Annotated in this window: 54 protein-coding genes, 3 tRNA genes and 2 rRNA genes (2 of these 59 cut by a window edge); 28 read left to right on the forward strand and 31 right to left on the reverse strand. The window is 64.1% G+C overall.

Features of this window, described 5'->3' with window-relative positions; translation table 11 throughout:
• Positions 1-65 carry the beginning of a hypothetical protein gene (locus tag HWV23_RS08105; RefSeq protein ID WP_178289910.1) on the reverse strand. Its footprint begins 1300 nt before the window's first position, so only the first 65 of its 1365 coding nucleotides appear in the window; it begins with the start codon at positions 63-65; its stop codon lies off the left edge, out of view.
• Between the two features lie 178 nt (positions 66-243).
• Here HWV23_RS08105 and HWV23_RS08110 point away from each other — a divergent pair, with 178 nt between their 5' ends.
• Positions 244-867 carry a DUF7998 family protein gene (locus HWV23_RS08110; protein WP_178289911.1) on the forward strand — a complete coding sequence of 208 codons (624 nt, stop codon included), beginning with the start codon at positions 244-246 and terminating at the stop codon, positions 865-867.
• Positions 868-1112: 245 nt separating this feature from the next.
• Entirely contained in the window at positions 1113-1775 is a 663-nt protein-coding gene (locus tag HWV23_RS08115) for a helix-turn-helix domain-containing protein (RefSeq protein ID WP_178289912.1), read from the forward strand.
• Positions 1776-1834: 59 nt separating this feature from the next.
• Here HWV23_RS08115 and HWV23_RS08120 read toward each other — a convergent pair.
• The 3 genes from HWV23_RS08120 to HWV23_RS08130 all read right to left on the reverse strand — a co-directional run bounded on the left by HWV23_RS08120 (position 1835) and on the right by HWV23_RS08130 (position 5290).
• Positions 1835-1910 (reverse strand) — tRNA-Ile (locus HWV23_RS08120).
• 289 nt (positions 1911-2199) lie between these two features.
• Entirely contained in the window at positions 2200-3501 is a 1302-nt protein-coding gene (locus HWV23_RS08125) for a DUF7405 family protein (protein WP_178289913.1), read from the reverse strand.
• A gap of 4 nt (positions 3502-3505) precedes the next feature.
• Entirely contained in the window at positions 3506-5290 is a 1785-nt protein-coding gene (locus tag HWV23_RS08130; protein ID WP_211693341.1) for a hypothetical protein, read from the reverse strand.
• A gap of 584 nt (positions 5291-5874) precedes the next feature.
• Here HWV23_RS08130 and HWV23_RS08135 point away from each other — a divergent pair.
• Together HWV23_RS08135 and HWV23_RS08140 are read left to right on the forward strand one after the other, a co-directional pair.
• Positions 5875-7056 carry an iron-containing alcohol dehydrogenase family protein gene (locus HWV23_RS08135; RefSeq protein ID WP_178289915.1) on the forward strand — a complete coding sequence of 394 codons (1182 nt, stop codon included), beginning with the start codon at positions 5875-5877 and terminating at the stop codon, positions 7054-7056.
• Between the two features lie 64 nt (positions 7057-7120).
• Complete coding sequence (locus HWV23_RS08140) at positions 7121-8185, forward strand: matrixin family metalloprotease (RefSeq protein ID WP_178289916.1); 1065 nt, start codon at positions 7121-7123, stop codon at positions 8183-8185.
• 32 nt (positions 8186-8217) lie between these two features.
• On the opposite strand, the gene gdhB is transcribed toward HWV23_RS08140, so the two are convergent.
• The 4 genes from gdhB to HWV23_RS08160 form a co-directional block, all read right to left on the reverse strand.
• Complete coding sequence (gdhB, locus tag HWV23_RS08145; RefSeq protein ID WP_178289917.1) at positions 8218-9519, reverse strand: glutamate dehydrogenase GdhB; 1302 nt, start codon at positions 9517-9519, stop codon at positions 8218-8220.
• Between the two features lies 1 nt (position 9520).
• Positions 9521-9664, reverse strand: a complete 144-nt coding sequence (locus HWV23_RS08150; RefSeq protein ID WP_178289918.1) for a rubrerythrin-like domain-containing protein — start codon at positions 9662-9664, stop codon at positions 9521-9523.
• A gap of 121 nt (positions 9665-9785) precedes the next feature.
• The gene (locus tag HWV23_RS08155) at positions 9786-12650 is read right to left on the reverse strand and encodes a bacterio-opsin activator domain-containing protein (protein WP_178289919.1); all 2865 of its coding nucleotides are present in this window, start codon (positions 12648-12650) and stop codon (positions 9786-9788) included.
• 192 nt (positions 12651-12842) lie between these two features.
• Positions 12843-12915, reverse strand: a tRNA-Asn gene (locus HWV23_RS08160).
• 94 nt (positions 12916-13009) lie between these two features.
• Between HWV23_RS08160 and cca the strand changes: the two genes are divergently transcribed.
• Positions 13010-14356 (forward strand): CCA tRNA nucleotidyltransferase, encoded by a 1347-nt coding sequence (cca, locus tag HWV23_RS08165; protein WP_178289920.1) that lies wholly within the window; start codon positions 13010-13012, stop codon positions 14354-14356.
• Positions 14357-14849: 493 nt separating this feature from the next.
• On the opposite strand, the gene HWV23_RS08170 is transcribed toward cca, so the two are convergent.
• Both HWV23_RS08170 and HWV23_RS08175 read right to left on the reverse strand, forming a co-directional pair.
• The gene (locus HWV23_RS08170; protein ID WP_178289921.1) at positions 14850-15854 is read right to left on the reverse strand and encodes a histone deacetylase family protein; all 1005 of its coding nucleotides are present in this window, start codon (positions 15852-15854) and stop codon (positions 14850-14852) included.
• Positions 15851-16288 carry a histone family protein gene (locus HWV23_RS08175; protein ID WP_178289922.1) on the reverse strand — a complete coding sequence of 146 codons (438 nt, stop codon included), beginning with the start codon at positions 16286-16288 and terminating at the stop codon, positions 15851-15853. The genes HWV23_RS08170 and HWV23_RS08175 overlap by 4 nt, the downstream gene beginning before the upstream one ends.
• A gap of 195 nt (positions 16289-16483) precedes the next feature.
• Here HWV23_RS08175 and HWV23_RS08180 point away from each other — a divergent pair, with 195 nt between their 5' ends.
• A complete protein-coding gene (locus tag HWV23_RS08180) occupies positions 16484-17473 on the forward strand; it encodes a 5,10-methylenetetrahydromethanopterin reductase (RefSeq protein WP_178289923.1) in 990 nt (329 codons plus the stop codon).
• On the opposite strand, the gene HWV23_RS08185 is transcribed toward HWV23_RS08180, so the two are convergent.
• Entirely contained in the window at positions 17424-17651 is a 228-nt protein-coding gene (locus HWV23_RS08185) for a DUF8024 family protein (protein WP_178289924.1), read from the reverse strand. The genes HWV23_RS08180 and HWV23_RS08185 overlap by 50 nt on opposite strands.
• A 157-nt stretch (positions 17652-17808) precedes the next feature.
• Between HWV23_RS08185 and HWV23_RS08190 the strand changes: the two genes are divergently transcribed.
• The 3 genes from HWV23_RS08190 to HWV23_RS08200 all read left to right on the forward strand — a co-directional run bounded on the left by HWV23_RS08190 (position 17809) and on the right by HWV23_RS08200 (position 18768).
• Complete coding sequence (locus HWV23_RS08190) at positions 17809-18114, forward strand: DUF7573 domain-containing protein (RefSeq protein WP_178289925.1); 306 nt, start codon at positions 17809-17811, stop codon at positions 18112-18114.
• Between the two features lie 55 nt (positions 18115-18169).
• A complete protein-coding gene (locus HWV23_RS08195; RefSeq protein ID WP_178289926.1) occupies positions 18170-18364 on the forward strand; it encodes a cold-shock protein in 195 nt (64 codons plus the stop codon).
• Positions 18365-18573: 209 nt separating this feature from the next.
• Positions 18574-18768, forward strand: a complete 195-nt coding sequence (locus HWV23_RS08200; RefSeq protein ID WP_178289926.1) for a cold-shock protein — start codon at positions 18574-18576, stop codon at positions 18766-18768.
• A 117-nt stretch (positions 18769-18885) separates the two neighbouring features.
• Here the strand turns inward: HWV23_RS08200 and HWV23_RS08205 are convergent, their stop codons facing one another.
• The 4 genes from HWV23_RS08205 to HWV23_RS08220 all read right to left on the reverse strand — a co-directional run bounded on the left by HWV23_RS08205 (position 18886) and on the right by HWV23_RS08220 (position 22426).
• A complete protein-coding gene (locus HWV23_RS08205) occupies positions 18886-19215 on the reverse strand; it encodes a DUF5615 family PIN-like protein (RefSeq protein ID WP_178289927.1) in 330 nt (109 codons plus the stop codon).
• A complete protein-coding gene (locus tag HWV23_RS08210) occupies positions 19212-19457 on the reverse strand; it encodes a DUF433 domain-containing protein (RefSeq protein WP_178289928.1) in 246 nt (81 codons plus the stop codon). Before HWV23_RS08210 ends, HWV23_RS08205 begins: the two co-directional genes overlap by 4 nt.
• Before the next feature lie 64 nt (positions 19458-19521).
• A complete protein-coding gene (locus tag HWV23_RS08215; protein WP_178289929.1) occupies positions 19522-20865 on the reverse strand; it encodes a hypothetical protein in 1344 nt (447 codons plus the stop codon).
• Positions 20858-22426, reverse strand: coding sequence for an AAA family ATPase (locus HWV23_RS08220; protein WP_211693344.1), 1569 nt, complete (start codon positions 22424-22426; stop codon positions 20858-20860). The genes HWV23_RS08215 and HWV23_RS08220 overlap by 8 nt, the downstream gene beginning before the upstream one ends.
• A 428-nt stretch (positions 22427-22854) precedes the next feature.
• Here HWV23_RS08220 and HWV23_RS08225 point away from each other — a divergent pair, with 428 nt between their 5' ends.
• The 4 genes from HWV23_RS08225 to yciH all read left to right on the forward strand — a co-directional run bounded on the left by HWV23_RS08225 (position 22855) and on the right by yciH (position 27741).
• Positions 22855-23823, forward strand: a complete 969-nt coding sequence (locus HWV23_RS08225) for an AAA family ATPase (RefSeq protein ID WP_178289931.1) — start codon at positions 22855-22857, stop codon at positions 23821-23823.
• 4 nt (positions 23824-23827) lie between these two features.
• On the forward strand, positions 23828-24823 hold the full coding sequence (locus tag HWV23_RS08230) for a DUF58 domain-containing protein (protein WP_178289932.1): 996 nt from the start codon (positions 23828-23830) through the stop codon (positions 24821-24823).
• Entirely contained in the window at positions 24820-27006 is a 2187-nt protein-coding gene (locus HWV23_RS08235) for a transglutaminase TgpA family protein (protein WP_246282745.1), read from the forward strand. Before HWV23_RS08230 ends, HWV23_RS08235 begins: the two co-directional genes overlap by 4 nt.
• Before the next feature lie 441 nt (positions 27007-27447).
• A complete protein-coding gene (gene yciH / locus HWV23_RS08240) occupies positions 27448-27741 on the forward strand; it encodes a stress response translation initiation inhibitor YciH (RefSeq protein WP_178289933.1) in 294 nt (97 codons plus the stop codon).
• A 22-nt stretch (positions 27742-27763) separates the two neighbouring features.
• Here the strand turns inward: yciH and HWV23_RS08245 are convergent, their stop codons facing one another.
• On the reverse strand, positions 27764-28417 hold the full coding sequence (locus tag HWV23_RS08245; protein ID WP_178289934.1) for a helix-turn-helix domain-containing protein: 654 nt from the start codon (positions 28415-28417) through the stop codon (positions 27764-27766).
• Between the two features lie 83 nt (positions 28418-28500).
• Between HWV23_RS08245 and HWV23_RS08250 the strand changes: the two genes are divergently transcribed.
• Entirely contained in the window at positions 28501-29787 is a 1287-nt protein-coding gene (locus HWV23_RS08250) for a cytochrome P450 (protein WP_178289935.1), read from the forward strand.
• Here the strand turns inward: HWV23_RS08250 and HWV23_RS08255 are convergent.
• From HWV23_RS08255 to HWV23_RS08290, 8 genes are all read right to left on the reverse strand, one after another.
• Complete coding sequence (locus tag HWV23_RS08255) at positions 29784-30167, reverse strand: rhodanese-like domain-containing protein (RefSeq protein WP_178289936.1); 384 nt, start codon at positions 30165-30167, stop codon at positions 29784-29786. The genes HWV23_RS08250 and HWV23_RS08255 overlap by 4 nt on opposite strands.
• Positions 30168-30223: 56 nt before the next feature.
• Complete coding sequence (locus HWV23_RS08260; RefSeq protein WP_178289937.1) at positions 30224-30841, reverse strand: NUDIX hydrolase; 618 nt, start codon at positions 30839-30841, stop codon at positions 30224-30226.
• Positions 30838-31281, reverse strand: a complete 444-nt coding sequence (locus HWV23_RS08265) for a hypothetical protein (RefSeq protein ID WP_178289938.1) — start codon at positions 31279-31281, stop codon at positions 30838-30840. Before HWV23_RS08265 ends, HWV23_RS08260 begins: the two co-directional genes overlap by 4 nt.
• Positions 31269-31691 (reverse strand): DUF5809 family protein, encoded by a 423-nt coding sequence (locus HWV23_RS08270; RefSeq protein ID WP_178289939.1) that lies wholly within the window; start codon positions 31689-31691, stop codon positions 31269-31271. Before HWV23_RS08270 ends, HWV23_RS08265 begins: the two co-directional genes overlap by 13 nt.
• Positions 31692-31708: 17 nt before the next feature.
• The gene (locus tag HWV23_RS08275; protein ID WP_178289940.1) at positions 31709-32197 is read right to left on the reverse strand and encodes a DUF5810 domain-containing protein; all 489 of its coding nucleotides are present in this window, start codon (positions 32195-32197) and stop codon (positions 31709-31711) included.
• A gap of 67 nt (positions 32198-32264) precedes the next feature.
• The gene (gene rimI, locus HWV23_RS08280; protein WP_178289941.1) at positions 32265-32729 is read right to left on the reverse strand and encodes a ribosomal protein S18-alanine N-acetyltransferase; all 465 of its coding nucleotides are present in this window, start codon (positions 32727-32729) and stop codon (positions 32265-32267) included.
• A 395-nt stretch (positions 32730-33124) separates the two neighbouring features.
• The gene (locus HWV23_RS08285) at positions 33125-35113 is read right to left on the reverse strand and encodes an aconitate hydratase (RefSeq protein WP_178289942.1); all 1989 of its coding nucleotides are present in this window, start codon (positions 35111-35113) and stop codon (positions 33125-33127) included.
• 185 nt (positions 35114-35298) lie between these two features.
• The gene (locus HWV23_RS08290; RefSeq protein WP_178289943.1) at positions 35299-35910 is read right to left on the reverse strand and encodes a translation initiation factor IF-2 subunit beta; all 612 of its coding nucleotides are present in this window, start codon (positions 35908-35910) and stop codon (positions 35299-35301) included.
• A gap of 78 nt (positions 35911-35988) precedes the next feature.
• On the opposite strand from HWV23_RS08290, the gene HWV23_RS08295 reads away from it, so the two are divergent.
• From HWV23_RS08295 to HWV23_RS08305, 3 genes are all read left to right on the forward strand, one after another.
• On the forward strand, positions 35989-36339 hold the full coding sequence (locus tag HWV23_RS08295) for a dihydroneopterin aldolase family protein (RefSeq protein WP_178289944.1): 351 nt from the start codon (positions 35989-35991) through the stop codon (positions 36337-36339).
• 62 nt (positions 36340-36401) lie between these two features.
• Positions 36402-37415: a DUF7544 domain-containing protein gene (locus HWV23_RS08300; RefSeq protein ID WP_178289945.1), complete on the forward strand. Its 1014-nt coding sequence runs from the start codon at positions 36402-36404 to the stop codon at positions 37413-37415.
• An 82-nt stretch (positions 37416-37497) separates the two neighbouring features.
• Positions 37498-37920 carry a DUF5790 family protein gene (locus tag HWV23_RS08305; protein WP_178289946.1) on the forward strand — a complete coding sequence of 141 codons (423 nt, stop codon included), beginning with the start codon at positions 37498-37500 and terminating at the stop codon, positions 37918-37920.
• Here HWV23_RS08305 and HWV23_RS08310 read toward each other — a convergent pair whose 3' ends face one another.
• The 3 genes from HWV23_RS08310 to HWV23_RS08320 all read right to left on the reverse strand — a co-directional run bounded on the left by HWV23_RS08310 (position 37921) and on the right by HWV23_RS08320 (position 40207).
• Positions 37921-38652, reverse strand: coding sequence for a creatininase family protein (locus tag HWV23_RS08310; protein WP_178289947.1), 732 nt, complete (start codon positions 38650-38652; stop codon positions 37921-37923). It lies immediately after the preceding gene.
• A gap of 85 nt (positions 38653-38737) precedes the next feature.
• Positions 38738-39271: a 50S ribosomal protein L16 gene (locus HWV23_RS08315; protein WP_178289948.1), complete on the reverse strand. Its 534-nt coding sequence runs from the start codon at positions 39269-39271 to the stop codon at positions 38738-38740.
• Positions 39272-39406: 135 nt separating this feature from the next.
• Positions 39407-40207 (reverse strand): hypothetical protein, encoded by an 801-nt coding sequence (locus tag HWV23_RS08320; protein ID WP_178289949.1) that lies wholly within the window; start codon positions 40205-40207, stop codon positions 39407-39409.
• A 219-nt stretch (positions 40208-40426) separates the two neighbouring features.
• Between HWV23_RS08320 and HWV23_RS08325 the strand changes: the two genes are divergently transcribed.
• From HWV23_RS08325 to HWV23_RS08375, 11 genes are all read left to right on the forward strand, one after another.
• Positions 40427-41458, forward strand: a complete 1032-nt coding sequence (locus tag HWV23_RS08325) for a PGF-CTERM sorting domain-containing protein (RefSeq protein ID WP_178289950.1) — start codon at positions 40427-40429, stop codon at positions 41456-41458.
• A 154-nt stretch (positions 41459-41612) separates the two neighbouring features.
• The gene (locus HWV23_RS08330) at positions 41613-42704 is read left to right on the forward strand and encodes a PGF-CTERM sorting domain-containing protein (protein ID WP_178289951.1); all 1092 of its coding nucleotides are present in this window, start codon (positions 41613-41615) and stop codon (positions 42702-42704) included.
• 106 nt (positions 42705-42810) lie between these two features.
• Positions 42811-43902 (forward strand): PGF-CTERM sorting domain-containing protein, encoded by a 1092-nt coding sequence (locus HWV23_RS08335; RefSeq protein WP_178289952.1) that lies wholly within the window; start codon positions 42811-42813, stop codon positions 43900-43902.
• Between the two features lie 138 nt (positions 43903-44040).
• On the forward strand, positions 44041-45033 hold the full coding sequence (locus HWV23_RS08340) for a PGF-CTERM sorting domain-containing protein (protein ID WP_178289953.1): 993 nt from the start codon (positions 44041-44043) through the stop codon (positions 45031-45033).
• Positions 45034-45169: 136 nt separating this feature from the next.
• Positions 45170-46249 carry a PGF-CTERM sorting domain-containing protein gene (locus tag HWV23_RS08345; RefSeq protein WP_178289954.1) on the forward strand — a complete coding sequence of 360 codons (1080 nt, stop codon included), beginning with the start codon at positions 45170-45172 and terminating at the stop codon, positions 46247-46249.
• Positions 46250-46388: 139 nt separating this feature from the next.
• Positions 46389-47825 (forward strand): ABC transporter substrate-binding protein, encoded by a 1437-nt coding sequence (locus HWV23_RS08350; RefSeq protein ID WP_178289955.1) that lies wholly within the window; start codon positions 46389-46391, stop codon positions 47823-47825.
• Between the two features lie 3 nt (positions 47826-47828).
• Entirely contained in the window at positions 47829-48743 is a 915-nt protein-coding gene (locus HWV23_RS08355) for a branched-chain amino acid ABC transporter permease (protein ID WP_178289956.1), read from the forward strand.
• A 2-nt stretch (positions 48744-48745) separates the two neighbouring features.
• Positions 48746-49969, forward strand: a complete 1224-nt coding sequence (locus HWV23_RS08360) for a branched-chain amino acid ABC transporter permease (protein ID WP_178289957.1) — start codon at positions 48746-48748, stop codon at positions 49967-49969.
• Positions 49966-50757 carry an ABC transporter ATP-binding protein gene (locus HWV23_RS08365; RefSeq protein ID WP_178289958.1) on the forward strand — a complete coding sequence of 264 codons (792 nt, stop codon included), beginning with the start codon at positions 49966-49968 and terminating at the stop codon, positions 50755-50757. Before HWV23_RS08360 ends, HWV23_RS08365 begins: the two co-directional genes overlap by 4 nt.
• A complete protein-coding gene (locus HWV23_RS08370; RefSeq protein WP_178289959.1) occupies positions 50754-51533 on the forward strand; it encodes an ABC transporter ATP-binding protein in 780 nt (259 codons plus the stop codon). The genes HWV23_RS08365 and HWV23_RS08370 overlap by 4 nt, the downstream gene beginning before the upstream one ends.
• A 162-nt stretch (positions 51534-51695) precedes the next feature.
• Positions 51696-52637, forward strand: coding sequence for a hypothetical protein (locus tag HWV23_RS08375; RefSeq protein ID WP_178289960.1), 942 nt, complete (start codon positions 51696-51698; stop codon positions 52635-52637).
• Positions 52638-52815: 178 nt separating this feature from the next.
• Here HWV23_RS08375 and HWV23_RS08380 read toward each other — a convergent pair.
• The 4 genes from HWV23_RS08380 to HWV23_RS08395 all read right to left on the reverse strand — a co-directional run.
• A tRNA-Cys gene (locus HWV23_RS08380) sits at positions 52816-52891 on the reverse strand.
• A gap of 51 nt (positions 52892-52942) precedes the next feature.
• On the reverse strand, positions 52943-54127 hold the full coding sequence (locus HWV23_RS08385; RefSeq protein WP_178289961.1) for an acyl-CoA dehydrogenase family protein: 1185 nt from the start codon (positions 54125-54127) through the stop codon (positions 52943-52945).
• 173 nt (positions 54128-54300) lie between these two features.
• Positions 54301-54422, reverse strand: a 5S ribosomal RNA gene (rrf, locus tag HWV23_RS08390).
• Between the two features lie 109 nt (positions 54423-54531).
• A 23S ribosomal RNA gene (locus HWV23_RS08395) occupies positions 54532-55541 on the reverse strand (it continues 1909 nt past the right edge of the window).

Raw genomic sequence — 55541 nt, forward strand, 5'->3', positions numbered from 1 at the left:
TGCCGTAACGGAATCGTCATCGGCGGTTGCTGGTTCGTTTCGATATTGCCCGGTATCGCGGCCATGCGTTCCCGTAGAACCCGCGGACTCCTGCGTGTAACTCCGAATATGTTCCCCTCCTTCGGGAGTCCCGGACACATCGACTCTTATCGTCGGGGCTCGTCGAACCGTGGCCACCCCTATCCGTGGCACCCGAACATCTCCGGCAATAGGCGTACCCCCGTCGACGGCGAACTGACGCCTATGCCGGGCTTCCCCTCACCATTCGGCGGCGACGACGGCTCGCTGTTCGATAGCTACGACGAGTTCGTCGCGGACCACACCCCGACGCCGAACGAGTTCCTCTCGGGACACGACGTGCTGGCGGGAGACGACCACGTCGCGTTCCACCGGCTGACGCGGGACCTGTTCGAAGACCGGAAAGTGTACGATATGACGTTCAACTACAATCTCGCCCGGTTGAACCTGGACACCCGACACGAGAACGCCGGGTATCGCTACGCCGTCGAGCGCAACGGCACGGACGACGCCATCAAGGACGAGGACGCGGAGCGCGTCCTTCGTGCGGAGTTCACGCCGACGACGCCGTTCTGCCCACAGACCCACACGCTGACTATCGGTTCCTTCCGGGCGTGGAACGAACTCACCGACCGCCACGAGTACGACCTCGTCCGGGTTCGGGCGGCCCCGATGCACCACCAGAGCGGCGCGATTAACGACCAACTCGCCGAACTCGAGCGGACGTTCCTCGAAACCGGCGACGTGCAGGCCGACCCCGAGGACAGCGCCGAGGTCGGGTCGAACCCGATGGAACGCGCCGCACGAAACGAGGGCGCCAGCCGCGGGTCGACGGACGCCCCGTTCTGAACGCGCCCCTCGCCCATCGAGCCGGAATGCGAGCCCGGTAGTGGCAGCGGTGGCTTTCGAGACTCGTTCTACACCTGTGAGAAGAGGAACCGGTCGACAGTCCCGATAGGAGCCGTCGGACCCCTACTTCAAAGAGACGCGAACATGTTCACGCCAACCTACTTTTAGGACTGCCTAAAACATGAGCGTGAAGCGAGTCGGGACCGGTCGGCTATCCGACCGGCAACCGGACCCACGAGCCCATCATGCCCTACGCAAAACTCACCATCACGATTCCCGAGTCCATCTGGATCAGCAAGGTGTCCCGAACGTATCCCGACACGCGGTTTCGCGTCCTCGCCGCGACCGCGAACACCGCGACCGGCGTCGCCCGAATCGAGATTCGCGGCGACGACCCGGAAGCAGTCTGTCAAGCGATGCGGGAGTACGATTCGGTGACCGACCTGACGGTCTTCGAGGCCGACCCCGAGATGCACCGGGTACAGGTCGAAACGACGGTCCCGTTGCTGTTGACCTCCCTGCAGGACTCCGGCGTCCCCCTCGAACTGCCCTTCGAGGTCCGGGACGCCGAACTGACACTCGAAGTGACGGTCCCACAGGAGACGCTCTCGGAGTTCGGGGAGACCCTCGATAGGGTCGGCATCCAGTACACCGTCGAACGGATTCAACAGGACACCGAATCCGATTCGCTCCTGACCGAGCGCCAGCAGTGGCTCCTGGACGAGGCAATCGAGCAGGGCTACTACGATACGCCGCGTCAGACCACGCTCGTCGAACTCGCCAACGAGGTCGATATCGCGAAATCGACCTGTAGCGAAATCCTCCACCGCGTCGAGGAACGGATTATAAAGGAACACAGGCGCGAGGACCCCGATATGGCTCGGGACATCGCTATGCCCTCGGATTGAGAGGCGTTTTCGGCGCCGCTCTTCGAGTTCGATTTTGTCCGAAAACACGTGTTTCAGGATGGGCCCTGCCGGATTTGAACCAGCGCTCAATCCGTTATGAGCGGACCGCTTTGAGCCAGGCTAAGCTAAGGGCCCTCTATCACCGAGTATCCGCTGGCCCCTCTTTAGTTTGCCGGGTATCGGCTTCCAACCGCGTACTATCTATTGATTCCATCAATTCGTCTGGTGGCCCGACGATAACGAAATCCGTTCCACGAAATCGCCGACTCGGACGTGGACTTCGTACTCGATATCCCGCTCATCGGGACACCGCGAAACGGCCAGTTCCCGCGGGTTGTCGAGAGGGTGGCCGTCCGACCTGACACGTCGCTCACCATGGCCCGTCCCACGGACGGTTTTTAACGGGTTGTCTCAATCACGAAGCTCAGTGAGCCGGATCGGGCTGGGGGAGTGCCCTATGCTGTCGGGGGGGAACGAGATAGCTGCCCCAGTTCCGGAGACGGATGTACTGGAGGATGCCATTTGGCTGTCTGGGACCGAGACCGTACTGGTGGAACTGTTCACCGAGCATCGCTTCTCTGACCCTGCGGAACTCCGTTATCTCTCGCTGGAGTGAGAGGAACTGGAGACCAGCAACATCACCGTCAGTCGTGTTCACATCTCGCCGAAGTATCACGGGCTCGCCGTCGTCACGGGCCCGCGCGAGTTTCTGCGCGTGTCCAACTGTCCCATCATCACGTGCGTGCTCGTGGATTTCGTCTGTAACGTTTTTGGCACCCGTCGTGGTACCGAGTTGTTCGCCAACCGCTCCGACCGCACCGTCTTCTGCATGGTCCGGGCTGAACATTCGCGCGACGCGTTGCTCGTGGTCGTTGTCGTCGAACCAGATTTCGAGATCGAGTTCGATCGACTCGAAATGTTGTGTCGTCCCGCCTTCGAAGGGGCCGGCCTGAATCGTGACGCGGTCCTCGGTCGCCTGACTCTCCCGGAACCCGGATCTGAATCCCATAAAAAAGGGAGCTTCTTCGGGGACCGGTTGACCGTCAGGAATCCCATCGAGACCGGCCTGGCGGTCGGCGGGAAGCCCCGCGCCGACGAATCCGGTCCGGCGATTGGTCCGCTCGAGCACCGGCCCGATTGTTTGCTCGACAGCCTCGCCGTTCAGGGTGTCTTTGTCGCCAAAGAGCGTTTCTTCGACTGCGAGGACGGCCGCGGGATTATCGCTTGCCAGATGCAGCATCGCATCCGTGTCGTCGATTTCGACCTGACTCTCGGCCGTAATCGCGGTGATCGGATCAGGATCAGGGAGATCGACTGACTCGTGGAGACCCAGTTCGTGACGGTCGAAATAGGCGGGTGTGTATCCGAGCGTAAACAACACGCCATCCGGTCCCCATTCGAGTGCACGCTCGATCTCTTGGAGCGCGGTTTCGACGCGTTGGCGCGATTCTGGCGTTGGATCGTTCGACAGCGAGAGGCTCAAGAAAACGTGGTGGGTGGCCCGACTGACGTTGCCGTCGGAATCCACTGGCAGGACGTCGTTCCAGGCGTGTTGTCGGTCCGGAAGTGTCCCCGGGTCACTCACGCCCGTCGGCGCATCGAGCGTCTGCCGATCCTGCTTATCGAGGCAGGCTGCGAGTCCACTGGCACCGCCAGTCGCCACAGCACGGCGCATGAACTGGCGCCGTGACAGTTCCGGACTGCCGTCGAACGGAAGGGGCACCATCTGTCTACTCGTAGCCCGAGAGTTCGATCTGCGCGGTCGTCGTAAAGTTGGTCGTCCCGGAGGAGTACGGGACCTGGTTGGTCGCCCCGATCATCAGCAGCCAGACGATCAGGCGCTCGCCCTGTATCGACTCGCCGTCGACGTACTGCGCAGGATGGTAGAAACCCGACGGCGTCTCTTCGTCGGTGAGTCGCTCTGCTGTCGCGTCGCCGGGCCCGATTTCGTCTTCGTGGCGACGTACGACGACGACCTCTTTGTCTTCGTCGAGTGGGATATCGACAGTCTCGGGACCGTCGGGGTTACTGAACCGTATTTTCATTCCTGCTTCGCCGTCAACGTAGAGTTCCTCCTCGGGTTCGGTCCACTCGTCGCCGTCGAACAGTTCGACCGCGACACCGCTGTCGGTCCCTGGGGTTATATCGAACGCCTGCGTGGAGGTGTAGTGCTGGACGACACGCTCCTCGTAGCTCCCGTTTTCGGCGTAACTCTCCGAGTTTGCCTGTACCTTGTTCACGAACTGCCTGACAAATCCCGGGCCAGCGCGCCGGAAGACGGGTCGCATGACTCCGTCCTCGTAGAAGTCGTATGCGATATCGTAGTTGTACGGTCCAAAGCGGAACCCGGAGTGGAAATCAACGCTTTCAGCCCCGACAGCGCCGGTGTGGTAGTGGGTCTTGAGCTGGAACCCTCCCGGCCGTCCGTTGTCCGCCGGGAAATCGATCTTTCCGAGCAGTCCCGGGCCACCGAAGCCAGTTCCGTGTACGTCCCAGAAGCCGAGGTCACCGTTCAACACCGTATCGTCGTCGGGGAAATAGTACTCCCGCGTGTTCCGCCCTTCACGGGGGGGAAGGTAGTAGGCGGTGATCGTCGTCGGCGTATTCAACGATTCGAACACCGGCTTGCCATTGTACGACCCGGTCATCGTGATCCCCTGATAGTTGGGTTCTTCCCAGTCGATCGACCAACCGCTTTGCTCGAACGAGTTTTCGGGGGGCTCGATGCGGTGCCATCCTTCGTTGGCCGTGTAGTATGGCCGTTTCTCGAAGGGGACGCCGGGAACGTCTCCCAGTACGGACTCGTCCATCGTCGCGACCTCGTCAGCGAGGCTCGGTGGCTGATACTCGACGTGGTCCTCGACGAGCGTGATGTTGATCATCTCTGGCTCCTCGCCAGAGCCGTCGAAAAAGGCACTGATGACGTTCCGCTCTCCATCGTCTTCGACGTTGAGTACAGCCGTACCGCCCATCCCGTGCCGGAGGTCGCCAGCACCGAGAGCGGTGAATCCGCCGCCCGATCCTTTGAAAGAGGGATACCAGGTAGACTCGCGTAGATCACCGAACTCTTCTTGGACGAGATCGCTCTCGAGGATCATCTGTCCGTGTTTCATCTCTTCGGCGTCCTGCGTTTTCTCCCAGGTGATATCCTCGGGGTCGGTGATTTCCAGAGCCACGATTTCGTCGGTGTGGCGGTCGATCAGTCCGTAGACGGTCTGTCTGTCCTCTGCGGTGACCTCGAAGGTCGCCTCGGCGTCCTCGGGGATTTCCTCGCCGGGGTAGACAAAGCCACTCTCTTCGACTGTAAAGGAGGAGGGTCCCTGAAGGCTGATGACTTCGAGATGGTTCGTCAACACCTCGTAGACCTCGAAGGCTCCAATCCAGCTACTCACAAGGTCGTTTACTTCGGGGTCTTCGAGCAGCGTCTCGATGGCCTGACGCTTCCTGTAGAGGTGCATCCGCTCGTAGGCCTCGTTGTCGAACGAGCGTTCGGAAGCAAAAGTCGCTGTATCCATCCGGATATCCGGAATCCCGTTCGACAACTGTTCGACCTGATCTCCGTCTGGCTGTTCAGTCGATGGCTCGGTCTCGCTGGGTTCACCGCCGGAACAACCAGCGAGTGCCGCTGCACCCCCCGCCGCTGCAGCTAGTTGGAGATACATTCGGCGGGGCAGTTCGCTCTCAGATAGCTTATCCGACATTGCAAATGGCGATTCAGACAACCGATATAAAAAATGAATGTACATAGTAGAATAGGACTACACACAGCACTAATGCCCTAGAATAGATATTTCTATTCCACATTTCAGAACTTTTTAGCCATAGAATTGTCTGCCTTTTATTAAAATACACAGCAATACCTGATCGGGGAGTCTACTGGTCGAATAGGCCGTCTACATCGACTACGAGGTGAAGCGGTGTTTGCGATGGACGCTCATCTTTCGCGTTCGAGTGTGTCGGAGTCTATGCATCCATTTCCCTATATCTAAGACCCCGATTACAATACATAATATTACTAATAATCTTAGCTAAAGACGGATGATTCCAACGTCCTGCCCGGAGGCCAACACCCAAACCGGAGGCGAACCACCACGCCCACATGGACTTCCGTTTCGAGTACGCGCCCGGCACGATTCGGTACGGCGAGGCGTGCGTGGCAGGACTGGCCGACGAACTCGACGCGCTCGATGCCGAGCGAGCGCTGGTCGTGACCGGCCGAACCGTCGGGCAGTCGGCGGACGTGATGGACCCCGTTGAGACAGGACTGGGCGAGACACACGTCGGGACGTTCGCGGAGACGACGCCCGAAAAACGGCTGGGGACGGCCTTCGATGGCGCCGACCGAGTCGAAGACGTCGACGCCGACGCGCTGGTTGCCGTCGGCGGCGGCAGCAGCCTCGACATCGCGAAAATCACCGCCGTCGTGGCGGCCTCCGACCAGTCATACGACGAGATTCGAAGCACCTTCGAGGAGAGCGGGTCGATTGCGGCGCCCGAAGGTGAGTTGCTTCCCATCGCCGTCGTCCCGACGACGCTCGCGGGCGCGGACCTGTCGATGATCGGCGGGATTACGGCCCGCAACGACGGTCTGATTCGCGGCGGCGTCTACGACGAGCGGTTGATGCCCGACGCGCTGTTCTACGACCCCGAGTTGTTCCGGACGACGCCGCACGGCGTGCTGTGTGCCTCGGCGATGAACGGCTTCGACAAGGCCATCGAGACGCTGTATGCGAACACCGCGTCGCCGATTACCGACGGAACGGCGGTACGAGCGCTCGCCCACCTCGGCGACGGCCTGCCGGCCCTCGGCGAGGGCGACCGCGACGACGAGACGATGCACGACGTCGTCGTCGGGACGGTTCTCGCCCAATACGGCTGTTCGCGCCCCGATGGGCTGACGCTGTCGCTCATCCACGCCTTCGGCCACGGTATCGCCCGCGGCTATAACGTCCAGCAGGGCGACGCCCACAGCATCATCGCGCCGCATGCCCTCCGGTATCTCTTCGAGGAGGTCGACGGTAGCCGCGAGTTGCTGGCGGAGGGCCTCGGCGTCGAGGCGGCGACCCCCGAGGGGATGGCCGAGGGCATCGTCGAGTCGGTCATCGAGGTGCGGGACGCCCTCGGGTTGTCGACGCAACTGCGGGAAATCAGCGACATGGACGAGTCGGACCTGCCCGATATCGCCCAGAACGTTCACGACGACGGCCTGATGCCCTACTGTCCGGAGGGGCTGAACCCGACCGTCGACGAACTGGAAGGCGTGCTTCGCGAGGCGTGGTGACCGCCGTGCGTCGACCGTCCACGGCGGCCAGCGAGTATACGTGCGCCGAGGGACTAGGCCGGATATGACGCTGCGACGGCGAGAACTGCTCCGGGGCGCCGCGACTGGCATGGCGGGCGCAGGACTGTCGGCCGGCCTCGCCGGCTGTACCGACGTTCAGGAGTTCGCCGAGGACGCGGACCCGCGGGGCCATCCCCTCGCCGGCACCACGACCGTCGTCATCGACGACCAAAGCGAGAGCACACACGACCTGGAAGCGATTACCGACACGTCGCTTTCCTTCTGGACCGAAAACGCCGGGCAGTACGCGGGTTTCGAGGTCGAGTTCCGGCGCGTCGGGGACGGAAGCGGCGACGCCGACCCGGACGTCGAAATCGAGTTCCTGGACAGTCGCGAGGAACTCGACGGCTGTCAGGAACACAGCACGGACAACATCCTCGGGTGTGCGCCGCTCATCAAGGAGAACAACCGCATCGACCGGCCCGTCGTCGCCGAAGTCGTTGCCACCGGCCGGCCCTCTGGGGAGGTCGAAATCACGACCAAACACGAAATCGGCCACCTGCTCGGGTTAGGCCACGACGCCGAACCGGCCTACATCATGTCGAACCGCATCGAGGACCGCCTGCCCGAATACGAGGCCCGCGTCGACGTCCTCGATGCCTTTCGGGCGGGCTGGAGCGCCCGCAACGACGGCACTCGCGCGTACAACGAGGGTATCGGCTACTGGAACGACGACGCCTACCAGCAGGCCATCGACCCCTTCGAGCGGTCCCGCGACCTTTATCAGTCGATTGAGGGCCACATCGCGACCGCCGAGGAGGCCGCAACGGCCTTCGAGGAGATGCAACGCCCCGAGACGGTCGACCGCGAGCGCCTCCAGCGGTACTTCGATACGGCCCGCACCGTCGCCGACTTGCTGATTGAGGCCGCCGAAAACATGCGGGCGGCCGCCGAGGCCATGGCCGACGGCGACCGGATAACCGCACGGGACCGCCAGCAGGCCGCCAACGACGCCCTGCAGGAACTCGACGGCATCGACGGCCCATCGCCGGCCGACATCGGGCGGGCGCTCGGACTGGTTCGGGAGGAAGAACTCGACGAGGGAAGCGATGGCCCGAGCGGGAGTTGACGGGCGTCGAAACGTAGGCCGGATATCGCGCGTCAGGGCCAGAGGCCGCGGGACTGGTGGGCCTCGGCGAGTCGTGAGAGGGCGACGATATAGGCGGCGTTTCGCCACGTCACGTCCCGGGCTTCGTACTCCTCGCGGACGTGGTTCCAGGCGTCGACCATCTCGGTTTCGAGTTCGTCGTTGACGCGTTCGAGCGACCACGGCCGGCGGTTGATGTCCTGCAGCCACTCGAAGTAAGAGACGGTGACGCCCCCGGCGTTGGCGAGGATATCGGGGATAACCGGAATCTCCCGCGCGGCGAAGATTTCGTCGGCGACGCTCGTCGTCGGGCCGTTGGCACCCTCGATTATCATATCGGCCTCGATGGCGTCGGCGTTCGATTCGGTGAGGACGTTGCCGACGGCGGCCGGAATCAACACGTCGGCGTCGAGTTCGAGCAAGCCCTCGTTGGTGACGGTTTCGGGGGCCGCATGCCCCATGACGGCCTCCGGTTCCTCGTGGTGTGACGGGATGGAGTAGGTATCGAGGCCGTTGGGGTCGTAAATACCGCCGTTGACGTCGCTGACGGCGACGACGTTCGCGCCCCAGTCGTCGAGCAGGCGGGCGGCGTTGGACCCGACGCTGCCGTAGCCCTGAATCGCAACGTCCGTCTCCCGGAGGTCCCACCCGTAGTAGTCGACGGCCTCGCGGGTGATGATGGCGACGCTGCGACCCGGGGCGGCGTCCCGGCCTTCGCTGCCGCCGATGACTGGCGGTTTCCCGGTGACGACGCCGGGGATGGTTTCGCCTTCCTGCATCGAGTAGGCGTCCATCAGCCACGCCATCGTCTGGGGGTCCGTCCCCATGTCCGGCGCCGGGATGTCCCGGTTCGGACCGATGATGTCGCGGATTTCCTCGGCGAAGCGGCGGGTGAGCCGTTCGGTCTCTTCGTCGCTGAGTTCCTTCGGGTTGACGGCGATGCCGCCCTTCGCGCCGCCGAAGGGAAGGTCCATGACCGCACACTTCCAGGTCATCCACATCCCGAGGCCGACACATTCGTCGCGGGTGACCTCGGGGTGATAGCGCAGGCCGCCCTTATACGGGCCGCGGACGCTATCGTGCTGGGCGCGATAGCCGGTGAACACCTCGACGTTCCCGTCGTCGCGCTCGATGGGCACCGTCACTTCCTGGACCTTCGTGGGGTGTTTGAGCCGCTCGACGACGTTCGGGTCGATATCGAGATACGCCGCGGCCTGCTGGAGCTGTCGGCGAGCCGTCTCGACGGCCGATTCGGCCTCCGGTTCCGGCCCCGGCCCTGCCGCTGGCTCGTCGTCGCCCGGGGAAGGTGGCGACATATTATTCGATGGGTGTCTGGCGGTTCCGCATCGCGCCGCCGCATTCGGGGCAGGTCTCGGGATTGCTCTCGGCGAGAACGATACCGCCGCATTCGAAGCACTCGTAGGTGGTCTCTTCGTCGGGAGTTTGTTCGATGTCTCTCATTGGATGTCACGAGTGGTTACCGCCGTCCGGAAGCACTCGGTTAAGGTCTATCATGTGTATAAGGTAATGCGTAGCTGTTCGATGACGAAGGGCTGCCGAAAGGGCGGGTTCGTTATTGAACCTACTCGGGCGAGGTAAGGGGCACGTCGTTTTCCTCGAACAGCGTGGCGAAGACCTTGCGCTGGACCGCCCGGATGTGCTGGTAGAACGCCGTCGGTGAGACCCCGAGCGTCTCGGCGACGTCCTCGCCGGTGCTCTCCCGCGGGGCCTCGAAGAACCCGCTGTAGTACGCCGTCTGGAGGACTTCGAGTTGGCGGTCGGTGAGGTCCTCCAGAAACCGCGAGTAGAGGTCGCGGTCGGCGGTCCGGTCCATCGTCTGCTTGCTGCGGAGTTCGACGCCCGCGAACGTCTCCCCGATAAGTCGCGTGATGTTCCGGACGTCGATGCGCTCCGGGATGTCGATGACGAGCCTCGTCTCGGTGGGCGAGGCCGTCGCCTCGCGGACGATGGCCCCGTGGTCGGCCAACTCCGAGGCGAGGAAGGGCCGGGTGAGTCGCAATCGGAGGACGCCGCCGTCGACGTCGGCACTGATTCGGCGAACCTCGTCGATGCCGACCAGTTCCGACGCGGCGTCCTCGACGGCTGCCACGTCCGTCCCCTCGACGGTGACGAAGAGGTAACTCCCCTCCGTCGTCCGCTGTAAGACCCCCTGATAGGAGAGGGTACACTCGGCGGCGTGAGCGAGACGCGAGAGGACGAAAGTCGGGTCGTCGATGCCGAACTCGACGCGGGTCATCGACGTCGTGAGCAACGCGTTGGTACGCTCGATGGCGCTGAGGGCCGCCGCGATGGTCTCGCCGAGTTCGGCCAGCACCGCCCGCGCCGTCTCGTCGAAGGCGTCCCGGGAGTCCGCATAGACCGTCAACACGCCGTAGGTGAGGTCGTTGTACACCAGCGGGATGCTCAGCACCGACAGGAAATCCCGCGTGAGCGCCTCGGAGCGCCACGACTCGTCCCGGAGGCCATCGGCGACGTTCCGCACGAGCGTCACCTCGCCGGTCGCCGCGGTGCGGCCGGCCGGTTCCGCCTCCGCGGCATCGACCGCGAACGAGCGACTGTCGAGGTATCCCTGTTCGTCGCCGGCCCACGCTCGCGGCTCCAGCGTCTCGGTCGTCGAATCGACCGTGCCGACCCACGCGAAACGGAATCGGTCGTCGTCGGTCAGCAACTCGCAGACGGCGTGGTCGATTTCCTCGCGGGTTTCGGCCTGTACGACCGCCTGGTCGATTTCACGTATCGTCTCGTTGATGCGGTTCAGCGCCGTGAGTTCCTCGTTTTTCCGCTGGAGGGTGAGGTCCTGTTCGCGGAGTCGCGATTCCCGGGCGACACGGTCGAGGGCCGCCTCGGCGGTCGCCGCCAGCAGGTCGGCGAGTTCCCGCGTCACCTCGTCGAAGGCGCCGACCGAATCCGACCCGGCGACGAAGACGCCGTGGTCCCCGAGCGGGATGAAGGTCGTCCGCCTGAGTCGGGTCGCCCGGTTGTCGAGGCGGTCGGCCGCGTGGACGTCCTCGAAGAACAGCGACTCGTTGTCGACGAAACTCCGGCCGACGAGCGTCTCGCCGTCGGCGTGAACCGTCGGCAACGGCCCGTGCAGGTCCGCCATCGCCGGGGAGTGGGCCGCGGCCGCCAGTTCGTTTTCGTCCGCATCGAACAGATAAACGGCACTCGCCTCCAAGTCGAGGACGCTGGCGGCGTCCGAGACGACCTGCTGGGCGATTTCGCTGTGGGTTTCGGCGTAGAGGAACGCCCGTGCGGTCTCCTGGAGGGTCGCCAGCGCCTCCTCGCGCTGTTTGCGTTTCGTGATATCACGACAGCTATACAGCAGCGTCCCGCCCTGAATCGAGACTTCGCGAACGTTGACCAACAGGGTGTGTTCGCGGCCCGCCTTGTCCGTCGCAGTACACTCGATGTTCTTGAGGACGCCCGTCTCGGCGAGTTCCTCGCGGTCGAAGAGGTCCTCGCCGAGGAGTTCGTCGATGGTTCCCTGCCGTCGGATTTCCTCGGCGGTGTAGCCGAAGATGAAGTGGACGTTCGGGCAGATGTAGGTGTACTCCCCGTCCTCGTCGGTGATGAGGACGGTGTCGGTCATGTTGTTGAGCGTGACCCGATGGAGTTCCTCGGAGCGTCTGAGGTCCCGCTCGAGTTCGACCCGGTCGGTGATGTCGACGCCCTCGACGACGATGGAAGCGAGGGTGCCGCGGTCGTTCTCGACCGGCCGAACCGAGAGGTCGATGACCCGCTGGTCGTCGACGTGCGGCGGTTGGGAGACGATAGCGTTCGCGAACGAACCGTCGAGGGCCGTCTCGACCAGTCGCCGCACGTCGCGGCGAACCGGGTCGGCGTGGGCCCACCACGGGAGCGTCCAGAACGGTTGGCCGACGAGCGCGTCGACGGTCACGTCGGTCATCTCGCGGGCCGTCCGGTTCGCCCGGACGAGCGCCCCCTCGGTGTCCAGTACCCACGTCGCCGTCCGCGTGTCGTCGAACACCGCGTCGAACTGTCGGGCCCGCTCCTGTCGAACCGAGGCCTGCCGTGCAGTCGCCATCGCGCGTTCGGTTCGCGCCAGCAACTCATCGACCGCCGAATCGACCGGCCCATCCATCACGGCGTAATCGGTTGCGCCCGCGCCGATAGCCTCGCTGGCGACTGATTCATTGCCTGTATCGGTAGCGAGCACCACCGGTAGCGTCGTCGTCTCCTCACGAATCGTCGCCACGAGGTCGACGCCGCTGGTCTCTCCGAGAGCGTAGTCAGTGACCACACAATCGACGGCGCCGCGGTCGACCGCGTCGAGGGCTTCCGTCGGTGTCTCGACCGTCCGCACGGACGCCCCAGTGGCCTCGACCACCTCGGCGAACGGCGCGAGCCAGTCGGCCGTCCCGACGGCAACGAGGTGGGCAGAATCGAGCGGCGACCCCCCGGACATCAGTCGACCGCCCCGTTGGGGTGTGGCGGAGCCGAAACGTCGATGTGCGGCCGGCACGGTCGGCGCTGTCGCAAATCGGGGGTGGAATCAGGAGCCGGAGTCATGGATGGTTCAGTATCAAACCCTCCGGCGATAAAGGCGTTCGGCCGGCGGCCGGATGCGTCGCTCGAAGCGTGAGCGACGAAAGAAGTACGCCGCCGCCAGGTCTCGAACCTGGGACAACCTGGGTAACAACCAGGTGCTCTACCAACTGAGCTACGGCGGCACGACGCAACTGAACATACTGCGATTCGACAAATAGGGCTTTCGCTTCAGCGCGGCATCGACACGCTTTACCACCCAACAGCGCAACGGTCGATATGTCCTTCGAGTCGGTCGTCGAGGCAGTACGCGACCGGGTCGTCCCCGACGACGAGGAACGCGAGCAACTGGAGGCCGTCGTCGCAGAACTGACGGACCGCGCCGAGGCCGCCATCGCCGAGTTGCCCGTCGAGGCCGACACCCGACTGGTCGGCTCGACCGCACGCGGGACGTGGCTCGCCGGTGACCGCGACGTCGACCTCTTCGTCCGTTTTTCACCGGACCTGCCCCGCGAGCAACTGGAAGAGTACGGGCTGGAAATCGGCCACGCGGTGCTGCCGGACGGCCACGAGGAATACGCCGAACACCCCTACGTCAAGGGCCAGTACCGCGGCTTCGACGTCGACTGTGTCCCCTGCTACGCCGTCGAGAGCGCGACCGACATCCGGTCGGCGGTCGACCGGACGCCGTTTCACACCGCGTATCTGGAGGGCCAAATCGAGCCGCTGGCCGACGACGTCCGACTGGCGAAGGCGTTTCTGACCGGCATCGGCGCCTACGGCAGCGACCTGCGGACCAAGGGCTTCTCGGGCTTTCTGACCGAACTTCTCGTCCTCGAATACGGCGGCTTCCGCGAGTTCGTCGAGGCCGCCGCCGACTGGCATCCGCCAATCGAGTTCGACCCCGAGGACCACGCCGAGAAATCGTTCGAGGACCCGCTTGTCGTCATCGACCCCACCGACCCCGAGCGCAACGTAGCGGCCGTCTGCTCGGCCCGAAACGTCGCCCGCGTGGTTCACTACGCCCGCGAGTTGCTCGACGACCCGCAAGTCGAGTCCTTCGAGGCGAGCGAGCCGGCCCCGCTGTCGGCCGAGGACGTTCGCGAACGCCTCGAAGAGCGCGGGACGACACCAGTCGCGCTCCGATTTTCGGCGCCGGATATCGTCGAGGACCAACTGTACCCCCAACTCGACAAGTCGCTGGCTGGCATCGAGGGCGCCCTAGAGCGGGCGGGCTTTGCGCCCCTTCGAAGCGCCCGCTTTGCCGACGACTCGGCCGTCCTGCTGGTGGAGTGTTCCGTTTCCGAACTGCCCAGCGTCGCCCGACACGACGGCCCGCCGGTCGGCGTTCGGAGCCACGCCGAAGGGTTCTACGAGGCCTACGCCGACGACGCCGACGTTTCGGGGCCGTTCATCGACGAGGACGGTCGCTACGTGGTCGAGCGCCCGCGCGAGGCCCGCACGCCCGGGGAACTGCTCGAAGCCCGACTCTTCGAGGTGTCGCTCGGCCCGCACGTCGAGTCGGCGCTGGAGGCCGACTACGACGTGCTGGTCGGTGAGGAGGTGGGTGCGCTAGCCGAGGAGTTCGGCATCGAGTTGGCGCGGTACTTCGAGCCGCGGCCCTGACCGTTCGACTTCGTGTCGGCCGCGTTCGTTTATAATACGAGCGGGGCGATTCTCCGACTACAAACAGCTGGAAAGCCCCAGATCAGAAGGGGCGCCGAGGCGACCACTCGCCCTCGATTATGTAAATTTATAAATGGCGCGCGCTGGCCGACCGCCGCGAACGTCCCCGTGAGCGGCGGTCGGACGACACCGTGCGAGGGGTAGCGAGGGTCGGAGCGACCATAGGGAGCGGGACCCTCGGATTTCGAACGGGGAGCGAAGCGACCCGTGAGGGACGACCGAGCGAAGCGAGGGAGTCGGCTGGGGAGGGGTGTGGCTGCGGTTGCGGTCCCGTGGCGGAATCGAAGGGCGAGGGCGGCTGGCGCTTGCGTGGTCGTCTGAGCGGGCTCTATTCGACGCAACTACGTCCGTCGAATATCCCGCTCAGCGACCGCCAGCCGACCGAGGGCTTCGCAAGCGACGAAAAGTCGAAGCACCACATACCCACAAGCACCTACAGGTCGTGGGCGTCGCGCGCGTCGTCGATTACGCGTTTGGATTTCGACATCACGTCGCCGTCCGGCGCTATCGGTTCGCGACCGTCGAAGACCTCGTGGACCATACCGACCGAATCGGCCAGCGCGTCGAGGCCGTAGCCGCCTTCGAGGACGAACGCCAGCGCCGCGTCGAGGTCGTCGCTTATCTCGCGGACCCGTTTGGTCAGGTGGCCGTACCCCTCCGTCGAGACGCGCATCCGCGAGATGGGGTCGTGTTCGTGGGCGTCGAACCCCGCGCTGATGATGAAGAGGTCGGGGTCGAACCGCTCCAGAGCGGGTTCGAGCAGGCGGTCGACGGCGGCAGTGTACTCGTCGTCGCCGCTGCCACCCGGCAGCGGGAGGTTGATATTCGTCCTGCGGGCGTCGGGACCGCCCGTCTCCAGAACCTCACCGGTCCCGGGGAAGAGGCCCCGCTCGTGGATGGACATGTAGAAGACGTCCGAACGGTCGTAGAAGATGTCCTGTGTGCCGTTGCCGTGGTGGACGTCCCAGTCGAAGACCGCGACCCGGTCGATGCCGTCGCGTTCGAGGGCCTGCTGGCTCGCGACGCCGACGTTGTTGAAGAAGCAAAAGCCCATGGCCTCGTCGTATTCGGCGTGATGGCCCGGCGGCCGGCCGATGGAGAAGGGCGTCTGCCGGCCGTCGGCGCCGTCCAGCGCCTCCTCGACGGCCCAGCACGCGAGGCCCGCGGAGGCGCGGGCGGCCTCCCACGTCGCCTCGACGGCGACGGTGTCGGCGTCCCACGTGCCGCCGCCGTCGGCGCAGAACTCCTCGACCTCGGCGACGTAGTCGGCGTCGTGGACGGCCTCGATAGCCGAGCGGTCCGCGAGGCTGCCCTCCCGGTAGGCGACCCCGTGGCGTTTCGACAGCGCGCGGCGAATCGCCCGCAGTCGGTCCGCTGTCTCGGGGTGGCGGGCGCCGGTATCGTGGTCGAGACAAGCCTCGCGGTAGCCGAACCTCATTCGAAGTACGGTTCGAGTTCGTAGTATGCCTCGATATCTTCGGCTTTGATGGTTCGCCGGTCGGCGTGGCGCGCGAGAATCGCCGCGGCCGCGGCCACGGTGTCCGCGTAGGATTCGAGTTCGCCCGCAAGCGCGATGCGGGCGTCCATCGAAACCCGATAGCGGTCGTCGATATCGAGGCGAGCGATACGGTCGATAGGCGCGACCGGCAGTTCGAGGAGGTCCTTGTCGACGACCGGAGCGTCGAAATCCTCGGCCATCAGGGTCTTACGGCCGTCTTCCGTTGCGCGTTCGGCCCCGTCGGTGGCCAGCTCGGCCCCTCGCTCTTGAATCCGACGAGCGAGTTCTTCGGCAGCCTCGGCACTAACGCGCAACTGCCCCGCATTCCGACGGATGATCGTGTCCACCGGGGCGAACGGTAACTCGACGCTCATACCCAACACCCGGGCCGAATTCGCCTTAATCTTTGCGAGGCTTCGGCATGCTTGCCGCCTGTTGAACACCGGTCGCACGCCCGACCCGGCAAAACGGGCGTCGATTCGCGCGTGTGTCGCCGGTCAGGGTGCCTTTTGCCTGTAGTGGGCGCCTAAAAGACCGGGCGGCCCCAAGCCACGACAACGAGGCTTCTCATGCTCGGAATCGAACTCACGCCGGAACACCCGGTCGACCGCATCGGCAATCTGGGCGCGGCCGCCGAAGCCGCCGGCTTCGACACCGTCTTCGCGTCCTGCCATTACAACAATCGCGACCCCTTCCTCGCCTTGGACCGGGTTGCCCGCCGCACTGACGACGTCCGGGTCGGTCCCGGCGTCGCCAACCCCTACGAGACCCACCCCGTCACGCTCGCCTCCCGCGTCGCGACGCTGGACGAGGCCTCCGGGGGCCGGGCCATCTTCGGTATCGGCGCCGGCGACAAGTCCACGCTGAACAACCTCGGATTCGACCACGAGCGGCCGCTCCGGCGCGTTCTGGAGACGTTCAAGGTCACAAACGACCTCTTCGCGGGCGAGCGCGTCGACCACGACGGCACGTTCGTCGCCCGCGATGCCGGACTCAACTACGACGAGGCGGTCGGCGAAATCCCGACCTATGTCGGCGCGCAGGGCCCACACATGATTCGGATGGCCGCCAAACACGCCGACGGCGTCCTCTTGAACGGTTCCCACCCCCGCGATTTCGAGTGGGCCGCCGAACAGGTCGAGAAGGGTCTCGCCGAGCGACTGGACAGTCGTGGCGACTTCGACTTCGCCGCCTACGCCTCGGTGTCGGTCGCCGAGGACGCAGAGGCCGCGCGCGCGGCCGCCAGACCGCCCGTCGCCTTCATCGCGGGCGGTGCCGCCCCACCCGTCCTCGACAGGCACGGCATCGACGGCGAGCGCGCGTCGGCAATCGGCGACCACATCTCCGCCGGCGAGTTCGACGAGGCCTTCGGCGCCGTCACTGAGGAGATGATAGACGCCTTCTGTATCGCCGGAACGCCGGAAACGGTCGAGGAGAAAATTCGGGGCGTGCTGGAGTACGCGGACAGTTTCGTCGTCGGGTCGCCGCTGGGGCCCGACCTCGATGCGGCTATCGAGCTTGCTGGGGCGGCTGTTGGCTCGGCAGCAGACGGCCGATAGCCGACAGTACGGCGCCGAGCGTCAACACGCCGAAACCGCCGGCGGAGATGGCGATGAGCACTGCACCGATGGCGATCAGAATCGCCGACAGGGGGTCGGCGGACGCGATCTCGATGAACTGCTCGACGATGCCAACCGTGTTCTCCCGGAGGCCGTCCTGAATCTCGACTTCTACCATACACGATTCTTCGAGGCCTCCTACTTGTGTGTGTCCGTCTGTCGCGGGCCTTATACGGGCGGTTGTCGTCCTTTATCTATAATCGCCGTTCGAATGCGGATTACCGATAAATCGTTATAACCGCCCGTATTAAGCCGACGCGCCCCCACTATTGCCCATGCGCGACCGCTCGCTCGACGAGTTCGCCAGCGGGGCCGAAACGGCGGCCGACGAGCGCGAGGACGACCCGGAAGCCGATGAATCGGCAGTCGACGACGAAACCGATTCCGACGGCGACGCCGAGACCGAGCCGGATACTGCCGAAGGCTCGCCGACGGCGGGCGTCGAACCCGCGCTGTCGACCTACGACTGGACGCCCGGCGGCGCCGACTGCGGCCGCTGTGGCGAGACCGTCGAGAAACGCTGGCGGGACGGCGACGGGACCGGCGAGGCGCTGGTCTGTGCCGAATGCAAGGAGTGGTGACGCGTCAGTCGCGGTCGGAAGCCTTTTATGTATAACTCGTCTCTCCAGATTCGCAATGGCAACCGGTACTGTTGATTTCTTCAACGACACAGGCGGCTACGGATTTATCGAGACTGAGGACGCGGACGAGGACGTTTTCTTCCACATGGAGGACGTTGGCGGTCCGGATCTCGAAGAAGGACAGGAAGTCGAGTTCGACATCGAAGAGGCCGAGAAGGGCCCGCGCGCGACGAACGTCACGCGCCTTTAATCCAGGTCACACTCGCCTCACGGCGACCGAACTATCCTAATTTCACGTATTTTTACACGACGTAGCGGCAGCGCTCGTCGTGTCCGTCGAATCCCGACCCTTGCGTTCTGCAGCCCGAAATCGTGGGATGCTGTCTCTCGATGCGGACATATCATGACAACGATACCCTCGGAACCCTTATCCGTACACACCACGTCAACCTAATTGCAATGGCAACCGGTACTGTTGATTTCTTCAACGACACAGGCGGCTACGGATTTATCGAGACTGAGGACGCGGACGAGGACGTTTTCTTCCACATGGAGGACGTTGGCGGCCCCGACCTCGAGGAAGGCCAAGAGGTCGAATTCGATATCGAAGAGGCTGAGAAAGGCCCGCGCGCGACGAACGTCACGCGCCTTTAAATCCAGGTCACACTCGCCCCACGGCGACTGAAACTTACACTTCTTTCGACGAACTACGCCCGATAGCGGTGGCGCCGTGTAACGGGACCCGATAGCAAGCGACGGAGACAGTGTATCTCAGGCGTAGAGGATTTTACCGTCGAGGTCTCGGTCGGCATTATCGTCTAATGTCGCGTCGATTCGACGGACGAGCTCCCCGATATCTTTCCCGTGCTGCGAGACGAAAATCACCCCACAGTGTTCGATTCCGGCGCTGTCGAGCAGCGACAGGAAGTCGTCGTCGAAGGTCAGAATCGTCCATCCGCGCTCGGCCGCATATTCGAGATGTTCCCTGTCGGTGTCGCCAAGGGTCTCCTCCTCTCGGGCAGAGGTCATGTCCCATCCACGCCGTCGCAAACCCTCGACGACCGGCATCCAGACGTTCTCGTCAGCATAAACCGTCCTCATGCAGGCGGTTCAGCGGTGCCGACATCGTCGTCACCCTCGCGGAACTCCTCGATATGGGCATAGTAGTACGCCAGCGCCGTATGAACGTCCTCCAGCGTCAGCGCCGGGTATAACTCGATGATTTCGTCCGGCGAGTAGCCGCTGTGCTCGTAGGCACTCGCAACGTTCTCGACCCGGATGCCCGTTCCCTTGATGGTAGGGGCGCCATCGCTGTGCTCGGGGTCGCGGACGATCTCGGTCATACTACTCGCTTGGTCGGCTTCCCGTTTAAATCACAGGTGGGGCAGTAGACCAGCGTCTAAAATATCACAACACACCCTCAAGCACGTCCTGAAGCCGTGCTTCGACCTCGGAGGCTTGCAGGATTCGAATCGAGCGTTGTTCGTCCAGCGAAGCAGTCTCCTTCCCGTCGATGTCCTGCACGACGAGAAGCCCGTTCCAGCCGGAGCCGAAATATTCGGAACTCTCCTCGAAGACGAACTCCTCATCTTGTCGGAGAAAGGCGAGGTATTCGAGCGTTTCCTTGATCCCCGTCCGAATCGTCTCCGGGCGGGTCGAATTTTTCACTTCGGTGATGAGGTACTCCCGTCGGTCCGTGCTGTTGATTTCGAGGACGATGACATCGGGACGACCAGTTACATGGCGGAATTCCTGATCCCTGAAATACGACGAGAGTACTTCATGCGTTTCGCGCTGGACCATCTCCGTTCGCGAGAGTTCATCGCGCGGCTTGCCGAGTTCCTCGGAACGGAACGACAAGCCATGGTCTTTGCCGGAGTTATCGTGGTACAGGACGATTTCGGTATCGTCGTCAACCATCCGGGCGACTTCCTGCGAGTCGGTGGCGATGGTCGACAGGGTGAACGACTCCTGTGTGAGCGATTCGATGGCCGAGACGTACTGAAAGAGGACGTACAACTCCAACAGCGTCTCGTCATCGTCCGGCGTAATCGCTGTCTTCTCGAGTAGGTCCGCTATCGCGTCCGGGTCCGCATCGAGTGCCTCGTGATACGACCGGAGGAGGCCAGCAGCCTCGGTGTAAACGAGGCTTCGGGATTCTTCCGCGCGTTCGAGCATCCGTTCTGTCGGTTCGTAGCTCTCGGGGTCGCGAATGCGCTTGACGTGGACGTTCCGCTCGAAGACCCGCTGCATCGTCTCAACGAGTTCGAGGTTCTCCTTCCAGCGGTCGGTGACCCACTCGTAGTCGGCCCGGAGATACCGTTCACAATCCTCCAGCGTTCGGTAGATGACAGCGAGCAATCGCTTGAGGACGATATTCTCGGCGATATCGTAGTTTTCCGAACGGTTGTCGCAGACGAACAGCGAGCGGTCCTTCGGGTTCGTCGAGTATCGCTTTCGGACCGTCGCCGACCAGCTAATCCGGCCGCTGACGTGGCCACGCGAGGTCTCGCGGACGCTTTCGGTCTGGGTTTTGACGCTCCGGAGTCGCTGTGGGAGCGATTCGACGAAATCGACGACTTCCGGCTTGAGGATGAAATGGAGGCGAACCAGTGCCTCGTAATCGTCGAACCGTTCGTCCAGCCCCGCCGGCTTCAGTTCGCTCGCGATGTGCTGTTCGGGGAACGTCCCATGCATCACGTAGGTCAGGATATCCTCCGAAAGCCCGGCGACGAGTTCGTCCCTATTCATGGATTCGAACGCCGAGGACATCGTCCGCGAGCCGACCGAGACGCTCTCTATCGACCGCGTCCGAGTTCGCGATACGTGAGACGATATCTCTACGGTTCGGAACACCCTCCAACTGCGGGAAGACGTAGTTCGAGACGGCCTGTGTCAGCGCAATCCGTCGGTCAACGTCGTGTGCAGTCACGTGCGCGAGAATGTCTTTGATGATAGCGGGACCGATTTTGCGTCCGTCGTCGAAGGCGTTGACGGCAAACCAAAGGTCACCGACCTCCCGGAGCGTCTCTTCCGAGGGGTCGAGATTCCACGCCTCGGCGTACGACCGAACCAACGCGACCTGTTCATCGGTAGCTTCTGGGATATCCGGTGCCGCGACGTGGACGAACGCGAAACGCCGCATGAACGCGTAGGACAACTCGTAGAGGGAGGTTTTGTCGTAGCTGTTCATCGTCGCCAGAATCCGCCACGACGAAGGGACGACGTACTGGTGTTTCTGCAGAGGGCCATCGAACTTCGAGGCCGGCAGGATTTCTATTTCCTCACCACCGCGTTTGTAGGGAAGTTGAACTGGCTGGCCGGAAAGCAGCGTGAACAACTGGCCGAACGACTTGTCGATATCGGCCCGGTTGATTTCGTCGATAACGAGCAGTTCGTTCCGCTGGGTGTCCCTGTGTTTGAACCGCCGGAGGACCTGCCCCGGTTCGAACGAGAGGTTCTCGCCGTCCGATTCCTCGGGCATGTAGCCGCCGACGGTCTCGAACGTCGACCAGTCGGCCGTCGCCGTCGTAATCTGGTAGCCGGTGTAGGTATCCGGGTTCGTGCCGGTCAAGTACTCACAAAGTAATCGAGCGATTTCCGTTTTACCGGTGCCCGGCGGTCCGGTAAAGACGATGTGTTTGCCCGCGTTCAGCGCCGAGTTGACCTGTTCGAGGATTTCACGGCCCTGTTCGCCGGGGAAGTAGAGCCCTTCGAGGACGGATTCCGGCACGTCGACGTCTGGAGTTCGGGTCAAGTCTGCGGGTTCGTCCTCGGACTCGTCGAAGTCGTCGAGCGTGGGCATTTCATCCGGCTCGGTACCGTAAACGAAGTTCTCGACGGAACCATAGCGGCCTCGAATCCCGCCCAGACCCAACTCGTTCAGTGTGGAGAATCCCATCACGTAGGAGATATCGTGACCCGCGAGGTCGTGAACCTCTTCGGAGTCGATGTCCGTCTCGACCGGTGCTTCGAGATAGATGATACAGACCCACGGAGAACCTTCCTCGTGGTTGGGCCAGAGTTCCTCTCCGAGCGATTCGTTCCGCTCGGTTCCGAGCACCCGTGCACCGTACTCGTAGCTCCCGTCCCGATAGAAGAGCAGGAAGTCTCCCTCTTCGATTTTGTTCCAGCTACCCGAAACGCTGTCCTTGGTACCCCAGACCCGAACGGGGTCGCCCTCCGGATAGCTGTCGGAGTGGTCGGCTACGAAATCCTCGTCGACGCCTTCGAGAACAGTCCGCTGGAAGTTCTCCTGCGCCGCATCGTTGCCGTAGGGAGCGAGAAAGACCTTCGGCCCGTCGTATGCCATCGTTCGTCTGTGTCGGGTCGTCGAAATAAATCTAGGTGCCCGACGGCGACCGTTTATCAGACAGGCCGCGGCCAACTCGCAGCAATGTTGGCTCGAAAACATCCCGAAGCTCGCTGTCCACGGTGTGCGTCGATACTCTGGTATAGCCTGAAGCGTGAGGGATGTGGCTGGAAAGTCCAGTACTGCTGTTCACCGCCGGAGGGCTGTGGACGGGAGTTCTCGGTTGGGCGAATCAATCAGGAATCGGTTTCCGACGAAGATGAAGCATACCAGCGCGCTGAAAGACTCGGAAGAAGGCTCTACAGTCCGGACTAGCCTGCCGTTCCCCATAGCCCTTAGGTCCCTCCGCCCCTTGCGATAGGTAATGTCAGCCCTGTACCGACCACAAAACGTATGCGATGCTCTGCCGCGTTTCCGATAAGCCCTCCATGAACGACACGACAGACACGCAAGCGGCCGCCGCCATCGACCCGGCGGACATCGAGACGGCCGGTCGGACCGCCCGGCGCGTCATCGAGAACGTGCAGGACGTCATCGTCGGCAACGACGAGCCCATCGAACATCTCGTTACCGCCCTGCTCGGCGGTGGGCACGTCCTGCTGGAAGACGTTCCCGGCGTCGGGAAGACGATGCTCGCCCGTGCCGTCGCGGCCTCCTTCGACTGTTCGTTCAAGCGCGTGCAGTTCACCCCCGACCTCCTGCCGACCGATATCACCGGTGCGAACGTCTACAACCAGAAGGAAAACGAATTCGAGTTCCGGCCCGGCCCCGTCTTCGCCAACGTCGTCCTCGCGGACGAAATCAATCGCGCGCCGCCGAAAACGCAGGCCGCCCTGCTCGAGGCGATGGAAGAAGAGCAGGCGACCATCGACGGGACGACCCATCCGATGCCGGACCCCTTCGTCGTCATCGCCACCCAGAACGCCGTCGAGCGGGAGCGCACCTACGAGTTGCCCGCTGCCGAACTCGACCGCTTCATGCTGAAACTCCACCTCGGCTACCCCGACCACCACGAGGAGGCGGAGGTCATCGACCGCGCGGTCGGCAGCCACGCCATCGAGGACATCGACGCCGTCGCCGATATCGAGGCGCTGCTGACCGCCCGCGAAATCACGGGCGATATCGAGGTCCGCGAGCCGCTTCGGGAGTACGTCACCCGGCTTGCGGCCTACACTCGCGAACACGCCCGCCTGGGCGCGAGTCCCCGGGGCTCTATCGCCCTCGTCCGGGCCGCACAGGGCCGGGCCGTCCTCGACTCCCGCGGCTACGTCATCCCCGACGACGTACAGGCCGCGGCGCCGGTCGTCTTCCCACATCGGATGCGCACCGAACCCGGCGCGGCCGATCCCGAGGCGGTCGTCGCGGAGGCGCTGGAGACGGTCCCCGTCGAGGAATAGCGTGATGCGTCCTTCGGTCCCCGCCATTCGACCGACCCGCCGCGGTCTCGGCGTCTTCGTCATCGCCGCCAGCGCCTTCGCCCTCGGTGCGACCGGCGGCGCCCGCTCGCTGAACGCCATCGTCGTGCCCGCCCTCGTCGCCCTAGCCGCCAGCGCCGTCCAACTGCATCGCGCCGAGCCGCCGACCGTCGAGCGGTCGGTCCCCGAACCCGGTTTCGCTGGCGAACGCCGCCGCGTGACCGCCCGCGTCGACAGCGACGTGCCGTGTACAGTCCGCGAACGCGTCGACCCCGACCTCGACGGTGAGACGGTCGTCGAAGCCGTCGGTCACGGCGGCCGCTTTACCTACGACATCGGCTATCGGCGCCGCGGCGAGTACACACTCGGACCGGCCGACTGCACCCAGACCGACTCGCTCGGCCTCTTCTATCGCACCGTCGAGACTGCCGGCGACGAACCCATGACCGCGCTGGTGTATCCCGATATCTACGACCTGGAAACCGACCTCGCGAAACTGGTCGGGACCTTTGTCGACGACGACCGCTCGTCGTTCGACCGCCTCCGCGAGTACGGTCCCGACGACTCGATGCGGGACATCCACTGGCGCGCGAGCGCGAAGCGCCCCGACGACGAGTTCCTCGTCGCCGAATACGGTAGTCGGGGAGCCACCGACGAGATGACCATCGTCGGCGAGGCCGCCACCGACCGCGACAGCGCCGACGCGATGGCCGCGACCATCGCCAGTATTGCGGCCCACCTCCACGATTTCGGCGTCACCGTCGCGGTGCGCGTGCCCGGCGGCGACCGGGTCGCCCCGCCCGGAAGCGTCGAAGGCCTCCTCGAACTGCTGGCCCGAACCGACGGCGGCCGCGTCGACACCGACGGCCAACCCGAGGTCCACGTCCTCGCCGAAGGCGGTACCGCGACCGTCTCGCTTGCCGACCGCGACGTCTCCTTCGACGCCAGCGGCGAGGGGCGCGGCCGGGAGGTGGTCGCGTGAGCACCACATCGGCGACCCGGACGGCCATCGGCTCTGTACTCCGACCGCTGACCGACTGGGTGTCGGTTCCACGACTGGTCGCCCTCGGCGGCGTCGCCGCCACGCTGTGGGCGTTCCTCTCGGTGCTCCACGAACTCCTCGTCATCACCGGCCAACCGGGCCAACTCTACTACGTCGTCGCGGGCGCGGGCCTCGTCGGGACCGTCCTCGCACGCGTCATTCGCCCCCGGACCGCGCTCGGCCTCGGTGCCGCGGCGGTCATCGGCGGGACCTACCTCTACGTCCAGTCGCTGCCCGGCGGCGTCCGCTTTCTCGCGCTGGCAGCGCCGATGCTCACCGACGCCTGGGAACTGCTGGCCGGCCTCTCGGTGCTCCGCATCGTCAACGCGGACGTCTGGGCGCTGACGGCCGCACCCGGCCCCGTCTTCCTCGCGTGGTATCTCGGCTTGCGCCGCCACTACGCCGCCGCCTCGGCGGTTGCCGGCCTTTCGCTCGGCGTCATGGTGCTGACCGGCGACGCGACGACGATGGCGACGCTCGTCGGCGTCCTCGGCGTCACCATCGCGGTCGCCTTCGGTGACTGCGACCGGCGAAACGAGCCCCTGCGGAACGCCGACGGCGTCGTCGTCCTGCTGGCAACGATGGTCGTGCTGACCCTCTTCGTCGGCGTCGTCCCCGGCGCCGCCGACTCGCTGATTTCGACCGAGGGATTCGGCAACGAGGAGACGACGATGGAATCGAGCCTCGTCTACGCGGGCGAGGAAGTCTCGGTGACCGGCCCCGTCGAACTCTCGCCGGAGGTGCGATACACCGTCGAAGCCGACCGCGAAGCCTACTGGCGGGCCGGCACCTACGACCGCTATACGGGCGGCGGCTGGGTCCGAAGCGGCGGCCTCCGCGCCTATCAGGGCACGCTACCGGGCCCGCCGGGCAACAGCCGAGTCCTCGAACAGCGATACACCGCCGAGACGGAAATCGCCACGTTACCGGCAGCCAACAAGCCGGTCAACCTCGGCGGGTCGCCCGTCCCCGTGCAGGTGACCGACGCGGGCGCCTTCCAGCCAGCCAGCCCGCTGCAGGCCGGCGAATCCTACCGCGTCACCAGCGAGGTGCCGACCGCCGACGCCCGACAACTCCGGGCCGCGAGCACGGACTACCCCGACGGTATCGACGGGCGATACACCGAACTACCCGACAGCACGCCCGCCCGCGTCGGCGAACGCACCGACCGCCTGACTGCCAACGCCGACAACCCCTACGACACCGCCCGCGTCATCGAGCAGTGGCTGGAGAACAACCGCGAGTATTCGCTAGACGTCGAGCGGCCGCGCGGCGATATCGCCGACTCGTTCCTCTTCGAGATGGACGCCGGCTACTGCACGTACTTCGCGACGACGATGGTGACGATGCTGCGGACGCAGGACATCCCGGCCCGGTTCGTCGTCGGCTACACGCCCGGCCAGCAGGTCACCGACGACGAATGGGTCGTCCGCGGCTACAACTCCCACGCCTGGGTCGAGGTCTACTTCCCCGAACACGGCTGGATTACGTTCGACCCCACGCCCGCCAGCCCCCGACAGGCCGCCGAACTGGAGACCCTCGAAGACGCCCGAACCGACGGCACCGACAATATCGACACCAACGACAGCCAAGACGAAACCGTCGCCCCCACGACGCCGACCACGCCGACCGGCCCGACCGACGGCCCGAACGGGACCGAGACGCCACCCGGTAGCGCACCCGGCGGCGATGACGGCGGCTTTTCGCTACCCACGATTCCGCTGCCGACTCCCGAACAGGTCGGCGTCACCCTGCTGGTTCTCGCCGGCCTCGCCGCCGCCGGCCGTCGGACCGGCCTGAACCGGCGGCTCTACCGCGCGGTGTGGCTCCGCCGTGAACCCAGCGGCGACCCCGAGGACGTGGTGGCCGGCGCCTACCACCGGGTCGTCTACCTCCTTGAGCAGGCCGGCCACGAGAAGGCCCCCGGCGAGACGCCACGGGAGTTCCTCGCCGATGCCGACGACCGGGCCAGACGGGTCGGTGACCTCTACGAGCGGGCGAAATACGGCCCCGGTGTCGACGAGACGGGAGCCGCCGAGGCCACGCAACTGCTCGGCGAACTGCTCGACGAGCGGTCGCGACTCCCGACTCGGACCGAAAAGCGTGATACGAAGTCCGTGTAAACGTTGTAGGCGACGTTCCCGTTCTCGGGGACGACGCAGGCCATACCGTTACCGAGAGCGGAATTCCCGTTCACACATCGGAACGCGTCGTGTTCCGAGGGCGCAGTAAAACGGGATACAGCTGTAATCCCGTGTCACGTTTCGTCAGAAAGCCGAAATCCCCCACTCAGCAACGCCGGCCACGAGACGGTTCGTCGTGAGTGAGGCGGGACGTGAGTGGGGTTTGTCGCGGGCGGAGCGAGCGTCGTTCCAGCCGTTGGCTGGCTCGGATTTGCCGGTGAGATGGATTACTCGGGCGATTTTGCAGGCTGAGGTGTAGTCTGACCCGTTCATTTTTTACTTGTGCTCCTGTTAGGTGTAGTTGGTAATGCGAAGCAACCGGATTTCGGTTGAGAGGAGTGCGGCGTTCATGACCACCGCTGTAAGACTTGCGGGGGTATCATGAGCGAGGTCTGCTCGACGTGCGGTCTCCCCCAGGAGCTCTGCGTCTGTGAGGACGTCGCCAAGGAGTCCCAGGAGATCAATATCCGCATCGACGAGCGCCGATACGGGAAAGAGGTAACGGTCATCGAAGGATTCGACCCACGCGACGTCGATCTCGACTCGCTTTCGTCGGACCTGAAATCGAAGTTTGCCTGCGGTGGCACCGTCGAAGACGGCGTCATCGAGCTTCAGGGCAATCACCTCGGTCGCGTCGAGGATTTCCTCCGCGAGAAGGGGTTCAATGTCGCCTAACGCTCTCTGACCGCACGTCGAGTTACCACGTTCTTTCGGGCGTAAGCGCGCGTCTCGCCAGCGCGGCTTCCGCTTTCCTGAGATGCGCTGACACCGTCGATTCCGCGAGGTCCAGCGACGCCGCCACCGCCGACAGCGAGTTGGCACGCGGCACCTCGAAATACCCCAGTTCGAGCGCCGCCGCCAGCACCTCCCGCTGGCGGTCCGTCAGAACAACGCCGGGGTCGCCACGGTAGGTTCCGTACCGCTCGATATCCGTCGAAACCGACGACGGCAACGCATCCAGCATCGACCGCAACCGTTCGGGGTCGCCGAGCACCGTCGCGCCCATCGTCCGGTCGGGGCGGAACTCCACCGGTGGCACGACGACGAGGCCCTCCAGCGAGAGGGCTGCATAGAGCGCCTCGTCTGGGCTACGCGGTTCCTCCGTGAGATACGCATAAAAGCCGTTATCGAGGTCAACGAGTTCGTACTCGACGATTGCGTCGGTGCGGTCGAGGACAGCGGCGTAGACCGCCGGGTCGCCACGGACGTGAAACAGGAGCGTGTTTCGGTCGCCCTCCGTGTTCCCCTGCAACAGCCGTTCGTACGCCAGCGCCTCGCGGTCACAGACCGCCCGATGGACCGGATGAATCGTCTCCGCCGAATGATGGACCGTCAGGCGAAGCGAGTGCATATCCACAGGGGCCGCCCCAAGCTTATAAAGACACGAAATTTATCGTGTTAATCCGCTTCCCGCTGCCGACCCAATCGACGCGTATGTCGGTACCCGAACCAGACGGCCTCCCGGTACTCGGCCACACGGTATCGTATTTCCGCGACCCGTTCGGCTTCTACGAGCAGGCCGAGGCGCTCGGCGACCTCGTTCGCGCCGAAGTCATGGGTGAGACCTTCTACTACGTCCACCACCCGGAGGACGTCAAGCGCGTCCTCGTCGACCGTTCCGACGACGTGGAAAAGCCCGACTTCTTCGACCGGACGAGTCGCGAGGTGGCACCGACTGGCGTCTTCTTCACCGACGGCGAGCAGTGGCGTCGTCAGCGGACCGCCCTCCAGCCGGCGTTCTACCGCGAACACATCGACCGATACGCGCCGACGATGGCCGACTGCACGCGGAATGCCGTCGAGGACTGGCAGGACGGTGGGCGTATCGACGGCGACGACTTTCGGTCGCTGACCCTCCGAGTGCTCACTCGGACGATGTTCGGCATCGACGACCCGGACGGCCGTCGAATCGTCGCCGAAGCGACCGACGCCGTCAACGAGAAGTTCGAAACCGGTCTCGACGGCTTCATCCCCACGTGGGTGCCGACGCCGACGAACCGCCGCTACCGGCGTCGCATGGACGCCCTCGACGACGTGGTCGATTCGCTTCTGGCGCGGGGCGGCGGCATCGAGGGCGACGACGCGATGCCCGACCTCCTGTCGGTGCTTCAGGCGACGGACGCGCTTTCGGAGACCGAGATTCGTGACCAACTCGTGACGTTCCTCTTTGCGGGCCACGAAACCACCTCGCTGGCGTTGCTGTACGCGTGGGTCATGCTGGACCGCCATCCCGAGGTCCGCGAGCGACTGCACCGGGAAGTCGACGCGCTCGACGGGGACCCGACCGCCGAGGACCTCGATTCGCTCCCCGTTACCGACCGTGTCATCCGAGAGACGCTGCGGCTCTACCCGCCGGTCTACGTCACCTTCCGACAGGCGACCGAGCCGCTCCAACTGCGTGATGGGACGGTTCCGGCCGGCGCGACGCTACTGTTGCCACAGTACTTCGTCCACCGCGACGAGCGGTTCTGGGACGACCCCGAGACGTTCGACCCCGACCGCTGGCCCGAAGGGCCGGACCACGAACACGCGTACTTCCCGTTCGGGGCTGGCCCCCGCCATTGCATCGGGATGCGGTTTGCACGGGCCGAACTGAAACTCGCGATTCCGACGATTGCGCGCCGCTGGCGGCTTCGGTCACGCACCGACGAACTCGACTTCCGGATGGCGACGACGCTTCGGCCCGCCGAACCGGTCGCCTTCGACCTCGAACGTCGTTAGAAGGGAGCTTCAGGGCCTTCGTCGGCCGCTTCGCCCTCGCCGGAACCGCCATCCGAAGCCGTCTCCGCGTCCGTTTCCAGTTCGTAAGACCACCCCTCGATGCCGGGTTCGAGCGAATCGACGCGGCCGGAAAAGCCCTCGTAACTGCCGATGAGGCGTGCGGCCTGCTGGCTCGCCTTGCCGTGCGGACAGACCGTCACGACCCGCTCGGCATCGGTGAAGTCCTCGATGCGGTCAGTCAGTTCGCCGAACGGGACGTTCTCGCTTTTCGGGATGTGTCCCCGGCGGAACGCCGCCCGTGACCGGATATCGACGATGCGAACGTCGCCGTTCGTCTCCAGCAACTCCTGTAGTTCCTCGGCCGAAATCTCGCCGTCCATACACGCCGCTAGGTGAGCAGGCGCTTAAACAGCAGGGCTGCGGTGCGACGCCCGCGCTACAGCAGGCCGTCGGCATCGGCCAGCAACAGCCCCTCGATGGTGGCGTCGTTGGCCGAGTCGCTCCGGGCGACGCCCAGTGCGTCCTCGACGGGGACCGTCCGGACGTCGAGGAACTCGCTGCCGTCGAGTTTCCGCTCGCCGGGCTCGAAGCCCTCGGCCCAGACGATGCCACGTCGGTGGCGCAACACGCCCGTCGAACACCAGAAATCCTCCAGTAGTTCGACCGAATCGGCGACGATGCCGACCTCCTCTTCGAGTTCGCGGGCGCCCGCCGCGGCGTACGTCTCGCCGTCCTCGACGATACCCGCCGGCAGTTCGTAGCAGAGTTCTCGAATCGTCGGTCGGAACTGCTCGACCATCACGACCGACCGGGTGTCCTCGGGAGGTGAGTCGCCCCCGCCCGGCGATCCGGGGGCCGGCAAGCCGAGGGACGGCGGGTCGTCGACGACGGCGACGATGACGACAGCCGCCGGGAGTGCCGCCCAGTAGTACTGCTTTTCGCGGCCGTCCGGCAACTCGACGAGGTCATAGCCGCCGGTGTACCAGCCGGTTTCGTACTCCGTGTTCGATTCGATGACGGTCCAGTCGTGGTCGGTTGGACTCCGGTCGGTCATGTATCGTCCTCCGGTACGCGTACGATTTCGAGCCGATAGCGCTGGCCCTCGTAGTCGACGAAGGCGACGTCACCGACCGGCGAGTCGGCCCCGCGCTGGACTGCCTCGCCGTTGCGGGCTTCGAACTCGTCGAATTCCTCGAAGGGCGTGTGGGTAAAGGCTTCCTTGAAGCCGCCGACACCGCCCGGTCCCGTGTAGTAGGCCTCCGAGCGGGCCGGGTCCGCGCCCGTCGCGGCGGCGGCCAGCGCGTCGAATGCGTAGGGGAACCGCTGTTCGGAGAAGTTGTCGGCCGTTATCGCCGGCCCCGACTCGTCGACGGGCGTCGCCTCCACGTAGTAGGGGTCGCCCGTCTCGATGAGGCCCGGAACCGCACCGAGGGCGAGCAGGACGACGACGACCCCGAGGATGGCCAAAATCAGGTTCCGCGCTACGGGTCGCATAATTCCTCGCGGTAGATGCGATTGAACGCCATCCGGCGGAGCGTCGCGACGGCCGCCTCGGGTTCGTTCTGGAAGGTCGCCGCGACCGCCCTGTCGGCGAAGGGCACGGCGTGCCACGCGACCCGGTCGACGTTGTCACTGCCGGCAACGCGTACGTCCCCGTCGAAGCTCTCGCGCCACGCTTCGAACTCCTCGTTCGTGCCGACCGAGACGGCCAGTTGCTCGGCGAACAGTGTCTGGCGTGCGGTTTCGACCACCTCGCCCGTCACGCGCTCGCCGTATTCCTCGCGGCCGAACTCCATGGCCTTCGCGACCTCGCGGACGACGGTCTGTGCGACCGATCCCAGCGAGTCGTAGCGCTGTTCGGCTTCGTCCCACGATTCGGGCGAAAGGGTCCCCTCCGTGCGCATATCCGTCGACTCGTCGGTCACTCGCTTTCGTCTTCCGCTTTCTCCTCGTCTTCGTCCTCGTCGGCCAGCATCTCCTGGGTCATCTCCCTGGCCTCTTCGAGGACGGCTTCGGTTTCGGCGTCCATCGCGCCCGAGGTATCGACGATACCACCGGTGTCGTGGCTCTCGTCGCTTCCGTGGTCGTGGCTGTGGTCGTGTCCATGCCCGTGACCGGCGTGTTCCTGACCCTCGTCGAACAGTGCACCCGAGCGTTCTTCGAGGGGGTCGCCGGCCGAATCCGGCTTCCCGGTCGTGTCCTCGAAGACCTGCGGGAACTCCGTTTCCTCGACGTCGTCAGCGACGATGTCGGCGAGGTCCGACTCGCCCATCCCCTCCCACTCCGGTGCGTGGTCGTCGAGCCACGCCTCGTGGTCGGCGTCACCGAGCATCGCCGAGAAGGCGAGATGGTTGGCGAGATGGCCCGCGTCGGCTTGCGGGTCCTCACAGACGGGGCAGGCGTATCCCATACCCGTACGTGGGCACGCCAGCGGCAAAACGCCTGCGTCTGCCGACCCGCCGACGGACGCCGCCAGCCTACGCCTCCCGGACCATCACCAGCGCGTCCTCGCCGTCGTCGTAATAGCTCGGCGAGACGTGGTGGAGTTCGAAGCCGAATTCCTCGTAGAGCGACCGAGCGGGTCGGTTCCCCCGCCGGACTTCGAGTTTGACGCGACCGGCGCCCTCGATGAACAGGCGGGTGAGCGTCTGTGAGAGCAACAGTCGACCGATTCCCTCACCGCGGTGTTCGGGGTCGACCGCGAGGTCCTTGAGGTGGCCGAGAGGCGTCCCGTGGTTGGCCACGCTGTCGGCGACCGCATAGCCGATGACCTCGCCGTCGCGTTCGGCGACGGTAAACCCGTGTTCGCCGAGGAACCGCTCAAAGGCGGCGTAGGGCCACGGCTGGTCGAAGGACCGCTTCTCGATGCGGAAGATCGATAGCAGATCCGCTCGCGTCGCTTGGCGAACGGTTACCTCCCCCCGTGGCGAGGTCGTAGTCACAGTATTGCTTGCGGAGTCCGATTCATAGAACTATCGGCCGGGCGAGAGCACCCGCTCAGCAGCCGAAAACCGCAGTGTTGCGGCTTGACACACCAACGTGGCCAGAAGGTTCATGTACCTACAGCATAAAGAACCGGATGCACCCGTTTGGGTGCATCCCCACCCCCCACCCCGCTTTCACACGCCAGATAGCGACCGCCATACTCCCCCACCATCTCCCGACGGTCGAATCTGGCAACACTACCATCCGCTCCCCGTCCCCCCATCGCTTTTCCACACCATCCAGCGGCGGCGCTGTGCAGAAGCACATCGCACGAGCAGAACAGCCGTCGCTACACGCGATTTAAAAGAAAACGAAAGTTGGCATCCGCGAGCGCCCGCAGGGCGCGAGCGGTTTAGTCGTCAGCCGGCGCCGCGCCGCTGCCTTCTTCCTCGTGCTGCTTCTTGACGTGGGAGAGCTTCCCACCGTCGGCGAGGATACGGCGTTCGCGCTCGGAGGCGTCCAGCGTGGCGGTGAGTTCCCACTCGTCGTTGACGCGGACGGTGAACTCTTCCTGACCTTCGCGGACGGCCTCGGCGACGTCGTCGACGACTTCGATGTCGTCGCCCTGCTCGATCTTCTCGTAGTCCTCCTCGTCGATCTCCAGCGGGAGGAGACCGAAGTTGAAGAGGTTCGCCTTGTGGATGCGGGCGAAGCTCTGTGCGAGGACGCCCTCGACGCCGAGGTACATCGGACAGAGGGCCGCGTGCTCACGCGAGGAGCCCTGTCCGTAGTTCTCGCCGGCAACGAGGAAGCCACCGTCGCTGTCGAGTGCGCGCTGTGCGAAGGAGTCGTCGACACGCGAGAGAGTGAACTCCGAGAGCTTCGGGATGTTCGACCGGTACATCAGGATGTCCTGCGTCGCAGGGATGATGTGGTCGGTCGTGATGTTGTCCTCCATCTTGAGGAGGGCGGGACCTTCGAGCTCGTCATCGAGTTCGTCCTTCAGCGGGACGTCGCCGATGTTCGGGCCCTTGATGAGTTCGTCGTCGACGGCCTCGTCGGGCGCGATGAGGTCCGGGTCGTCCTGCGCCATGCCGTCGCCGTACTTGTCGCCCATCTCGAATTCGGGCGCCTCGAGGTCGCCGAGTTCGTCGGCGAGGTCTCGGGGGTCGACGATTTCGCCTTTGATGGCCGCCGCGGTGGCGACCTCGGGCGAACAGAGGTAGACGTTGTCGTCCTCGATACCGGATCGACCCTCGAAGTTGCGGTTGAAGGTCCGCAGGGAGACGGAGTCGGAGGCGGGGACGTGACCGATGCCGATACAGGCACCACACGTCGCCTCGGAGAAGTTGACGCCGGCCGCCATCATCTCGGCGGTCCAGCCCTCACGGGCGAGCATCTCGGAGGCCTGCTTCGAACCGGGGGCGACGATCATCTCGGTCTTCCGGTCGGTGGTGCGGCCTTCGAGCATCTTCGCGCCGGGGAGGATGTCCTCGTAGGCGCCGTTCGTACAGGAACCGATGATGACCTGCTCGACGTCCTCGCCAGCGACCTCGCTGACGGGCACGACTTTGTCGGGCATCGACGGGCAGGCGATGAGCGGTTCGAGGTCCGAGAGGTCGACGACGATCTGGTCGTCGTAGTCGGCGTCCTCGTCGGGGCCGATGTCGACGTACTCGTCCTCGCGGCCGATCCGGGAGAGCCAGTCCTTGGTCTTCTCGTCGGTCGGGAAGATGGAGGACGTGGCGCCCAGTTCCGTACCCATGTTGGTGATGGTCGTCCGCTCGGGGACGGTCAGCGTCTCGACACCGGGGCCGGTGTATTCGAGGATTTTGCCGACGCCGCCCTTGACGGACAGTTCGTCGAGCAGGTGCAGGATGACGTCCTTGGCGGTCGCCCACTCGGGGAGTTCGCCTTCGAGGCGGACGTTCACGACTTCCGGCATCTCGATGTAGTAGGCGCCGCCACCCATGGCGACGGCCACGTCGAGGCCACCGGAACCGATAGCGAGCTGGCCGAGGCCACCGGGGGTCGGCGTGTGGCTGTCCGAACCGAGGAGCGTCTTGCCGGGCGCGGCGAAGTTCTCCTTGTGGACGTTGTGGCAGATGCCGTTGCCGGGTCGGCTGTAGTAGGCGCCGAACTTGCCGGCCGCCGAGCGCAGGAAGCGGTGGTCGTCCGTGTTCTTGAAGTCGAACTGATACGTCTGGTGGTCGCAGTACTGCGCGGCGAGTTCCGTCTGCACTTCGTCGAGGCCGAGGGCCTCGAACTGCAGCCAAACGAGCGTCCCCGTCGTGTCCTGTGTAAGTACCTGGTCGATCTCGATACCGATTTCTTCACCGGTCTCGAGTTCGCCCTCGACAAGGTGGTCGCCGAGGATTTTTTCCGTAAGCGTCTGTCCCATAACGTCCGTCAATCTACTGTCCACGGATATAAATCCGGCGTGTTTGCCACGTATTGCGGTCCCCTCCGCCGGTTTTGGCAATATTCGCACCAAACAGTTGTAGGACTAGTATATAAAGAAAGATAACATCATGAACGAACATCCAATTCTTACCGAGGAGTTTCGAAATCCCGGTCGGCGCGCGCTTAGGCGAGACGCGAGAACGCGAGGTTCCCGCTGATGTTCTTGATGTAGATGTCGACCACGTCGCCCTCGCTTGCGCCGGGGACGAAGATGGTGTAATCACCGCGGTGGGCGACGCCGTCGCCCTTCCGGCCTGTGTCGGTCACCTTGACCGTGTAGGTCTCGCCGGTTTCGACGTCGTCCTTCTGGGTCGATGTCGTCGTCTTCGAGCGACTCTTCTCGACCGGGCGGAACGCACCACAGGCGTCACAGCGCAGCATCATCGTCCCGGATTCCTGAACGAGTCGCGTGTCGGGAAGGCCACATTCCGAACAGCGGACGTACTCGGCGGTGTACTCCTCGATGGCCGCGTCGAAATCCCGCTCCTGGAAGTTCCCGTTGTAGCGGCCGACGCCGGCTTCGAGTTTGCCGGAGGTCGCAAGCGACTGCTGGAGGAACCGGTGGACGTGGTCGGTCGCCCGGTTGAGGGCGTCCGCGACGTCGTCGAGGTTGTTGAACCGCGTGAACGCGCCGTCCTCCTGGGCGGCAGAATCGGGGACCGAAAGCCGGTCGCCGCCCGACCCGATGTCGGGGACGGCCTCCAGCGCTCGGTCGAGGCTGGCTTCGTATTCCATACGTACTGGAGGCTATGGGCACGTAAAGCGGTTCCGAGACAGGGGAACCCACATGGGGACGGCCCACGCACGTCCGGTATGGACCCCACGACGCCACAGGAGGCCTGCTTCGAGGCCGGCATCAAGTTCGGCACGCTCTACCACCAGTTCGCCGGCACGCCCGTCTCACCCGAGAGCAGCGACAGCCTCGCACGCGCGATGGAGGAAGCAATCGAGAACCAGCCGTTCTGCGAGACCGTCACCGTCGAGATACTCGACGAGGAACTCGCCGACGAACTGGCCGACCAGTCGGCCGACTACACCGAACTCACGGGCCGGTTCATGGAGGTCGAAATCGTCATCGACTACGAGGACACTCGCGTCGTCGCTGCGATGGAGATGGAGGGCGATTACCCCCGGATGCGGGTCGACTCCGTTCGAAGCCCGTAATCGGGTCCTCTCCGGGTGGGTTCGACCACATTTTATACCCTGTGCCGCCGGAATCAGCGTACATGGCCCTCCACCCGGTAGACGTAATCAGCGACGCAATCACTGCAACGAGACGGTATCGACCACGCGGTGCGTTCGAGTGGCTCTGGGTAATCTTCGTCACGGTTTTCGCCGGGAGCCCCATGCTCGGCCTACCGACTGGCGGGCAGGGAAGTGGTGGCACCCAGCAGCTATCGCCGGAGGCCCGCGCCCAACTGCAGGAGGCACTCCCCGCCGGCATCGCCGAGGTCCTTCTCGCACTCGCCATCGCATTCGCGACCCTGTGGGCGCTGGTACTCATCCTCGGAGCAGTGCTGGAGTTTCCGTTCCTGCGCTGGCTCAGAACCGGCGAGACGGCGATTCGAGACGAAATCAGGGAACACTGGAGGCAGGCCCTCGGCCTCGCGGCCTTTCGGCTCGTCATCGGAAGCCTCAGTTTCCTGCTGCTCGGCGGCCTCGTCGTCTCGCAGGCCGGCACCGATGGGACCGTCTTCGACTACCTGATGGCCCTGAACGACACCGCCGTCATCGTTGGCCTCCTCGGGTTCCCGACTAGCCTGGTCCTCGCGTTTACCACCGGCTTCGTCGTCCCGACGATGCTGCTCGAAGACAGCGGCGTCATCGGCGGATGGCGGCGCTTCTGGAGAAGCCTCGTGGACGCCCCGAAGCAGTTCGCTGCCTACACCGTCGCCGCCCTCGTCATCGGCACCGTCGGCGGGATTCTCGTCTTCCTCGCCACACTGCTGGTCACACTCCCCGCGCTCATCGTTGGCGGCGTACTCGCCTTCCTCGTGAGCCTCGTGCTGTCGTCGACGGCCGCCGTCGCCGTCGTCGCCACTATCAGCGGCATCGCGACCACGGCCGCGCTGCTGGCGGCTCTGGCCATCTTCCAGGTCTTCGCCCGGTTTTACGCGCTGTTGGTTCTGGGTGCCGTCGACGACGACCTCGATTTCATTCCGGAGCGACGCCGGGAACTTCGCAGCGGCGAGGACGCCACCACCGGTGAGGACGGCCCCGACTCGCAGTTTTCCGCCTGACCGAGCGCGCCGCCGCGTTTCCGTCGGATTTCACTTTCGCTTTGCGGCGTGTTTTTAACCCACACGGCCCGAAAGTAGGGATATGAGTCAGGCGACGCTCGACGACGACGAACTGTTCGACGAGGCCGCAAGCGAGATGCGCGAGGACGTGGAGGCCAGCCTCGCCGAGGCGAAAGCCGCCCTTCCCGATGCCGACGCCGTCTGGGACGTCGACGCCGACAACACCCTCGGCGTGCTCAACGCCCTGAAGGGCGCGCTGGACACCGGCGACGCCGAAGACCACCTCCGGGACGCCAAGAAGTGGTTCGCGATGGGCAAGAAGGCCGATGCCTTCGAGGACGCCGACGACCTCGAAGCCGAAATCGCCGAACTGGAGGAGCTGTTCGACGACATCGTCGAGGCCCACGAACAGGTGGGCGAACTCACCGCGACGATTCCGGAACTCCGCGGCGCGCTCGAAGACGCCGCCGAGGAAAGCGAAGACGCCGACGAAGACGACGAGTAATCAGTTCGGCCGCGCTCGCGTTTCGACCGCATCCAGCAGGTCCGCCAGCGCGTCGGCCGATTCCTCGAACAGTTCCTCGCCGAGTTCCGCGTCCCCGTTCCGCGGGTCCCCGACCGCGCCGCTGTCGGTGAACTCCGCGGAGTCGTAGGTCAGGTTCGTCCCGTGGAGCCACTCGCCCCACGAGTCGGCACCGTCCTCAGCAGCCGCTTCGGTTCGGTCCTCGTGGACCAGTTCGGGACGGAGATACCGCATGAAGGAGGTTTCGGCGGGGCCGCCGTGGCCCATCTCCTCGGTCGCGACCGCGTCGAACCACGTGAAAGGTACCGCGTAGGCGGTTTCGTCGCGGGTCACCCGCCCACAGAGTTCACGGAGGGCATCGACGTTGCCACCGTGGCCGTTGACGACGACGACCCGGTCGAGGCCGTGATGGGCGAGGCTCTCGATCGTCTCCCGGACGTACGAGCGGAAAGTGTCCTCGGAGACCCACAGCGTCCCCTCGAAGTCGCGGTGTTCCTCGGCGATACCGACCGGAATCGTCGGGGCGACGACCGCCTCGTTCGGGGCCTCCTCGGAGTAGCGTTTCGCACCCTCCTCGGCGATGGCTTCGGCGGTCATGAAATCGACGCCGAGCGGTGCGTGGGGGCCGTGCTGTTCGGTGCTGCCGACAGGGAGGACCGCGAGGTCGGCATCGGCATCGCGGATATCCGTCCACGAGGATTCGGCGAGGTGCATGCCGAAGGAAGGCGGCCCTCCCGCTTGTAAGCGATGGTCGAAAGCCCGCGGCTACGCGGTCGAAAAGGTGTACGAAGCGCCCGCCTTACGCGATCAGCAGTTCCTCGCCGCGTTCGACCTTGATGGTACACGGCGGGGTGATCTTGTTGTACGCACGGCGGAAGGCGTCCTTCGCGACGTCGGCGTCCTCGGGGTTACACCAGACGGTGAAGAGACGCTCGCCCTTCTGAATCCGGGCGGCGGTGCCGACGATTTTCCCGAAGGCCTGTCGCATCCCGTCGGAAACACGGTCCGCACCCGCACCGGTTGCCTGCTTGTTCTCACGGAGGACCTGGTGGGGGAACTTCCGGAGAATCATCTTGTAGTCGCCCTCTTCGCCGAGTTCCTTGAGCATACGGCGGTTCGCCGAGAGGCGCGAAGCCTCGAGCGAGCCGTGGCGAATCTGGACCTCCTCGTCAACGATGAGGCTGATCTGCACCTGATAATCCTCGGGGTCGGCGTCGATGCGGCCCATCTTGTACTGGGCGACCTTCGAGCCGGGAATCCCCGTGATGTACTCCCGTCGCGTGTACGAGGGCTTGTCCAGCTCCCGATACATAGAGGCGGGCTTGTCACTCATAGTACCTCAGATGTGGTTGAGTCGCCGGATAAAGCCTTCGAAGCGCACCGTTGGTGTCGGGGAGTAACACACGCTCGCGTGGGATACGGAACACAGAACGAAACCGGGCGGCGTGGAGCCGAAAAGGAGCGACGGTTACTCGCGGCGCGGCATCAACGCCATCGCTGCCAAGAGGAACCCGGCGCCGACGCTGAAGATGACGACGTACATGAGCCCCGAGGTCCGTTCTTGGAAGTACTCGCGGTCCTCGCTGACCTGTTCGTAGCCCTCGACGTCCGTCGAGAGCAGGACGGTGCTGTTGTCGGGGAACGTCGCGACGTACTCGGTGCCGCCGACGGTTACGACCCCACCTTCTTCGAGGCCGATGGATTCGGCGGTCGTCTCCTCCCAGGTCAGAACGGCCTCGCTGGAGGAAACCGACTGGACCGTTTTCGTGGTGCCGCCGTGTTCGATGCTGTCGCCGACCGAGAACTGCTCTTGGTCGGGGTCGGGGAGGTACTCATCGAGCGGCTGGGTCGTGCCGTTCTCATAGCGGACGAACTCGGTGCCGTCCTCGCGCTGGTAGGTCTGGTTGTCGACCCGCGAGTCGTTCTGGAGGATGGCCCCGACGTCGAACTCCTGAGTCAGGGTAAAGGAGTTCGGTTCCTCCCCCGACTCGACGGTGACGTTGTACTGGTCGCCGCCGTACTCGACCACCGAGTTGTTGGCGAACGTGGTCTCCTGTTCGACCGTCGTGTTGTACGCCAGACTCGCCTCGCCCTCGCCGAGTTCGGCGACGGTGTACGTCGTACCGTTGGCTTCGAGCGTGTCCCCTTGCTGGTAGGTATCACCCTCGATATCCATCGCCGGTTCTTCCGCGACTGCCATCACCGAATAGGCGCTGCCAGCCATGACGAGGAAGAAGGCGAGATAGATCGCCGCCCATCGTCGTTGCATACGCGTTGAAATGAAAGGCCGGCGTATAGTCGTTACTAACTCACGCGAACGCGGCACACACTGCTTGCGTACGCGTGAATGGTAATGGAGTTAAAAGCCAATATAGACCAACACATCCCAGTGTTTGGAACTGAAGGGCACGGAAATGGCGCTGCGTTATGAAGGGTCCGTATATGACCTGCACCGGTGTTAGGGGAACTGCTTCCGTAGATAGGGGAAATGCGACGACCACATCTAACCGGCGCCGCAACGGTAGCGCTCCTGCTGCTCGTCGGCATCGTGGCCTTCGGCGCGGTGACGCCCGCCGCCGCGAGCCACGTCGAGGACGGCGCCAACTACACCGTTATCCTGCCCGAAAAGTCCGACCACCTCCCCGGTGACCAAAACCAGGGGAACGCCAGCATCATCCACAGCGCCGCCGGTGGTGACGCCTTTAGCGACACCGCTCCGAACGGCTTCGAGACGTTCGACCGCCTGGAAATCCGAAGCGAGGCGGTCGATTTCTCCGGCTGTGACAGCCCGAACACGGCCGTCTTCGGAATCGACCGCGGGAACAACAACTCCGGTACCCAAACGGACACCGACCTCCTCAATCACATGAAACAATCGAACTTCCGGGAAAACAGCCTCGAAGTCGTCTTCTACAGCGAAAGCGACTTCGGCGGCAATCCCACCTATCTCAACCCCGAGGACGCCATCCTCGCGGTTCAGGGTGCCGGCTCCTCCGGCGGCCCCTGCTATACGATGCCCAGCGACCCCGGCTGGTATCAGATTACCGGCACCCTCGAAGGCACCACCGAGGACGGCGAATCGGTAACCATCAACGCGGTATCTCACTACTTCGCCATCTGCGAGGGCTGCCACGACGAGGCGACCGCACGCGAAAAGCTCGGTCCCCGACCCTCCTCGGAGTCGAGCGCGGACCCGGCGACGGCAACGCCGACACCCACGCCGACAGCCACGGCGACTGCAACCCCGACGCCCGATGGTAACGAAGCGACCGAGACCGAAGCGGCGACGGCCACTGCGACCGCCGCGCCGACCGCGACCGCCGAACCGACCGAGGACAACTCCGACACTAACGACGGCGGGGGTCCGACCGACGGCGGAACCAACGGCGGCGCCGACACACAGGACGACAACGACGACGGTATTCAGCGGACGCCCACGCCCGGCGAGGGTCCCGGATTCGGAGCAGTCGTCGGCCTGCTGGCCCTGCTGGCCAGTGGCCTGCTGGCCCGTCACCGATAGCCGCTGACGCCGCTTTTCTCGAAGTTCGCGACGTAATCGCCACGAAAACTGCCTCCTTACTGCGGCGAGTTGTATAACCCGTTAACCACCGGTATAAACCCCGGCATATATCCTGCAAAGTCGTTTTGGTTGGGGTTAACATTGCAAAGAGCGTATGAGAACGGACCACTCGATTACCGGTTGGCCGCGGGCCGCCACCGCCGGTCTCGTGATAGCGGTCGTCGCGGTCGCCTTGCTTGCGGCGGTGGCAGCCACGCCCGCCGCGGCGAATCACGGGACCGACTCCGGAAACTACACCGTCGTGCTCCCGCACGACAGCGACCACCTGCCGGGCAACCAGAACGAAGCGAACGCCAGCATTCGGAACTTCTCGACTGCCGGCGACCGCTTCGACGAGGAAGGCGCCCCGGAAGGCTTCGAGACGTTCGATTACCTCGAAGTCAGAAACGAGGCGATAGACTGGTCGAACTGTGGTAGCGCGAACACGGCCGTCTTCGGCCTCGACCGCGGCAACAACAACAGCGGCACCAAGACCGATACCGACCTCCTCGAACACATGAAGAACTCCAACTTCCACGAGGACGGTATCGACGTCACCTTCTACAACGAAAGCGACTTCGGTGGCAACCCGACCTACCTCAACCCCGACGACCAGATAATCTCGGTTCAGGGTGCCGGCTCCTCCGGCGGCCCCTGCTTTACGATGCCCAGCGACCCCGGCTGGTATCAGATCAAGGGGATGGTCAGGGGAACGACCGCGGACGGCGAAACCCTCAAGGTGCAGGCGAACTCCCACTACTTCCCCATCTGCGAGGGCTGTCACGACAACGAGACCGCCTACGAAAAACTCGGCCCGCCGCCGAGCCAGCGAAGCGGGAGCCAGGAGACGCCGACGCCAACGCCGACCCCGACACCGACCGCGACCGCAACCGCGACACCGACGCCGACACCCGATGACGGCGGCAGCGGCGGCGAGGGAGCCAACGATGACACGCCGACATCGACGCCAACCCCGACGCCAACGCTAACACCCGCGGACGGCGATACCGGGAGTTCCGGCGGAAATGACGGAGGAAGCAACGACGGTGGAAGCGATAGCGATAGCGACGATGGTGTTACCGGTGACGATGCCGGTTCCGACAAGATTCAGGGCACGCCGACACCCGGTGCCGGCCCCGGGTTCGGGGCGGCACTCGCACTCGTCACACTCCTCGGGAGCGCGCTGCTCGTCCGTCGACGAGGCTAACCCTGTCGGCGGTCACGTTTGACCGAGTGCCCTGCCAACAGTAAACATAAACACCCCCACATATCCAGCAATAGCCTTAGCCCCTCTGTTTTCCTTTGTGCCGCATATGCGTAGAGCCAAGCAACTGAGCGTAACCCTGCTGACGACCCTATTGGCGACATCGCTTGTCGCCGGCGGCGTCGCTTTCGGCGTGTCGCCGGTCGCGGCCTACCATCCGAGCGACGCCGAGGACTTCACCGACGAGTCCAACTTCACGGTCGTACTGCCCCACCAGTCCGACCACTATCCGGGGAATCAGAACAAGCAGAACGCAAGCATCCGGTACAACGTCGTCGGTGCGGAGGCATTCCAAGAGCAGGGCGCCCAGGACGGCCTCTACCTCGACTGGGTCATCGTCCACGCCGAGTACGAGGGCGTCGAATGGATCGACTACTCCGCCTGTAGCACGGACAACACCGCGGCGTTCGGCTTCGACCGCGGGAACAACAAATCGGGCTACAAGTACGACGAGGACCTCGTCTCGAAGCAAAAGAAGGTCGAGTTCAAGAAGGGCGGCATCGTCATCAACTTCTACAACTGGGGCGACTTCGCCGGCGATCCGCCGATAATGCTCCCTCAAGACGCCATCGTGGCCCAGCAGGGTGCCGGTTCCGCCGCAGGCCCCTGTCTGACGATGACCGAAAAGCCCGGCTGGTATCAGGTCACCGGCTTCGCGAACGGGACGGTCAACGACAACGCTCGCGACGAACAGCCCTCCGATAGCGCCGAATACATCGATCTTCAGTTGCGTTCGACCTACGTCTACGTCTGTGAGTGCGACAGCGAACAGGAGGCCCGCGAACAACTCGGCCCGCCGCCGAATGAGGGCGGACCGACGACGCCGACCTCGACCCCGACGCCCGCACCGACGACGGAGACCCCTGCTCAGACCGCGACGCCGGAAGAGAACACCCCCCAGCAGACGGCCACGCCAGCGAGCACCGAGCCGCCACAGACCGAGACACCGGCGAGTACGGAACCACCGCAAACCCAGGCACCGGTTAACACCGAACCGCCACAGACGGAGCCGTCGGGGGCATCCGGCAGCGGAGGTCCCAATCAGCTGACCCCGACGCCGGGTGAGGGCCCCGGCTTCGGTGCCGTCGCCGCGCTGGCCGCGCTGCTCGCGAGCGGCCTCATCGCGCTCCGCCGCCGGTAGACCAGCCACCCCGTTTTCCGCTTTTCTCGCACGTATCTCGTTGTATAGTGTGAACTCGGACCGTGGTGAGCGTTACCGTCTATTTCCAGTGATTGATAAAGGACTTTAGCGGTGGAGTGGTTCGGGACGGGTACTGAGATGGACGAACGAAGACGCATATCGGCGACGAGGGTCGTGACGCTGGCTTTCTTTTCGCTGGCGGCGACCGCCGTCCTGTTCGGCGCGCTGGCTGGCCCGGCCGCCGCAGCACACGATAGCCCCGGCAACTACAGCGTCGTGCTCCCGGAGGAATCCGACCACCTGCCCGGTGACCAAAACCCCGCGAACGCGAGCATCCAGCACTTCGCGGAGACGGGGTCCAGTTTCGACGGCAAGCCCGCCGACCGCCTCGAAGTGATGAAATGGCTCGTCATTTCGAGCGACGAAGTCGACTTCAGCGGGTGTACCTCCAGCGACACCAACGCTCTCGGTATCGACCGCGGGAGCAACAACTCCGGAACCCAAAACGACGACAGCATCCTACAGAACATGCTGGATTCCGGCTTCCAGGAGGACAAGATCTGGGTCGAGTTCAACGGCGAGGACGACTTCGGCGAGACCGTCTCCATCTCGCGTGAGGACTCCATCATCGCCGTCCAGAGCGACTGTTATACGATGCCCAGCGACCCCGGTTGGTACCAAATCAGCGGGAAAATCAACGGGACCGGCCCCGACGGAAACTTCTTCGAGGTGACGCTGGATTCCCACTACTTCGCCGTCTGTGAGGGCTGCCACGACGAGGCGACCGCCCAGGAGAAACTCGGCCCCCGTCCCGGCGAAGGCTCGACGAACGACGAGACGCCGACGGCGACCGCAACGGCGACCGCAACCCCGACGCCGACCGCAACGGCGACCGAAGCCGTCGCGACCGAAACACCGTCATCCACCGAAGCGGCGACCGAAACCGCGACCGCGGCGCCCGAGGCCACCGAAACCCCCACTCGGACTGCGACGGCGACCGAGGCCGCAGATGGGAACGGCGATGATGGCCTCGCAGCCACGCCAACCCCGGGTGAAGGACCTGGATTCGGCGCCGTGGCCGCACTCGTTGCGCTGCTCTCCGGCGCAGCGCTCGTTCGACGTCGTCGATAGACAAAGAAATCCTGTTTTCGGCCCGGAGAAACCCTCTCAGAGACGGATTATATTTCCCCCAGACGGTCTGGCATTCATAAATCCCCTCGTATGCGGAGCGACAAGGTTAGACGAGTCGTCCGCACCGATACACGCTATGAGGGACCAATACCCGTGCGGACGGTTCGGAGCACTGCTGTTGGTGGGGATGCTCGTGGCGGTCGTCTGTCTCGCTGCCGCCCCTGTCAGTGCGAACGAACACACGAAGGAGAACGCGGTGAACGTCACGGAGGAGGCCAACTTCACCGTCGCGTTCCCGTTCCAGACCGACCATTATCCCGGTGACCAAAATCAAGAGAACGGCAGTATCCAGTATTTCTTCTCGCCGGAGGACTCCTTCGAGAAACTCGGCCTCGACGGTCAGGGGGCGTTCGGTGATTACCTCATCATCGATGCGAACTGGATAGATTACTCCGCCTGCGACGTCGACAACACCGCGGTCTTCGGCATCGACCGTGGGAACAACAACTCCGGCACCAAAATCGACCAGGACCTCGTCTCGAAACAGAAGAACGCCGACTTCCGCGACGACGGCATCACCATCGAGTTCTACGACTGGGGCGATTTCGCCAACGACCCGCCGTACATGCGCGCACAGGACGCCATCATCGCCGAACAGGGTGCCCGCTCCGGTGACGGCGCGTGCCTGACCGTCACCAACGAACCCGGTTGGTACCGGATTCAGGGGTTCCTCAACGGGACCGCCGCCGACAACGGACCCGACCAACAGCCCTCCGATGACGCCAAACAGGTCGCGGGCATGGCATTATCGAACTACATCTACGTCTGCGCGTGTGACAGCGAGCAGGAGGCCCGCGAGCAACTCGGCGCGCCGCCGAACGAGCGAACCACGGCCGACTCGACACCGACGCCAACGCCGACATCGACGGCAACCGCGACGCCGACACCTGAACCCGAAACCGAGACAGCGACACCCGTCCCATCGACCGCAACGGCCGCGCCGACCGAGGCGGCAACCCCGACCGCGACGCCCGCCGAACCCGACAACGAATCCCCGACGCCGACCGCCACGGCGGCCGGCGGGGCCGACGGGACCACCGGCGGTAGTAACGCCAACAGCGTCGGAACGCCGACACCTGCCGAAGGACCCGGCTTCGGCACCCTCCTCGCCCTGCTTGCGTTGCTCACGAGCGGCCTGCTCGTTCGTCTCCCCTAACGCTCCGAGGACCACGCATTCGGTCGGTTCTATCGGGCCGTAGCGGCACCAGCGGCGGAAAACCGGCAGTATGCTCTTAAATAGCCGGACAACACCAGCGAAACACACATTTGTTGAAGTCCGAAAGGGAGGCACACACATGGCTGACGTGCCAGAGAACGAACAGCAAGACGAAAACGAGGGGCGGCTAGACCGGCGCTCAGTCCTGAAATACGGCGGAACGGGAGCGCTGACGGCCGGCCTGGCGGGGTGTCAAACCGCTGAGAATCCGGTCCCCGGGTCCAACCTTCGCGTCGAAGAGGAACCGGAGAACACGTCCAACGGTGGCGGCGGTGACGGGATTCTCTCCGATGAAACGATTACAATCGGCGTCTTGGCGCCGATGAACCTCCCGCTTGGGGTCTCGATGTGGAAAGCCGCCCAGATGCGGCGGGACATCATAAACGACAACGGCGGCATCCTCGGCGCGAACGTCGAGGTCAAACTCGGCAACACCGAAGTGTCGCCGGGGACCGCCCAGAGCGAACACCAGCGGCTCACCGTCCAGGAGGGCTGTGATTTCACGACCGGTATCTTCCTCGGGTCGGCGCTCCTGCAGACGATGCCGTCGATCGCCAACCAGGAGACCATCCACCTGACGACCGGGTCCGCGGACCCGCGCGTCGGGCAGCTCGTCTCCAAAACCGACGACTTCGGGTCCACCGAAGAGAAAAGCAGCTACGAGCGCTTCAAATACCACTTCCGCGTCGGCCCGATTCACCTGCTGGACCTCGCCGACGCGATGCTGGAGTTCATCGAGAACAGAAAGGAGGAGTACGGCTGGGAGAAGGCCGCACTGCTCACCGAGAACCTCGGCGAGTTCACACCGTACGCCGAGCGTCTCTCGGAGCGCCTCTCCAGCGTCATCGACGTGCCCATCAAGCAGCGCCCCGGCGGCGTCAGCGACTGGTCGCCGCTCTACAACGAAATCGAGAACGCCGGCTGCGACATCGCTATCATCGGGATGGCGCTGGGCGGCACGACGGCCGTCAACCAGTGGGCCCAACAGCAGCGGAACTTCGAGTTCGGCGGCATCCACGTGCCCGCACAGGCCTACAGCTACTGGGAGAGCACCGGCGGCAACGTCGAACACCTCTTCACGATGAACGCGATGACGCCGCAGACGGAGAACACGCCGAAGACCCAGCCCTTCGTTCAGGATTACATCGAACGCTTCGACGAGGTGCCCATCTACACCGGCCCGCTGACCTACGACGCGATCAGCGTCATCAAGCAGGGCATCGAGGACACCGTCGAAGGCGAGGACATGGAGACCCTGCCCGACGCCGACACCATCATCCCCTATCTGGAGGATGGCACCTTCTCCGGCGGGACGGTAATCGCTGAAGCGCAGTTCACGCCGCCGGATGCCAAGTACGCCCACGAACCCCAGTGGACCTCGATGGCCGAAACCGGCGTCCCCGTCTTCCAGCAGTGGCAGATGGACCCCGAGATTCGCGAGGACTACGGGACCATGCACTCCATCGCACCGCAACAGAACAAGACCTCGGACAAGACCATCCCGGAGTGGCTATAACCCATGTCACAGATAATAACCGCACTTCTGGCTGCGACGTTCATCAGTGCGCTGTACGCCATCATCGCCATCGGCTTCACGCTGATTTTCGGCGTCGGTGGCATTCTGAACTTCGCTCACGGCGCCTTCATCACCGTCGGTGCCTTCGCCGCCTTCATCGTCTCCAGCGGTTCCGGCTTGGGGTTGCCGATTATCCTCGGCCTGCTGGCCGCAACCCTCGCCGGTGCTGCCGTCGGCGGCGCGACGTATCTCGGCGTCATCAGATACGTCAGAACGCGGCCGGTGACCGTCCTGATTCTCACGCTGGTCATCGGCTTCTTCATCATGTACGCCCTCAACATCTTCACCGACGAAATCATGGGCGTCGACCCCCTGCAGATTCCCGTCCCACCGGTCATCGGGACGGAAAGTGCCATCAACGGCGCAATCTCCTTTATCGGCCCCTCGACACTCAACTCGCTTTTCATCTTCACGACTTCGTGGGTTCTCATCGGCGCACTCTACTACTTCGTTAACTCCACGCGCACTGGCCGTGCCATTCTCGCAGTCAGTATGAGCGACAAGGGCGCGGCACTCGTCGGCATCAACGCCGAGAAAATCAACCTCATTACCTGGGTCCTCGCGGGCGCCTTCGCCGGCTACGCCGGCGTCCTGCTTGCGGGTGACCTCGGCGGCGGCAGTTGGCTGATGGCCATCGAGCCGCCCGCACCGCTGGTTCTGTCCTTCGCCATCGTCATTCTCGGTGGCCTCGGTTCCATCAAGGGCAGCGTCGTCGGTGCCTACATTATCGGCTTCTTCGAGACGTTCACCGTGACGTTCATCAGCTCGCAGCTGGCGGGGATTTCCTCGCTCGTCCTGCTGTTGGTGTTCCTGCTCGTGAAGCCTGAAGGACTCTACGGACGGGAGGCAGCAGAATAACAATGGCAACGAAAACACCCTTCGAAGGCGACGTCGAACAGCGTCGTCGCGAGGCAGTCAAAGAAAAGCTCCAGTTCAGCGAGATGGCGCTCCGGCACAAGCTCGGCGTGTTCGGCCTCGTCGCACTCGCACTACTGCCGACGGTCCTCAAGCCGCTGGAGCTGAGCGAGTTCACGTACGTCCTGTTCCTGATGATGTTCGCGATGAGCTGGGACGTCGTCTCCGGCTACACCGGCCAACTCAGTTTCGGCCACGCGTTCTTCTTCGCCATCGGCGGCTACGGAACCTCTGTGCTCAGTTCACAACACGGCGTCCCCGTGTTTCTCAGTATCATCCTGGCGACGATACTCGCCGCCATCGGCGGCGTCCTCATCGGCGTTCCGGCCCTTCGACTCTCCGGGCCGTACCTCTCACTGGTGACGCTCATCGCACCGCTGCTGCTCTATCAGTCCTTCATCCTCTTCAGCGAAGGGACGTTCTTCGCGCCGGACGGGCTGGGCGGGACCAGCGGCCTGACCGAACAGCCGCCACAGCTCGTCGGCCTCGGTAGCGGCGCGGTCATCCAGGTCGGCGAGTTCTGGATACGCGAGGTCGGGAAGTACTACGTGGCCTTCATCGCCCTGCTCATCGTGCTTGCGGTCTGCTATGCGGTTACCCGTTCGTCGGCCGGCAGCGTCTTCACCGCGATTCGCGAGGACGAAGACGCCGTCCGCTCGTCGGGGCTCAACCCCGCGAAGTTCAAGATGTTCGCTTTCGTCCTGTCGGCGGCCGTCGGCGGTTTCGCCGGCGCCGTCTGGATGCACGCCGGCGGCTTCCCGAACACGGAGAACCTCTTCGGCCCCGGTCGTATCGACCTGAGCGTCAACGTCATCGTGATGGCGATTATCGGCGGCATGGGCACCATCGTCGGTGCCGTCGTGGGCGCGACCCTGTTCGCGTTCGCGCAGGTCGTCGTCAGTTCGCTTACCTTCCAGGTGCCGGGAATCGGCATCCAGTTCGCCGACCTCGCGCCGCTGCCGACGTTCTTCTTCGCGATGCTGATCCTCGTGTTCATGCCTCGCGGGGTCGTCCCCGAAGGCATCGACCGCGCACGCTACCTCCTCGCGCGCTACCGGGGCGAGGAACCGCCCGAACGCGTCGGCGGCGAGGGGAACTCCGCCGGCGACAGCGTCATCAAGAAGTATCGTCGCGAAATCGAGGAGATTCTCGGACGTGATAACAAATGAGCACCGACCAAGACCACCCATCCGACTTCGAAGAACAGCAGTACGGCCCCGATGACGGCATCCTCGTCGCCCAAGACCTCCGCAAGGAGTTCGGGGGCCTCGTCGCCGTCGACGACCTCTCCTTTGCGGTTCAGGAGGGGGAAATCCTCGGCTTCATCGGCCCCAACGGCGCCGGGAAGTCGACGACGTTCAACTGCGTCACCGGCACCTACCAGCCGACGGGCGGCAACGTCTACTTCAAAGGCCGCGACGTCACCGGCATCCCCGCCCACGACATGGTCAAAGAGGGGATGGCCCGGACCTTTCAGGACTTCGCGCCGCTGGAAGACCGGACCGTCGTCAAGAACGTCGAGCTTGCGCTCGCGCCGGACGAACTGTTCACCCTCTCCGGCGTCGGCGGCGAAACGGAGGCACTGGCCGAAGAGATCTGTCGCCGGGTCGGACTCGGCCAGGAACTCGGCCAGACGCCCTCCGAGTTGCCCCACGCCGGCATGCTGAAACTGGAAATCGCACGCGCCATCGCGACCCAGCCGGACGTGATGCTCGTCGACGAACCCTTCGCCGGCCTCTCGGGCCAAGAGGTCGAGGAACTCTCCGAAGTCCTCGAATCCCTCCGACAACACGGGATGACCCTCATCGTCGTCGACCACAACATGCACGGCCTGCTCAACCTCATCGACCGCGCCTTCGTCATCCAGTTCGGCGCGAAAATCGCCGAGGGAGAACCCGACGAAATCAAGAACGATCCGAAGGTACAGGAGGCCTACCTCGGAGGTGACGAGATATGAGCGCCGACGACTTCGAGTTCGAAACCACCAGCGACACGACCGACGCTGGCAGCACGAGCACGAAACAGGCCCAGACCGTCCTCGAAACCGAGGGCCTGAAAGTCTCCTACGGGAAGGTTCGAGCGCTCCGCGGCATCGACGTCACGGTCCGGGAGGGCGAAATCGTCTCGCTTATCGGCCCCAACGGCGCCGGCAAGACCACCTTCGCGAACACCGTCTCCGGGTTCCTCGATTACGACGGGAGCGTCCGCTACCGCGACCAGGAGGTCGCCAGAGTCGGGCAGAAAAACCTCGTCAATCAAGGCATGATTCACTGCACCGAAGAGCGAGACCTCTTCGGCTACATGGACGTCGAGGACAACCTCGAGTTGGGCGGGTACCTCCAGGACGACCACATCATCGAGGAGCGCAAGGAGTTCGTCTACGACCTCTTCCCGCGCCTCGACGAGCGGCGCGAACAGAACGCCCGCTCGATGTCTGGCGGCGAACAGCAGATGCTCGCCATCGGCCGTGCGCTGATGGGCGACCCCGACCTGCTCATCCTCGACGAACCGACCATCGGGCTGGCGCCGGTCATCCTGCAGGACATCGCGGACGCGCTGGACCCGATTCAGGAACGGGGCGTCACCATCCTGCTGACCGAGCAGAACGTCACCTTCGCGCTGAAACATGCCGACCGGATGTACCTGCTCGAAAACGGCGAAGCCGTCAAGGAAGGCACGCCCGAGGAACTGCGGGGCGACGACTACATCCGCGAGTCCTACCTCGGCGGCTAACGCCGCCCCCTGCTTGGGGTCCGAGCGAGAGCACGACCCCATCCACGTTCAGCCATGTACGACCACGACCGACGCCGACTGCCCGTATTCCGCGAAACCGCCGGAGAGACGCGTCATCGGGCCGTCGAAAGCTTTTATCACATCCACAGGTAGACCAATACGATGCGACTCAAAACGGCCGCCCTCCTCCTCACCCTCTGCTGTCTCTCGCTTGCCGTCTTCACCGGCGGCGCGACCGCTGCCCACGGCAGCGACAACACCAACTTCACGGTGACCCCGGAGGACCGAACCCCCGGCGCTAGCAACGTTAGCTACACGTTCAACGTCGAGTTGACCGACAACATGGGCCGCTATCCAGCCATCGCACGCCCCGAACGGTTCGTCTTCGCCCTCCCGGGAGGAACGCTCGAAACCTGCCGCGGCGAAAGCGGGATGTTCACCTCGACGACGAACTACGAATTATACCTCAAGCAGTACAACGGCAGCGGTTACGAGCGAGCGGATTACACGGTCGATGCCGTCGGCTGGGACGGCGACGCCGTCGAGTTCCGATTCGACTACGGCGAGAGCGACGATCCACCCGAATACGCCGTCGACGATATCCTCGTTCTCGAACTCGACAGCTGTGTCGGCAATCCCGATTCCGAGGACTGGTATCAGGGCGCCGTCTACGGCGAAGGGAAATCCCGACTCGGCGACAACGTCACGTTCGGCCCCACGGCCTCACACTACTTCGCCATCTGTGAGGGCTGTGAAAGCGACGCCGATGGGGAAAGCCAACTCGGACGGCCCCCTTCGGCGACGCCGACACCGACCGCGACGCCAACGCCGACGCCGACTGCAACACCCACTCCGATACCGACCGAGACGGCCACGCCCGAACCGGAGCCGACACCGACCGCGACGCCAACAGCGACCCAGACGCCGACCGCAACGCCGGACGACGGTGCCGAACAGGGCAGCGCGACCGCAACCGAACCCGGAGGTGGAGCCGGAGAGCCGCCTATCGACCCCGACGTGTTCGGGATGGACCCGTTCGTCGTCGTCGGGTTCGTCGCCGGCCTCTCCATCGCAATCGCCGCACTCGGCGCGAGACGACTCTAAGCCGTCCAATACCGATTTTTCCGCGTAATCTCTTCCTTACCCGGTAGTGATGCCTCTCGACACTCACGAGAGAGACGGCATCATGCAGTCTTCAAAAAAGAGGACCAGCGGGAGACAACTCGTATACAGTCTCCGTTCGTCGATGAATCGAGGGGTCGAAGTCGGGAAGACCCCGGTAAGCCAAGGGCCGGATTTGAACCGGCGTATAGTTGCTCTGCAGGCAACCGCGTAAGGCCAGACTCTGCCACCTTGGCGCAATTCAGAATAGCGGAGTGGGGCGTTTAAGCGTAGCGGTCCCGCCGCAGTCAGTAACTGCGCGGCAGACCGAGCGTGTGTTCGGCGACGTGGTTCCGCATCATCTCGGTCGACCCCGGCGCGACCTTACCCAGACGCGAGCCCTTCCACATCTCGATGACCGTATACTCGCGGGAGAAGCCGTTCCCGCCGTGGGTCTGGACCGCAACATCGGTCGCGTCGTGGCCGACCTCCGTCGCCCGAAGCTTCGCCATGTTCGAGACCTCGGCCGTCCGCTTCGGGTCCGCCTCGTTGTCGACCATCCACGCGGCCTTCCGGACGAGGAGGCCCGCCGACTGCAGTTTCGCCCACGAATCCGCGATGGGATGCTGGATACCCTGATGGGCGCCGATGGGCTGGTCGAAGACTTCCCGCTCGTTGGCGTAATCGACCGCGCGGTCGATGGCGCACTTGCCGACACCGATAGCACCGGAGGCACCGAGCAGCCGCTCGGGATTGACCGTATCGAACAACTGGTACAGACCCATCCCCTTCGTCCCGATGATGTCGTCCTCGTGGGCGCGATAGCCGTCGATGGAGAGTTCGAACTGCTTTTCGGGTGTCGGGATGCCGACGTCGAGTTCGCGGCGCTCGATGTTCGGATCGTCAGGGTCGACGAGGAACAGCGTCACACCCTGCATCTTCGCGGACTCGTCTTTCGGCGACGTCCGGGCGACCAGCAACATCTGGTCGGCCACGTCGACGCCCGATATCCACTGCTTCGTCCCGTCGATAACGTATTCGTCGCCGTCCTGTTCGGCGAACGTCTCCATGTTCGGCGCGTTGTGGCCCGCATCGGGTTCGGTCAGTGCCATCGCGAAGTTCACGTCGCCGTTGCAGATGCCCGGGAGCCATGCCTCTTTCTGCTCCTCGCTGCCGTTCTCCGTCAGCGTGATGCCACCGAAACAGACGTTGACCACGAACAGCATCTCGGCGCCGAGACAGCCGTTCGCACACAACTCCTCGACGATCGCCGATAGTTCCCAGAACCCCATCCCCTCGCCGCCGTACTCCTGGGGGATAGCCGCACCGAGAAAGCCCGCATCCGCACAGTCGTTCCAAAACTCCGTCGGCTCCTTGCCCTCCGAGACCTCGAGGAAGTACTCATCGTCGTAATCCGAGGCGATATTCCGGGCCGTTTCCCGAATCATCTCCAGTTCCTGGCTCTCTTCGAACCCTGGTGGGGTATCCGTCATAGGCGTTCTCTAGCCCCGCATTTACTTAAACTGTGCAACTAACCACGCTTGGATAGTTTATTCGGGTGGACGGCAGATGACGACGGAGCGATAGCTGTCGGAACAGCGCTACCGCTGCTCAATAAATGACAAAAACCCACACCCAGCGGATGCTGAGTGTGGGTTAAATGAATGGTAGGCGGCGAACCGGTTTTCCCAGAGGCTCGCGCACTCCAGTACTCGTCGGAACGCTGGCGGGCTTATCTTCCGTGTTCGGGATGGGTACGGGAGTCGCCCCGCCGCTATGGCCGCCTTAACGCCGGCTCGTGGAATCGAACCACGATATATGTCCAACACCGGTGGTCAATACCGTATGTACGTGCGATCCAGTTTGCGCCCGGACCCGTTTCAGCGGGCGGAGCAATGAATGGTGGCTTCGGTCTGTTAGTTCTCGCGGACTAAACGCCTCGTTGCCTCGGCGCGTACATCCCGAGTCTATCGAACTCGTCTTCTACGAGTGACCTCAACGATGCTTCTTTTCCAGGTGGGTTTCCGGCTTAGATGCATTCAGCCGTTACCCCGTGGTGCGTAGCCGCCCGGCAGCGCCCTCTCGGACGACCGGTAAACCAGTGGCACCCAACCGTAGTTCCTCTCGTACTATACGGTCGTTCCTGTCAAGCATCATGACACCCCCAATAGATAGCAGCCGACCTGTCTCACGACGGTCTAAACCCAGCTCACGACCTCCTTTAATAGGCGAACAACCTCACCCTTGCCCGCTTCTGCACGGGCAGGATGGAGGGAACCGACATCGAGGTAGCAAGCCACTCGGTCGATATGTGCTCTTGCGAGTGACGACTCTGTTATCCCTAGGGTAGCTTTTCTGTCATCAATGGCCCGCATCGGGCAGGCTCATTGGTTCGCTAGACCACGCTTTCGCGTCAGCGTTCCTCGTTAGGAAGAACACTGTCAATCCATCTTTTGCTCTTGCACTCTTCGTCGGGTCTCCGTCCCGACTGAGATGGACTTAGGGCGCGCTCGATATCTTTTCGAGCGCGTACCGCCCCAGTCAAACTGCCCGGCTATCGGTGTCCTCCTCCCGGAGTGAGGGTCACAGTCACTGACGGGTAGTATTTCAGTGTTGACTCGGCGACGTGCTGGCGCACGCACCTGTGTAACATCTCCTACCTATCCTGCACATCAGCGACCATGTCCCAGCGACAGCCTGCAGTAAAGCTCCATAGGGTCTTCGCTTCCCCTTGGGGGTCTCCAGACTCCGCACTGGAACGTATAGTTCACCGGGCCCAACGTTGGGACAGCGACGCTCTCGTTAATCCATTCATGCAAGCCGCTACTGAAGCGGCAAGGTACTACGCTACCTTAAGAGGGTCATAGTTACCCCCGCCGTTAACGGGTCCTTCGTCCCATTGTACTG

The organism is Natronomonas halophila (assembly GCF_013391085.1).
Lineage (GTDB): Archaea > Halobacteriota > Halobacteria > Halobacteriales > Haloarculaceae > Natronomonas > Natronomonas halophila.

Excerpts from the sequence above, each read along its gene's own strand:
- HWV23_RS08300 (WP_178289945.1), top strand. The coding sequence starts at position 36,402 with ATGGCCCTCCACCCGGTAGACGTAATCAGCGACGCAATCACTGCAACG.
- gdhB (WP_178289917.1), bottom strand. The coding sequence starts at position 9,519 with ATGTCGCCACCTTCCCCGGGCGACGACGAGCCAGCGGCAGGGCCGGGG.
- HWV23_RS08285 (WP_178289942.1), bottom strand. The coding sequence starts at position 35,113 with ATGGGACAGACGCTTACGGAAAAAATCCTCGGCGACCACCTTGTCGAG.
- HWV23_RS08250 (WP_178289935.1), top strand. The coding sequence starts at position 28,501 with ATGTCGGTACCCGAACCAGACGGCCTCCCGGTACTCGGCCACACGGTA.
- HWV23_RS08200 (WP_178289926.1), top strand. The coding sequence starts at position 18,574 with ATGGCAACCGGTACTGTTGATTTCTTCAACGACACAGGCGGCTACGGA.
- HWV23_RS08330 (WP_178289951.1), top strand. The coding sequence starts at position 41,613 with ATGAGAACGGACCACTCGATTACCGGTTGGCCGCGGGCCGCCACCGCC.
- HWV23_RS08270 (WP_178289939.1), bottom strand. The coding sequence starts at position 31,691 with ATGCGCACGGAGGGGACCCTTTCGCCCGAATCGTGGGACGAAGCCGAA.
- HWV23_RS08310 (WP_178289947.1), bottom strand. The coding sequence starts at position 38,652 with ATGCACCTCGCCGAATCCTCGTGGACGGATATCCGCGATGCCGATGCC.
- HWV23_RS08320 (WP_178289949.1), bottom strand. The coding sequence starts at position 40,207 with ATGCAACGACGATGGGCGGCGATCTATCTCGCCTTCTTCCTCGTCATG.
- HWV23_RS08325 (WP_178289950.1), top strand. The coding sequence starts at position 40,427 with ATGCGACGACCACATCTAACCGGCGCCGCAACGGTAGCGCTCCTGCTG.
- HWV23_RS08385 (WP_178289961.1), bottom strand. The coding sequence starts at position 54,127 with ATGACGGATACCCCACCAGGGTTCGAAGAGAGCCAGGAACTGGAGATG.
- HWV23_RS08355 (WP_178289956.1), top strand. The coding sequence starts at position 47,829 with ATGTCACAGATAATAACCGCACTTCTGGCTGCGACGTTCATCAGTGCG.
- HWV23_RS08350 (WP_178289955.1), top strand. The coding sequence starts at position 46,389 with ATGGCTGACGTGCCAGAGAACGAACAGCAAGACGAAAACGAGGGGCGG.
- HWV23_RS08260 (WP_178289937.1), bottom strand. The coding sequence starts at position 30,841 with ATGACCGACCGGAGTCCAACCGACCACGACTGGACCGTCATCGAATCG.
- HWV23_RS08115 (WP_178289912.1), top strand. The coding sequence starts at position 1,113 with ATGCCCTACGCAAAACTCACCATCACGATTCCCGAGTCCATCTGGATC.
- HWV23_RS08185 (WP_178289924.1), bottom strand. The coding sequence starts at position 17,651 with ATGGTAGAAGTCGAGATTCAGGACGGCCTCCGGGAGAACACGGTTGGC.
- HWV23_RS08365 (WP_178289958.1), top strand. The coding sequence starts at position 49,966 with ATGAGCACCGACCAAGACCACCCATCCGACTTCGAAGAACAGCAGTAC.
- HWV23_RS08220 (WP_211693344.1), bottom strand. The coding sequence starts at position 22,426 with ATGGCATACGACGGGCCGAAGGTCTTTCTCGCTCCCTACGGCAACGAT.
- HWV23_RS08230 (WP_178289932.1), top strand. The coding sequence starts at position 23,828 with ATGCGTCCTTCGGTCCCCGCCATTCGACCGACCCGCCGCGGTCTCGGC.
- HWV23_RS08140 (WP_178289916.1), top strand. The coding sequence starts at position 7,121 with ATGACGCTGCGACGGCGAGAACTGCTCCGGGGCGCCGCGACTGGCATG.
- HWV23_RS08340 (WP_178289953.1), top strand. The coding sequence starts at position 44,041 with ATGGACGAACGAAGACGCATATCGGCGACGAGGGTCGTGACGCTGGCT.
- HWV23_RS08130 (WP_211693341.1), bottom strand. The coding sequence starts at position 5,290 with ATGGATACAGCGACTTTTGCTTCCGAACGCTCGTTCGACAACGAGGCC.
- HWV23_RS08225 (WP_178289931.1), top strand. The coding sequence starts at position 22,855 with ATGAACGACACGACAGACACGCAAGCGGCCGCCGCCATCGACCCGGCG.
- HWV23_RS08155 (WP_178289919.1), bottom strand. The coding sequence starts at position 12,650 with ATGTCCGGGGGGTCGCCGCTCGATTCTGCCCACCTCGTTGCCGTCGGG.
- HWV23_RS08175 (WP_178289922.1), bottom strand. The coding sequence starts at position 16,288 with ATGAGCGTCGAGTTACCGTTCGCCCCGGTGGACACGATCATCCGTCGG.
- HWV23_RS08150 (WP_178289918.1), bottom strand. The coding sequence starts at position 9,664 with ATGAGAGACATCGAACAAACTCCCGACGAAGAGACCACCTACGAGTGC.
- HWV23_RS08275 (WP_178289940.1), bottom strand. The coding sequence starts at position 32,197 with ATGGGATACGCCTGCCCCGTCTGTGAGGACCCGCAAGCCGACGCGGGC.
- HWV23_RS08370 (WP_178289959.1), top strand. The coding sequence starts at position 50,754 with ATGAGCGCCGACGACTTCGAGTTCGAAACCACCAGCGACACGACCGAC.
- HWV23_RS08210 (WP_178289928.1), bottom strand. The coding sequence starts at position 19,457 with ATGACCGAGATCGTCCGCGACCCCGAGCACAGCGATGGCGCCCCTACC.
- yciH (WP_178289933.1), top strand. The coding sequence starts at position 27,448 with ATGAGCGAGGTCTGCTCGACGTGCGGTCTCCCCCAGGAGCTCTGCGTC.
- HWV23_RS08305 (WP_178289946.1), top strand. The coding sequence starts at position 37,498 with ATGAGTCAGGCGACGCTCGACGACGACGAACTGTTCGACGAGGCCGCA.
- HWV23_RS08245 (WP_178289934.1), bottom strand. The coding sequence starts at position 28,417 with ATGCACTCGCTTCGCCTGACGGTCCATCATTCGGCGGAGACGATTCAT.
- HWV23_RS08205 (WP_178289927.1), bottom strand. The coding sequence starts at position 19,215 with ATGAGGACGGTTTATGCTGACGAGAACGTCTGGATGCCGGTCGTCGAG.
- HWV23_RS08135 (WP_178289915.1), top strand. The coding sequence starts at position 5,875 with ATGGACTTCCGTTTCGAGTACGCGCCCGGCACGATTCGGTACGGCGAG.
- HWV23_RS08375 (WP_178289960.1), top strand. The coding sequence starts at position 51,696 with ATGCGACTCAAAACGGCCGCCCTCCTCCTCACCCTCTGCTGTCTCTCG.
- HWV23_RS08360 (WP_178289957.1), top strand. The coding sequence starts at position 48,746 with ATGGCAACGAAAACACCCTTCGAAGGCGACGTCGAACAGCGTCGTCGC.
- HWV23_RS08180 (WP_178289923.1), top strand. The coding sequence starts at position 16,484 with ATGCTCGGAATCGAACTCACGCCGGAACACCCGGTCGACCGCATCGGC.
- HWV23_RS08125 (WP_178289913.1), bottom strand. The coding sequence starts at position 3,501 with ATGGTGCCCCTTCCGTTCGACGGCAGTCCGGAACTGTCACGGCGCCAG.
- HWV23_RS08255 (WP_178289936.1), bottom strand. The coding sequence starts at position 30,167 with ATGGACGGCGAGATTTCGGCCGAGGAACTACAGGAGTTGCTGGAGACG.
- HWV23_RS08190 (WP_178289925.1), top strand. The coding sequence starts at position 17,809 with ATGCGCGACCGCTCGCTCGACGAGTTCGCCAGCGGGGCCGAAACGGCG.
- cca (WP_178289920.1), top strand. The coding sequence starts at position 13,010 with ATGTCCTTCGAGTCGGTCGTCGAGGCAGTACGCGACCGGGTCGTCCCC.
- HWV23_RS08295 (WP_178289944.1), top strand. The coding sequence starts at position 35,989 with ATGGACCCCACGACGCCACAGGAGGCCTGCTTCGAGGCCGGCATCAAG.
- HWV23_RS08215 (WP_178289929.1), bottom strand. The coding sequence starts at position 20,865 with ATGAATAGGGACGAACTCGTCGCCGGGCTTTCGGAGGATATCCTGACC.
- HWV23_RS08290 (WP_178289943.1), bottom strand. The coding sequence starts at position 35,910 with ATGGAATACGAAGCCAGCCTCGACCGAGCGCTGGAGGCCGTCCCCGAC.
- HWV23_RS08170 (WP_178289921.1), bottom strand. The coding sequence starts at position 15,854 with ATGAGGTTCGGCTACCGCGAGGCTTGTCTCGACCACGATACCGGCGCC.
- HWV23_RS08345 (WP_178289954.1), top strand. The coding sequence starts at position 45,170 with ATGAGGGACCAATACCCGTGCGGACGGTTCGGAGCACTGCTGTTGGTG.
- HWV23_RS08195 (WP_178289926.1), top strand. The coding sequence starts at position 18,170 with ATGGCAACCGGTACTGTTGATTTCTTCAACGACACAGGCGGCTACGGA.
- HWV23_RS08265 (WP_178289938.1), bottom strand. The coding sequence starts at position 31,281 with ATGCGACCCGTAGCGCGGAACCTGATTTTGGCCATCCTCGGGGTCGTC.
- HWV23_RS08335 (WP_178289952.1), top strand. The coding sequence starts at position 42,811 with ATGCGTAGAGCCAAGCAACTGAGCGTAACCCTGCTGACGACCCTATTG.
- HWV23_RS08315 (WP_178289948.1), bottom strand. The coding sequence starts at position 39,271 with ATGAGTGACAAGCCCGCCTCTATGTATCGGGAGCTGGACAAGCCCTCG.
- HWV23_RS08110 (WP_178289911.1), top strand. The coding sequence starts at position 244 with ATGCCGGGCTTCCCCTCACCATTCGGCGGCGACGACGGCTCGCTGTTC.